Here is a 48862-nt window from a genome sequence, read left to right as displayed (position 1 = left end):
TTGGATACATACTTCCGTATTTCGATGTAGAGGCTATGGCCTATCCTTCGCCTATCGGTCATCGCAGCACAGGACCGTCGGAGAGCCCGGTCCAGCGGCAGCTGCTCCGAAACTGCCGCTATCCTGCAACATTACTATTGGACAATCGTTTGCATTTGATAATCGCTTTTTTACTTCGATTTACTATTGTATTATTGTTAAGTTAATTTAATGCATTATACATCATACGCATGAAGATATCTTTTTGGTGCGCAAAAGCACAGGTAAGTTTATTAATAGGATTGGCTTCACCTTTTATTTTTCAATCCAATAGGCTTGAAGCCCGAACGAATACAATCCATTATTTGAGTACTCATTACACTGATCATACCAATAAGATTAGCACCGTTCAAAAAATTAACCCGACGACAGTAGAGATTGTATACGATAATAATCAACGGTTGACTTTAGATTTCTATGGCGATCATATTTTTAGAATGTTCCAAGATATTCATGGGGGTATTATCCGTGATCCTGAAGCAAAACCCGATGCAAAAATTCTAGTAGAGCAGCCACGTAAAACTGTCACTGGACTGGAGGTCAAGGATGAAGGAAATAAAATAAGCATCTCCACCAAAGATATCCTCTTTTCAATGGATAAGCAGACCTCTCTGTTTAGTATCCTCAATCGTAAAAACAATAGGGTAGTCGTTGAAAGCTTAAAACCAATCAATTTGGATCATCATCAAGTCAGTCTCGAATTAAAAGAACAGGCAGGCGAATATTTCTTTGGTGGGGGTGTACAAAATGGACGCTTTTCTCATAAGGGGAACACAATCGCAATCGAAAACCAGAACAGCTGGACAGATGGTGGCGTAGCTTCTCCAACCCCTTATTACTGGTCTACGAAAGGCTATGGCTTTATGTGGCATACTTTTAAGAAGGGAAGTTATGCCTTTGGAGCCAAAACCCCTGGGACAGTAAAATTGGCGCATGACACAGATTATCTGGATGTCTTTTTTATGATTAATGACGGGATAGTACCTTTGCTCAACGATTTCTATCAATTGACGGGCAACCCAATTCTTCTACCGAAATTTGGTTTATATGAGGGTCATCTTAATGCCTATAATCGCGATTTTTGGAAAGAAGATGAAAAGGGAATTCTATTTGAAGACGGCAAACGCTATAAAGAAAGTCAAAAGGACAATGGCGGAATCAAAGAATCGCTGAACGGTGAGAAAAACAATTATCAATTTTCGGCCCGCGCTGTAATAGACCGGTATAAAGCACATGATATGCCTTTGGGCTGGATTCTTCCAAATGATGGCTATGGTGCTGGCTATGGCCAAACGGAATCTTTAGATGGAAATATCCGAAATTTGAAAGAGTTTGGTGATTATGCACGTAAGAATGGTGTAGAAATCGGTTTATGGACACAGTCTGATCTCCATCCGAAAGATAGTATAAGTGCATTACTGCAACGGGATATTGTAAAGGAAGTGCGGGATGCGGGTGTCAGGGTTCTAAAAACGGATGTTGCCTGGGTTGGACCGGGATATTCTTTTGGCCTCAATGGAGTCGCTGATGTGGGACATACTATGCCTTATTATGGTAGCAACGCGCGTCCATTTATTATTTCATTGGATGGTTGGGCAGGCACACAGCGCTATGCCGCTATCTGGTCGGGTGACCAAACGGGAGGTGTATGGGAATATATTCGATTCCATATACCTACTTACATCGGGTCAGGGCTTTCAGGTCAGCCCAATATTACCTCCGATATGGACGGAATCTTTGGTGGGAAAAATTTTAAAGTTAATATCCGTGATTTCCAATGGAAGACCTGGACGCCAATGGAACTCAATATGGATGGCTGGGGATCGAACGAGAAATATCCACATGCTTTAGGTGAGCCGGCTACTTCTATCAATCGTCTGTATCTGAAATTGAAATCTCAGTTGGTTCCCTATAGCTATAGTGTTGCGAAACAAGCAGTAGATGGACTGCCGATCATTCGTGCTATGTTTTTAGAGCAAGCAAATAGTTATACGCTCGGAAAGGCAACGCAATACCAGTACCTCTATGGTCCAAATTTCCTTGTAGCACCGATTTACCAGGAAACACGGGTGGATGAGAAGGGAAATGATATGCGCAATGGTATCTACCTGCCGGATGGTGAATGGATTGATTATTTTACGGGTGAAAAATACAAGGGAGGGCGTATTATCAATAACTTTAATGTGCCTATTTGGAAGCTGCCTGTTTTCGTGAAAAATGGAGCCATTATTCCGGTGACCAAGCCAAATAATAATGTGCTGGAAATCAAAAAAGATCAACGTATTTATGAAGTATATCCTTATGGAACCTCTAGTTTCCTAGAATATGATGATGATGGAAAGACAGAGGCCTACCGTTATGGTAAGGGGGCAAGTACGTCCATAACTTCGCAGTTAAACAATAATAAAGTTGTTTTTGCGATTGCTCCAACGCAAGGCGAATTTGACGGTTTTGAGAAAATGAAGTCTACGGAAATTCGTTTCAACGTTAGCAAAGCACCGAAGAAATTGACGGTAAAGGTCAATGGGAAAAATAGCAAACTTAAAGAAGTGAATAGCATAGATGCGTTTAATACTTCTGAAAACGTATATTTCTATGACGCACAACCAAACCTGAATCAGTTTGCAACCAAGGGATCTGAATTTGAAAAAGTACCTTTGGTGAAAAATCCGATGTTGCTGGTACGACTAGCCAAACAGGATGTCTCATCGACCGCAATAGAAGTACAATTGGAGGGTTTCGAATATGCTCCTGCAGACAACTATCTGGCTCAGACTGGTGCTTTGACTTCGCCCAAAGCTGTTATCAAAGATCAACATACACAAGCATATACCTTAACGCCAACCTGGGAAAAGGTTGCAAATGCAGATTATTATGAAATTGAATTCAATAATCTGATCTATTCGACTATCAAAGACAGTCAATTGCTATTCGAAGGATTGGCCGCGGAAACGGATTACCAGTTTAAAATTAGAGCTGTCAATAAATCTGGTGTTTCAGATTGGAGTACATTTGCCGCAAAGACAAAGGCAAACCCATTGGAATTTGCCATCGAAGGAATCAAAGCAGAGACTTCTGTGGATAACCAAGGCGGAAATGGTATCAATAAATTGTTCAATTATGATGAGGGGGATATGTGGCATACAAAATGGGGACAGACTGCGGTTCCTTTTGATATGACCTTAGATCTAAAATCTGTTAATCAATTGGATAAGTTTGAGTATCTCCCAAGAACCGATGGCGGAAATGGCATCCTTTTAAAAGGAAGAGTGTTCTATAGCAATGACAAGATGACCTGGATCGAAGCAGGCAGCTTTGACTGGAAACGCGATGGCGAAATGAAACGTTTTGATTTTGGAACCCATCCGGTGGCTCGATTTATTAAAATTTCAGTTTCTGAAGCTGTTGGAGGTTTCGGTTCAGGAAGAGAATTATATGTGTTTAAAGTTCCAGGATCGTCAAGCTATTTACCGGGCGATATTAATAATGACCGATTGATCGATCATAATGACTTGACTTCCTATATTAACTATACGGGATTGCGCTTTGGAGATGGAGATTTCGAGGGTTATGTTAGCAACGGCGATGTCAATAAAAATAATCTGATTGACGCTTATGATATTTCCAATGTTGCTGTTGTCATAGAAGGTGGTGCAAAACCAGCAAAAGAAGAAAAAGTGGCTGGTAAACTAAAATTGGTTCCCTCAAAAACGACTTTAAAATCAGGAGATATTGTGGAGATCAGTGTTAGTGGAGAGAATCTTAAAGCTGTCAATGCACTTAGTTTTGCTCTTCCCTACAATCAAGGCGATTTTGAATATGTCGGTATTGAGTCCGTACATTTAAAAGAGATGAACAATTATAGCAACGATCGTCTTCACACCAATGGAAGTAAGGCTCTGTATGCTACTTTTGTTAATCTAGGCAACAAGGAGACCTTGAATGGCTCTGAAGTTTTATTTAAGATTAAATTGAAAGCAAAACGAAATGTCAACTTCAATCTGAAAGCGATAGATGGTATTTTGGTGGATAAAAAGCTAAATGCTATCACTTTCTAGAAGCAAACAGGTGAATGAAACTGAGAGCCTATCAAGCTCCCAGTTTCGTTCATTGCTATTAGCTCCCTGCGTTAATCCAATACCATACTGATATCCATCAATAGGATTTCGGTATCGGCCGAGGTTGCTTTCATGTTGATTTCTGATACATCCCAGATTCCAAAGCCATCTCTGGTTTCTAATGACTGCCCTTCGACGATAACACTGCCTTTTATCACAAAAATATAGACACCATTACCCACCTGTTTGACGTTGTATTTTACTTGAACGTCCTGGTCAAAATGCCCCATGGAAAACCAGGCATCCTGATGGATCCATACACCCTCGTCTTCTGGATTTGGAGAAAGAATTTGCTGGAATTTATTCTGTCTTTGTGTTATATCCAATGTAATTTGATCGTATCGGGGGCTCACATTCCGTTGATTAGGGTACACCCAAATTTGAAGAAACTTGACTACCTGATCGGTATTTTTATTATATTCACTGTGTATGATGCCCGTTCCGGCGCTCATGACCTGAATATCTCCCTTCCGGATAATGGCTTTGTTACCCATGCTGTCTTCATGTTGCAAATCACCTTCCAAAGGGATACTGATGATTTCCATATTATCGTGGGGATGTTTACCGAAACCTCTTCCCGCAGCCACCATATCATCATTTAGTACACGTAACACACCAAAGTGCATACGTTCGGGGTTGTGATAATTGGCGAAGCTAAACGTATGATTGCTATCTAACCAACCATGATTTGCATGACCGCGTGTCGCCGCTTTGTGGAGGACACTATGGTTTTCCAATTTGTCTGAATGATAATTTACAGCTTCGGCATCCGGCGTTTCAAGCGGTTCTATCTCGTCAATATCATTCTTCAAGATATCAGCTGAAGACACTGTTGATGCAAATATTCCGGAACCCAAAAGTCCCTTTTTTATAAAGTTCTGTTTGTTCATGATCATTTTATTTAGTATCCAAAACTAGCCTTTTAGTATCCGATCACCATTGATCTAGTTCAATAAAGAAGCATTTTAGCGGTTTACAGTCATATCGTTCGGATATTACGCTGCTCTTGGCTGCATTAGCCTGGTAGTAAGTCTGGAAATAATGTATAAATTTCATTTTTTAAAATCCCGCTCCCGCCACCATAATGGGTAATCAGGCCAATGGAATAAGGGAGTTGCGAAAGATAATCCGTTATTTCTTGTTCTTCCTGCAGCGAGAGCCCCGAGCTTAACAATAATACATCTACAGCATCATCAATCAGATGCTTTTTACAACTATCTAACTCTTGCAGAAATGTTGCTTTCCACGTAGGGGTGCTCTCAATGATTCTTTTTAGCGTAAGCAAAATTTCTTCATTTTTGCCAAATAAGAGAAATGTTAAGTTCTTCATAATGAACAAAAGTAAACATGGACCGATTCATTTCCATTGATGTAGTTTAATAAATGCAGCGACATGCTCTCCACACGCTTTCATCATAAAAGGAACGCCCCTGAGCGATTTAGATCGATATGCCATATGTCAACAGAAAAAGAAAAGGCTGAAATAAGTACAATCACATAAATTTTCTTACTTTTAGTGATCGGATATAGATAATCTTTTAGCGATTTTAATTATTATTTAGTTTATGATGAAGAGATTTTTACTTGTCGGGCTTTTTGCTGGTGTAATTCATTTTATGGCCTTCTCGCAAACGCACGAACTTCGAGTGGGTGTGACTTCTGGGGTATCCAACTTTACGGGTGCAGGGAGTGCGGCCAAGAGCACGTTGATTGGATCCACGCAGCAGGACTTTTATACCAGTAATCCCTATGGAAAAAAATATGGAATAAACATAGGTGGAGCATTAGACTACCGTTATATTTTTGCCAACAATCTGATATTAGGTCTAGAAGGCGCCTACGAAAGATTGCAGACAAAGATTGATTTGGAGGGAAGTGAATTTATGAATGGAAGCCGTGGTCAAACCCAACTTAATCAACAGTTTATCAATTTTAATCCGTTTGTCGGCTATCGCGTCTTTTTTGAACCCATGACGATGGATATTCAGCTGGGGATGGATATCGCCAAAGTATTGAGCATCAAGGAAAAAGGTAGTATTGAGGATAAACAGGGAAATAAAACAAAATTTGATCGTGACAGAGGTAAAGTAATTGATATGGATCTGCGGCCACGTTTACAATTTAACGTAAATTATGACCGCTATACCGTGTTTGCCGGCTATTCATGGGGATTGAAGGATTATACTGGACAGATGCTGGGTAGCGACCCTGGTGCGGCACGACTAAATGTATTCCGATTGGGCCTACAATATCAGTTACTAAGACCGATATTTAAAAATGACTAAAGCTTACTCCCACATTTGTTTTCGATTATAGGTCATTTCCGTAAATAACAGATCGGGGCGCGAAGATATTAGTGGTATTGTTTGGCAATTTTCTTCTCGGGTTCGATATAAAGCATATATAAGAAAAATAGAAATAGATATTCTAAGGGTTTCATTAAAATATAAGTCATATTTGATGCACCGGTTGAATTGATTTTGATGGAAATGTTGAAACCATATTTATCATAGCAATACCGCACAAACCGGTGCATCGAAGGTGATAGATCACTCAAAATTTCTTCAAACGCATTGGCAATCTGAAGCTGTCTATTGACGACAATGGTATTGCCGTGCCTTTTGCCTAATCTCAACGGTTTTACAAGGGCAGGATTACCTTTCGCGGCGACTGTGCATAAATAATGTCCTTTATGATCCAAAACGTGAGGATGCATTTTTTGTGAAAATGCCCAAGTAGTTGTCTCCGTGAATACTTTCGCCATTGAATCGTGATCCTGCCCCAATAAGATGAGGATGATGGTCAGTATCAAAAAGACCGGAACAAGTAATATAATAGCCCATAAGTGATAATTCAGCTTGGAAGAAAGTAAGGTATTGATCTTGTTGAGGGTGGGATTGGTATAAGTTCTGTTCATGGCGTAACCCTTTTCTTCTATGATGACTCTACGGATTAATCCGACACCGATAATTAAGCTGCAAATTGGTGTAAAAATAAAGTATAAAGTTCCTTCATTGCCAACATACATATCCAGTGTGGATGTATCGTGGTGACTGACCTGAATAAGTACAAATACACTCATTACGCTGCCTATCAATAACATCACCAGCATCATAACGAGAGGTATGGGTGGAATTTTTCGCCCTTTTATCCAGATGGTAACTGCTGAAATATTGAATGCAACGAAATAGATAAACAGCGATAAGATGTGTTTGCCGCCGAAGGGAATATAGCAGTCTCCATCCACGGGGTCCACGGGTTGGTTATATTGGCTCGAATGGAATACAAAACCAATCCCCGCAAGCAGCAGCGCTAAAAGGTAAGCAGTGACAACGGTATATTCAATAAAGGATACATCCCGCTGTTGTTTTTTTACGCGCGCGCGCAGCAGATATAAAATTCCGAAAAGCGTGATTATAATGAAAAGAAGAATTAAAATCATAATAGAATGAGCAGTTATAATGCGAAGAAGAATATAGTCAAATCAGTGTGCTGGATTCAGATTCGACGTTATAGACGTATATGCCAGAAATCATCACAAGTGTTGAAAACAGTGTTATTATCGAGCGAATAATAGCTCGTTTAATCTTTTCCAAATAACCTGTTCCAAAAATTTCTTTTTTTAGTGTTTGCAAAGTTTTCGGCCGTTTCAGGCTTCTCCGGCTGCACATGTATCGTATCAGTCTTGACATTTGGCAAAGCCTCATTTTCAGGAAGTCTGCTGCGTTGTGCTATATCCTGAATCTGTTTTAAAGCTGCAGCCTGATATAAGAGTAGACCTGCTTTGTCACAGTTAAACAGGTTGGAGTAACTTTTCGATTCATTCAGGTCAAAAGGTTGCGGCTCTACGACTTCGGTTGCTTCCAAAAGGCCGATATTTCGCTCCTTGGCATATTGTAATGCATCGAGAAAAATTGAAATCCGGTCCTCTGAAAAAAGTGTATCTAATTCAGCCCTGATGGCTGGGTTATGATGATAGTCTATCCATAATTGAGCGGTTTTCTCTGCTGGAATAAAGACACCCGAGCAATAGTTTTCAACAAGCCTATTTTCGATCGTATTGGTTAGGAATTGTGGTTGTATAAATTCTTCCCACCTTTTGTAATAGACAGACAAATGTTCATTTTGGGAGAAGGACAAAGCTCCGCCGCGAACATAAAAGTACTTTTCGAAAAAACCTTGTACCACCGCTATAAAAAAACCGTGGGTCTTGTCAAAATAATCATTTTTCCCGGTTTCACGGCCCGCATTTAAAGTGTCTTGGTACTTGGTTTTATAGAAGTCTTCGAGCTGATGAAATGTGGATATTTCCTCAAGCTTTTCGGGATTTTGGAGTAAATCAAAATACCACGTTTCTATTTGTTTTTCTGAGATGGGGTGGTAACTAATATCATAGCCCATAATGACTTTTTTTAATCTCTTGTATGTTAATTACTAAGGTATTAAAAATTAACATTTTGTACAATACTTATCGTTCATATCTCTTCCTTTATCATTGATAAGGGCAACTGGTTGAAAGTGTATGCGACAGTCAGAGGACTTCATATTTTGTCTGTTTCATAATTATTAATTATTTTGGGAACAAACAATATGTATATATGAAGCAGTTACTAGTTATTATTCTTATGTTGTCGAGCTCGTTTTTTACGGCTTGTCAATCCACCAGTCCGGATAAGTTTTTCGGAAAAGTTGTTTTAAATACCAATCTTATTGCGGATTTTGCACCTGAGCGCTACGGCAAGCATCTTGAACAGGAGACTGTGGAATTTGCGGACATGCCTTCCAGTAAGAAAGTGGGCGATGAAGCTCAAAAATCCGTTGAGATCAAGATTCAGGTTGTCGAAAAGGCCTTAAAGGATATTAAGGAGCTGAATGTTTCCGAGGCGGAAGCGAAAACATTGAAAGAGCAGTCTATTGCGTTATTCGAGAAAGTCCTGCCCGTATATAAAAATGAATATATGGCCTATGCAAAGTTATGCGATCGCAAGGGGTCGGCTGATGAAAAGCAGGCTTTACTTCAAAAGATTGAAAAGAATGATATGCCCGAGATCAATAGTGCTTTTGACAATGTATATACCTTAGGTAAAGCTTACGCAGAAAAGCACAACCTAAACGTGAATTGGGGTAACTAACTCATGAAGGAAACTCATCTTTACAGAAATAAGCGAAAAACAACGCAAATGCTGCTAATTTCAGCAGTATTTTGTTTGCTACTCTTCATCATATTACTTTATAGTACTGGTTTGTTTGATGGAGTTTTTAAAGCTAAGCCCACGATCTTTTCTGCAGGAGTATTGTTGGTACTTCTCATCTTGTTGATTGTAAACTTGCTGAGTCTTCGGGATAATTCAGCCCAGATTGTTCTTAGTGAAAAATATTTTTTCGGAAAAACTACGCCATTGGCAAAAGCTTTTGGTCAAGGGAATTGGCAAGATGTAAAGTCTATTGATTTAGAGAAAGTGGGTGGGGATACCATGATCATTGTTACCCTAAAAAATTCAGGGAAGTATAAAGATAGACTACCATCACTACTATGGAAGATGGCCTACCAGGAATCTGCTCAGGAATTAAATATCATGTATTCGGCGTCTACCATTGATCTGGAGCCTTCAGAATTGCATCAACTGTTTTTATCTTATTGGAACAAGCAAAAGTAATGGCTCGTTTTTTTTTGTTAATTTTAGGCAAATTACGCCAATGAAACTTAAAATATATATCCTTGCTATCGCTGGACTCGGGCTGATGGCTTCCTGTGGATCAGGAGCTCATAACAGTCAAACTGTTGCTGATACCGCTACCAATGAAAAGTTTAAATCGTATGAAGACCGTTTTATTCTGCAGCTTTGGAAAGAAAATCCAGAATGGGCTACCCAAGTTGGTTTTCATCAGTATGATTCTCTATTAACCATACCAGATGCGAATGCCAGAAAGCGACGGCTGGAATTTTCAAAGAACCAGTTGGACAGCCTGAAAAGCTTTGATTTGAGTTCTTTGGATTTATCGCAACAGACAGATTATCATTTGATTAAAAATTATCTTGAATCAAATATTTGGTCGATAGAGCAAGAGCGTGCCTATGAATGGAACCCGTCGTCTTACAACGTTGGCGGGACCATCGCTTTTATGCTCGCAGAGCGTTATGCACCGTTATCGACGCGGCTTAAAGCCATTCAACAGCGTTTAATAAAAATTCCGGCCTATTATGAGGCTGCAAAGAAACAGCTTAAAAATCCAGCTCAGGTATTGACCGATTTGGCCATTCAACAGAATTTGGGCGGATTATCCGTTTTTGAAAAAGACTTACTGGATTCATTGAAAAAATCAGAGCTATCAATTGCGGAAAAAGAAGCCATTGGGAAGGCATGCCAGGAAGCTGTTGCGGCGATAAACGGGTATGTACAGTTTTTAAAAGTAACGCCTAATCCGTCGCCACGGAGTTTTAGATTGGGGAAAGCGCTTTACGACAAAAAATTCGATTTTGATATACAGTCTGGATCCACTGCTGAACAGGTTTATCAGGCTGCGCTTGCACGGAAAACCTATTTGCATGGTGAAATGTATAAAATCAGCAAGGAACTTTGGCCAAAGTATTTTGGGAAATCAGCTGTGCCTTCAGATAGTTTGGCTGTCATCCGAAAAATGATCGATACCCTTTCGGTAAATCATGTCAAAGCAGAAGACTTTCAGTCGGCTATCGAAGCGCAGATACCTAAATTGGTCGCTTTTGTCAAACAGAAAGATTTACTATATATCGACGAGAGTAAACCGCTCGTGGTGCGCAAAGAGCCTGCTTATATGGCTGGTGTCGCGGGCGCATCGATCAGTGCGCCGGGACCATATGATAAAGGAGGTAACACCTATTATAATGTCGGTAGTCTAAGTGGCTGGACGAAAGAGGCTCAGGAGAGTTATCTGAGAGAGTATAACCATTACATCCTGCAGATACTTAATATCCACGAAGCTATTCCGGGGCATTATACCCAATTGGTTTATGCCAACCAATCGCCAAGTCTCATCAAGAGTATTTTAGGAAATGGTGCTATGATTGAAGGTTGGGCAGTGTATACCGAGCACATGATGTTGGAAAACGGTTACGGTGACAATGCGCCCGAAATGTGGTTGATGTGGTATAAATGGCATCTACGTGCTGTTTGCAATGCCATATTGGACTACAGTGTACATGTGAAAAATATGAGCGAGATAGACGCCATGCAGCTATTGGTGGATGAAGCCTTTCAACAGCAGGCCGAAGCAGCCGGTAAATGGAAAAGAGTGTCGGTAAGCAGTGTTCAGCTGACCTCTTATTATACTGGGTATAAAGAAATTTATGAACTTCGGGAGGCTGTTAAGCAAAAAGAAGGTAAACAGTTTAATTTGAAAAAGTTCCATGAGACTTTCCTGAGTTTTGGAAATTCGCCAGTGAAGTATATCCGGGAGATGATGCTAAAATAGCCATCGCGACCATTAACTGAGCCACTCCCCGGGAGTGGCTCAATTGTTTTCAGGCAGGATGGGTGTGGGTATTTTTGTCTTCCATTTTCTTTTCTTTTTAACTTTTACTATATTCATGTAACATATCATTGTTTTGGTATACTAACCTACTATTAACAGTTAAAATTAATCATGAATTTATCCATAGAAACTCTTAGTAAGACCTATTCGAATGGGGTCAAAGCGTTAGACCATGTAGACTTGGAAATCAGACCTGGAATGTTTGGTTTGCTGGGCCCAAATGGTGCGGGTAAGTCTTCTTTAATGCGGACGATCGCTACACTTCAGAAACCCGACAGTGGCCGTATTACTTTTGGCGATATTGATGTGTTGAAAAATCAGCTGGATTTGAGGAAAGTTTTGGGTTACCTGCCCCAGGAATTCGGTGTTTATCCCAACCTCTCGGCTTCTGATCTGCTGCAATACTTTGCTAAACTCAAAGGAATCAAATCCAAGGCGGACCGCAATGCTATTATCAATCGCGTCCTTGAAGTGACTAATCTTTGGGAAGTCCGCAATAAAAGTGTAAGCGGTTATTCGGGGGGTATGAAACAACGTTTTGGTATTGCACAGTTGTTGCTGAATGATCCAAAATTGATTATCGTAGATGAGCCAACCGCGGGACTTGACCCAGCGGAAAGACATCGTTTTTTAAATGTCCTACGGGAAATAGGTACAGATCATACGGTTATATTTTCTACCCATATTGTCGATGATGTACGCGAATTATGTCATGAGTTAGCTATTCTAAATGGTGGTAAGATCCTTTTGAGAGGTACTCCGAAAGAATCGATCGACCAATTGGAGGGAAAGATCTGGGTACGTATCATCAGTAGAGATCAATTGGACGAGTATACTCAAAAGTTTAATGTCATTTCGACCAATTACAATCAGGACAATACGCTCAACATTAGGGTGCACAGTGATGAGCGTCCGGACGAGTCATTTGTGAATGCCCAAGGTCAATTGGAGGATGTCTATTTTGTTGCGCTAAAAAATGATCAACGCCATGTTTAAAGCTATCTTTAATTTTGAATTTGCGCGCTGGTTTAAAAGTTCGTCCGTTTATATCTACATGGCGCTGTTCTTTACACTCTCGCTGTTTATTATGCTTTCGTCGCTGGGCATTTTTGACGGTGTAACGGCAACCACTTCATCCAACACCATCCGAAACTCTCCTTGGGCCATTAATAGTATGGTCAATGGGATGTCAACAATTATATATTTTTTGATTCCTTCCATTGTTGGGGCCTGTGTCTATCGTGATTTTCAGTATCAGGTGCATACGATACTGTTCAGTTACCCCTTCTCAAAAACGGACTACCTGATGGGAAAATTCTTTGGGTCGGTAGCCGTGGTATTGGTTATTGTATTGGCGTCAACCCTTGGTATTGTCGTGGCACAATTTGTACCAGGCATCAATCAATCCTTGTTGGGGCCAGTGGATATTTGGGCTTATCTACAGACGTATATCGTACAGGTTATTCCCAATCTGGTTATGTTTAGTGCCATTATCTTCGTACTCGTAACGTTGACAAGAAACGTATACGTTGGTTTTGTTGCCGTGCTGATCCTTATTATTCTTCAGGTGCTTGTTCAGAGTTTGGCAAACAACATGGACAATCGTTTTGTCGGTGCATTGATCGATCCGTTTGGCGATAGCGCCATCTCGTATTATACCCAATATTGGTCGCCAGATGAGAAGAATATCAACAATCTGCCTTTTACCGGAGTAGTTATTTATAACCGCCTCATTTGGCTCGCTGTAGCGGCATTATTCATTGGTGGGTTTTACATGTTATTTTCATTCTCGCAACATTCGATTTCGTTTAAATCGTCAAAAAAAGGAGCTCGTTTAACAAAGAATAACTTTGACAGTATCTTCCGGATCAATCTGCCTAAGGTCAGCTATGATTTTTCGACATTTCATTATTTGAAAACAACATGGACAATGGCGCGATACGACTATCGTTATATCGTTAAAAATCCCGTTTTTTTGATATTGACGCTCGTTGGGGTATTGTTCATTATTTTGATGGCAAGTACCATCGGATCGATCTTCGGAACGTCGACATATCCCGTTACCTGGAAAATGCTAATGGTCCCGGGGAGTACGTTTAAGTTTTTCCTGCTGATCCTGACTTTTCTTTTTATGGGACTTTTAGTTCACCGTGGAAGCATTACGCGCATGGGAGGGCTACTAGATACTACAGCAGCTCCCAACTGGGCTTTTATGGGATCTAAAGTTATTGCCGTCCTGTTGATGCAGTTGACCCTGTTGGGTGTCGTGATCTTAACTTGTATGGCTTTTCAGGTTTACCATCGTTATTACAATTTTGAAATCAAACAATATGTGCTGCATTTGATGGTCTATGGTATGCTGTCTAATGTGGTATGGCTTTTTATATCACTGTTTGTCCATACGGTTTTCAAAAATTACCTGGCTGGATTCTTTGTGCTACTGACCTTATTTATTGGATTGCCATTTTTGTCTATGGTCGGAGTTGAGCAGGAAATCTATCAGTTTAATCAGGGGCCAAATCTTGACTACTCCGATATGGACGGGTTTGGTTATGTACTTCCCTTTTTGACGTATCGGATCTATTGGCTGCTCTTCGCAGTTGTTTTTGCTACGCTCGCACTAGTATTGTGGCGAAGAGGTAGTTTTTCGGGTTTTGGGGAGCGTTGGGCTATTTTTCGGGCCAACTGGAGTCCGACGACAGCTACGATACTCGTGATCGCGTTCTTAGGCTTTGTTGGTATCGGCTGTGCAATATACTACGAAAACCACGTCAAAAACCCTTATTATACAAGTTTGGATCATGAAAAACAAGCTGTCGAATGGGAAAAGAGATATAAGAAATATCAATATCGCCCGCAGCCACGCGTTGTGGATATTCAGTTTAATCTCGATATTTTTCCGGATACGCGTAGTTTTAAAGCAACAGCAGCCTATGTACTGAAAAATAAGACCAATATCGCTATCGATTCTATTTTTGTCAATTATAATGATTACGATTATCAATTTTCTTTCAATGTGCCAAATAAGCTACTTTCTGCCGACGATGTATATAATTTTAATATTTATAAGCTCGATAAGCCCATGGCTCCGGGAGATTCCATTGTGTTGAAATTTAGTACGGAAAGTCCGGCCAATACCTGGATAAATGAAAAGTCACCAGTGAAAGGAAATGGTACATTTATCAGTAATATGCTTTTTCCGAATATAGGCTATTTGGATCGGGGCGAGCTGGTGGATAATGATGTGCGCAAGAAGTATGGTTTACCGTTTCGAAATCGGATGGCCCCGCAGACTGATCGAAGAGCACTGCAAAATAATTATATCTCCAATGATGCGGATTGGATCCGTTTTGAAGCGACCGTAAGCACGGCTAAAGATCAATTGGCTATTGCTCCGGGCTATCTGACAAAAGAATGGGAAAAAGATGGCCGCAAATATTATCAATATAAAATGGATTCAGAGATCCTCAACTTTTTTGCTTTTAATTCGGCCGAATATGAAGTCAAAAAAGATAAGTGGAACGGGGTTAATTTGGAAATCTATTACCATAAGGGGCATACCTACAACATCGATCGGATGATGGCTTCCAGTAAGGCTTCTTTGGCTTATTATACGAAAGAATACAGTGCCTACCCGCATCGACAATTGCGTATTATTGAATTTCCGCGTACCGCCGGAACGTTTGCGCAGTCTTTTGCCAATACCATTCCTTTTTCCGAAGCGATCGGTTTTATTGCCGATGTCGATGAAAAAAAGGAAAATGCAGTAGATTATCCATACGCGGTAACAGCTCATGAGATTGCCCATCAGTGGTGGGCACATCAAGTGGTAGGAGCCAATGTGCAGGGTGCTACTTTGATGTCCGAAAGTATGTCTGAATATTCATCGCTCAAGGTGTTGGAAAAAAGATATGGCAAAGGGCAGATGCGTAAGTTTCTTAAAGATGCACTTGACGGCTATTTGAAGGGGCGAAGTGCCGAAAAGCTAGGGGAGAAGCCATTGATGTACAATGAGAATCAAATGTATATCCATTACCAAAAAGGATCTTTGGTGCTGTATGCATTGAGTGATTATTTGGGTGAGGATCTTTTTAACAAGACTGCGCGAGCTTATTTGCAACGCACAGCTTTTCAAAGTCCGCCCTACACAACCTCAACCGAGTTTGTGGATAGCTTAAGGCAGGTAACTCCAGACTCACTGCGCTACCTGATCAAGGATATGTTTGAAACGATTACTTTGTATAACAATAAAGTTGACAAAGTGAGCGCTAAGAAACTTAAAAACGGCAAATATCAGGTTGATATCCAGTTTGAAGTAGCTAAATATCGTGTCGATGGCAATGGAAAAAAGAGCTATAGTGACGCAGGGGGGCAGGCGCTGTCATTTAAAAAATCGGATCGGCTGACACTAAAGTCTTTGCCTCTTGCAGATTATATTGAAGTTGGCGTTTTCTCTAGTAAAAAAGCCAAAGATGGAAATAACCGGCAGGAACTTTATCTCAAAAAGCATAGAATTGATCGGATCAATAACTCCCTGACACTAGTTGTTGATCAAAAACCCGAACAGGTAGGCATAGATCCTTACAATAAACTGATTGATATTGAATCAGATGACAATAGGAAGGAGCTATAGAAAAGGTTGTGGAATAGAAAAGGGTATGAAAATCCTCATCGGAAGATGAGGATTTTTTTATTCGGGCAATTTAGGAGTCATCATACGTTGTTGCGTACTGCTACTGATTGCTCCCAGAAATTTGAGGACAGCGTTAATCTCTTCATTGGTTAGATTTAGCTTTTTCAACTTTGGCGAATGTATAGGCCTTGTTTTTGGGTCTATCGTCACGCTGCGTTGTATTGGTTCGGGATTACCGAGGTTATAGAGCTGTACGACATCTAATAACGATGGAAAATTACCGTGGTGCATCCACGGGCCAGTTAGCGTAATCTCACGCAACGAAGGCGTCCGGAATGCGCCTATATCTTCCTGTTTACCACTAATATGGTAATGGCCGAGATCCTGCTGCTTGGTACCATATAACGTCTGTCCATCGTTGTGGAACTGATTATCTGAAAATAGAGGCGTATTGTGACAGTTGATACAACGTGCTTTTGTCCGAAAAAGATGCAGCCCCCATACCTCTTCATCCGTCATCGCATTCTTATTTCCCTGGACAAAGCGGTCAAACTTGCTGTTATAACTACGAATGCCCCTTTCAAAAGTTGCAATCGCCTGTTGAATGCGCAAGATATTGACCGTACTGTCTCCAAAGGCCGATTGGAACAAAGGGGCGTAACCAGCGATCTCCTGAATATGGCGAACAGCTACTTGGTGATCGGTGTTCATCTCCACACTGTCGGTTAGCGGAAACAATACCTGCGCTTCCAATGAAGATGACCGTCCATCCCAGAAGAAGGAACGGTAGTAACCGACATTGTAGAGGGTCATGGCATTTCGCTTTCCTACCCGTCGACTATGTCCATGGGCCAGACTCTTGCCATCGCCCCAGCCCAGTTGCGGATCGTGACAGCTCACACAGGCCAACTGTTTTGTAGCCGAAAGCCTGGGGTCGAAAAATAGTATTTTCCCCAGCGCCGACTTTTCCTTGCTAAACGGGTTATCGGCAGGATACTGAACATTGGGCAAGGTGCCAATATCGACAAAGTTTGCCTTTACATCATCATCCAGATGTGGTTTCGGCCATCGCCTGCTATCGCCTGAGGAATATAGTTTGCGCCATAAAGCGATATCAGGAATATCTTGATCCTGCACAAAAGACAGTAAGATCAGCACGACGCCCAATAAACCAAATACAAGTAATCTTCGTATCATTTGTTATTTACAATTCTAACGCTTTGGTACTTAATTTATATTTACGGGTAACTTTATTGGGTCCACCGATCGCTGTCTCGTCAAAATTAACCTCCAGGTCGATTAATCCCTGTTTTAAATCGTAGATTCCCGCACCACTTATACCGATTTCAAAAAATTCCATATCTTTCCGTTCTGTGGCAGCTTCGGTTTTCTTGTAGATTTTTACCTGTTGCTCCTTTACAGTCACTTTACCGAGCTGGTTGTTATGCTGATCGGGTAAGAATTGCAATACCTGGTCTACATTGATACCTGCCGTTTTGATGTTTGTCGTACCGATCTTATCGCTGTATAGTGTGACCATCTGGAAAAGATTGACTCCACTATCGGTTACATAGGGATTGGTAAAGCCCATGTATGTGGTGTCCGTTTTAGATACTGTGGGATAATGTGCGCGGATACGTTTTCCCCAGGTTTCTGTGGCCTCATCAAAACGGTAGATATATAGTTCAAAATAAGGATCTGTACTCGTAAAGGTAGCGATAGCATTATTGTCTGGCTTAGGAACATATTCTGGCTCCGGAGCCACGGTACTATCTTTACTGCAGGAGATGGTGAAAAATAGCATACTGCAGATGGTGACGAATTTGGATAACTTAAGGATTGCTTTTAAACTGTTCATGTCGTATTGTATTAATTTGTATTTTATTGTTGATGATTAATATTAATAGCCAGGATTCTGTATCATGCGGTTATTGGAAAGCACGGACTGCTTTGGGATGGGCAATACCATATGATCATTTGGGAAAGTGACGTTGCAGTTTGTCCCTGTACAGTCATTGCGCTTAACAGATAGCCCCCTGCGCATCAAATCAAGGTATAATAGTCCTTCAAGACAGAGCTCACGGCGACGTTCGTCAAGGACCTCATTGATCAACAGATTTTTCGTGGTGAAAACATAGGCTCCGAGCTTCGGATTACCGCGGAGTCGGATGGCATTCAGACTGACAACAGCCTCTTCAGTATGACCGAGTTCAGCTGCTGCCTCGGCATGAATCAGGTATATTTCCGAAAGGCGGATCAACTTGACACTGGTTACTGCCGTTTGTAGTGTTGGATATTTAAATATTCCCCCTGTGGCCCTCACATCATCCGCCCCATACAATCCGAGGAGGTCTTGACTTGGCGCGAACTGATAATAAGAATTTCCGGAATCTTTAACATAGTAACTACCGATTGAGTTGCCGGAATAATTGCTCGGAACGGCCAATTCGAAAATAGATTCTTTGGTATTGGCCTGTTTCCAGCTACCGACATACTCAGCGTTGGTGTATAGCGAATAGTTTGCTTTGAGCAATTCGGCACTCAGCTGGTAAGCTTTCTGCCAGTCACCGCGATTGAGAGCCAACCTTGCTTGAAGCGCTTTAGTTGCCTGGAGGTTCATATATATTTTGGCATTGCCCTCAAATACGGTTTTGCTATTGGCAAATAACGAATCAGCCAGATTCAGATCACTTTCGATATGTTGGTATACTTCTGCTACACTAGAGCGTGCTATTTGTGCATCTTTGGGTAGAATTGTGCTTTTGGCGAGTATAATGCCCATATGCGAAGCATCCTTTGTATAAATATAGGGCTGCGCATAGAACTGTACGAGATCAAAATGAACCAATGCCCGCAAGCCATAAGCCTGCGCCATGATGTGATTGCGTTCAAGCGTACTGATGTTGGCTATTTCCGGGACACGCTTGATGATATTGTTGATGGCATTGAGCAACGTATACTGATAGCTGTATAACTTGTTCATGGTATCGTTGTCAGCGTCGGTTTCAAATGAATAAAGAGTTAACAGCGTCGTTCTACCCGCTGCGGCAAATGTCAAATTTCCGCCGATTAGGTCCGGGTAAACCATGCGTAAACCATTGTAATAGTCCGACTGAAACAGGTTGTTGTACACCCCTGCAAGTGCTGATTTTGCGCCCGGCATATCGGAGAAAATCAGCTCGACCGATACCTCGTTTTCGGGTTCTTTATCTAGAAATTTTGAGCAGCTTATTGTGCTACAGGCCAAAAGGAAAGCAACACTTAGTGTCTTTATGTTCATAACTCGAATTATTGAAAGATTAAAGTGTGGTTCGTAAACCAATCGAAAAATTACGTGTCTCCGGATAGGTAAATCGGTATTCGCGGATGCCGTTTCTGCCTGCCGGACTTTTGTCTTTGAACCAGTAGAATACATTGGTCACATTAAAGCTCAATGCCGTCTGTCCTATACCCATCCGTTTCATTAGACGATCGGCCAGGCGATAGCTTAAGGAAACGTTGCTTAGCTTGATATAGGTCATGCTGTACAAATAACGGGAAGAGTTATTAACTGGTGAGCTGGAGTTTAGCTTTGGAATTGCCGTGATATCGCCCACCTGCTGCCATCGGTCCAGTAAATTGACGGACATGTTGGAGTTTGACAGACTATTTCCATCCCGTAAATAGGTTGTGGGTACAAACTTGTTGCCACCAAGATTATATTGTAGATTGATGGTAAGCTGAAATCCCTTCCATCCCAAATTGTTAATAAGACTGCCCTGAAAATCGGGCATCGTATTCCCCAGTAATTGGTAGGCGCTCTGCCCCATAGCCCGTATTTCAGTTCTGTTGACCACATCACCAGCAGGGGTGTAGAAACCTTCCTGACCGGTATTGGGATCGACGCCGGCCCATCTGACACCCCACAGTGAAGTAGAACTGTATCCTACCCGCTGGCCTGCACCTATATTATCTGAAGAGTTTGCAGCATATTGTTCAATCAATGGATTATTAAACGAAGTCACCTTGTTTTTATTCCAGCCACCAATAAGGGTACTGTTCCAAGTGACCTTGGACTGTTTTAACCATTGGTAGGCAATGCTCAAATCCAGTCCTTGATTGTACATGTTTCCTGAATTGAGCGGCATACCAGCATAACCGGTTTCCAATGGCACACTGATATTTGCGATCAGATTGCGGATATTATTTCTGTATAAGTCCAGTGTCACACGTAACCTATTGAAAGCATTCAGGTCAACGCCAATATTGAACTTAATATTCGTTTCCCAGCCTAGGTCGGGGTTTTGTGCCGCAGTAGAGGATGGGCTTGCACTTGTCTGTCCGCCATAGGTCACATTGTTGAATTTGTATAAACCTCTGGATGCATAGGAACCAATCCGCGAATTGCCTGTCGTTCCGAAGCTACTGCGTAAACGCAAAAAGTCTATTGCCTGAATGGCTTGCATAAATTTTTCATTGCTGATATTCCAGCCCAATCCAAGCGCTCCATTCAGTGCCACCTGTTTGTCGCCACCAAACATAGACGACTGATCTGCACGGCCACTGAGAGCAGCATAAAATCGCTTGTCATAGTCGTAGTTCATCTGCACATAGTTGGATACGGTTGCGTCCGAGATTTTCGAGGAGGAAGACGTCTTGGTGCTTGCGAGCCCGATGGCGATGACGCGATCGTAGGTAAACCCGCTACCTTGGCCGACTAGTAAATTGCTGTATTGATCTTTTAGCTCCATCCCCGCGATTCCGACAAAGCGGTGTCCACTTTGCCATTTTGGGCTGTAGGTAAGCTGTAACATGGAAGTCCAGCTGTATGTCGTTCGGTCGTTGATGCGCAGGCGCCCATCTTTGGCGGTGGATGCGCCGGCGATACCCGAAAGGAAAGTTTCCTGCTTGGACTGCAGCATATTTCCACCTATCGCTCCGCGCAGACTCAGAAAAGGTAAAAGGGCATATTGGAGTTCGATCCGTGCGGTTCCTGTAAAAGCCAACGCTTTATCCGTATTTTCGGCTAATGCTGCAACTGGATTGACGAGGCCTAAAAAGGTGCTGTAACTTCCATCTTCCTGATACGGCGGTATATTGGGCGGCATATAAGCGGCATTGGCAAATTGGTCGAGACCTTCCCGCCGCATCAGTGCCGGCGATATGGTGGTGGTCATTTGAAGCTTGTCGCTAAACTGATTATAATAACGTATGGAGCCTGTGTATTGCTTCAAACCATTCCCAGGACTGGCGTTTTGCTGATTACGGTAGCCCATGGAAAGATAATATGTATCTTTACCTTTCCCGCCCGAAAGAGACAGATTGATATTATCATAACGTGCATTACGTGACGTCAGTCCAAACCAGTCGGTATCGATGCTGTTGCTACCTGCCTTTTTTGAGGCATCCGTTGCCGTTGAGCCGGTATTTATATAAAATTCTCGCAGTAATTCGTAGTATTGCGGTCCGGAGAGTAATTTCATTTGGTTGATAAACGTGGAGACCCCGGTATTGTAAGAGGCTGTTAGCTGTGCCTTGCCACTGCGACCAGATTTGGTCGTGATCAAAATAACACCATTTGCGGCATTTGCGCCATAGATTGCTGTTGCGGCAGCATCCTTAAGTACCGAAATAGATTCAATATCCAATGGGTTGATTCCTGCGATCGGATTCAATAACGTCTCGCCAGAGAAAAGTGAATTTGCATCGCCTATTTCCTGTTCTTGTACAACAACACCATCGACAACGTACAGCGGCTGCGAAGAGGTCGATCGTCCGGTATTGCTTGTGAGGTTTGTCAGTGTTCCCTGGCCGCGAATATGAAGCTTAACAGGAGTGCCTAGGGAAGTGCTGGGTTCGACATATAACCCCGGCACTAGTCCTTCCAGCATTTTATCTACGCTTTCTATTGGCCGGTCGGCTTGTAAATCCTTGGCGCTGATCGTATATACACTTCCGATCATTTCCTCGCGAAGTTTCGGTGCTTCGTAGGTGCTGCTGACAAATACTTCCTCGAGTTGTTGATCTAAGGGAACCAGGTTGATCCGCTGAAATCCGGTATCCACCTCGATATCGTAATTCTGATAGCCCATGTAACGTATCCCAATTTCTTGCCCGCGATTTTCAGCGGCGGTCAGTATACGATATCGCCCTAAGCTATCCGTGCGATAGGTTTTGTTTTCTTTCCTAAGTATTAGCGTCGCTCCGGTCAACGGCAAGCCTGTTTTGGCATCTTTCACAATACCGTTGAGCAATATGGGCTTAGCTGCCTTGTTGACGGCAATAACGTTGGAGCGTTTGATTCGCTGAAAGCGCAGCTGATGGGTCGATGCTAATCTAGACAAATACGTGTCTAGGTTTTCTTTGGCTGTGGGAAGAGGAACACGCCGCTGCAGTCCAATGGAAGCATCGTAGGAAAAATGTACGGCGTGCTGCTGGGTCAATAATTGAAAAGCAGTTTCCAGGGTGCCTTGCCCAGATGTGCTTTGTGCGGAAGCGGCCCCAGCGGATAGTAGAAAAATGGTGTTCAATAAGAAGGTTCGTCTTACTGTTTCTTTAATAGAGCACATACGTATCTGTTGCTATTTTTTTTGATGACAATTTTTTTGAAAAACAAATCGCGGCGAGTGCAGCCTCAACAGGCAGCTTCTCAAAATGGCCGGTATATCTCCATCGCGCATTGGGTTTGCGGAGGGAGAGGTTGATTCCATAATATTGCTTCATTTTCCGAGCGACTTCAGCGAAAGAAGCATTTTGAAAATGTAAAATACCTTCCGGAAAATTATTGATCTGTGTGGGCGCAAATTTATCGAGATGGATAGTTGTATTGGTGACATACCCCTGTTGCCCGGGACTGAGCAGCATTTGTCTTTTATTGTTGCGGTTGGTCAATCTAATCTTTCCGGAAAACAAACTTACACGTGTATTTTTTGAATCAGCTTGCTCCACCAAAAATTGTGTCCCCAATACCGTCACTATGGCATTATCTGTTTCTACTGCAAATGTACGGCCTGCGTTTTTTGAAATATTAAAGTGTGCATCACCGTTCAGCAGAACACACATGGTATCCTTACCGAAATGTTTTGGATAGTGTAGTGTACTTCCACCCATTAACGTAATCTGGCTTCCATCACTGAGGTTAACCTTCATTATTCTGCCATTTTGGGCGGAGACATGAAGCCATTCTTCGGTGGAAGTAGGTTGTAAGGTGAGCGTAGGCGGAGTTGTGCCTTTTAAAAAAATCTGATGGAATGAAAATATAGCGATGAGCAGGATAGAAGCAGCAGCAATCCATCGCCATTTTCCTCCAAGCCGATGTGCTTTTGCAGGTGCTTTGCTTTCCAGCTTCGCCAATAGTTTATCTTTTTCAACCTGAAATTCCGCTTCGCTGATATGCACGTTTATGGCATTCAACATCGTCCTTGCTTCGGTAACAAGATGTAATTTATCTGGATTTTCTGCAATCCATATCGTCCAAAAATGAATTTCCGCGCGTTTTGCGTTTCCATTGTGATAAGACACAAAGCTCTCATCCGTTATTAAATCAACGCTATCGTTGTAAATTTTTTTCATGTATATATGAGTGTAGAGGAGAGAAATCCGGTTTTTTACCGGATTATTTTTCATTTTTTTTCTTTAGAATCTTAATAGATTCATAAACAAGGTTATAGATTGTACGCTGACTATTTCCCGTTTCAGTTGCAATCTGTTCATAAGACTTGTTTTGAAAAAACTTGAGATCAATTACCTGTCTTTGTTTTGGTGTGAGGGATTTCAAAGCTTGGCTTAAGCGAGAGCTGGTTTCGCGAACGGATTCCAGTTGTATGAGCACAGTTTCATGTGAGGGAGCATTGTCATTGGACCGATAATTTATTAGTGCCAATTTCTCATCCAATAACCGATGGTCATTCAGAATACGCCGCAACCATGTCATCAAATATGATTTGATATTATCAACGGGAGACAGGCGGTCACGTTTTTCCCATAATTCTAGAAATAGATGTTGTATACCATCTTTTACGGCTTCACGTGAATATCCGAGCATCATGCCGTAGGCAAAAAGCTCCCTGTATACTAAGTCATATAAGGATTCAAAGGCCTCACTTGACCCTTTCAATGTAGCTATCCAATGTTGTCTCATGGTATGAAGGCGCAAATCTACATTTTTATTTAGAATAATTACAAATAAGATTGCTATTTGGTTGGTATCTGAATGCATGTAGTCGTCCTTGTGCTGTTTGTATCACGTGGCTTAGATAAAATGTATTTCTCGTTCTTCCCACTGATTAAATTTTGACTATTGTTAAAAAGTTGCTGCAAAAGCCTTAAAGGTCAATAGCGTATGATTGGCGGTTGGTGCCTTCAACGACGATTGCGAGTTAAGCAGATTGAATGGTAGTTGCCGATGGTTATTTTGAGATCGATTGCGTAGAAAAAATAGTAGAATACATTCGTAAAAAGCTATTTTTAACTGGTAACCAAAATTAAAAAGTAGCAGATAAACCTAAGGTATCATTTCATAACATGCTGGCTATAGAAATGAGCTTAAGAATTTAAATGAATATTTTATGCTCGAATTGTATGATAAGAATTAAAAATAAAACGATTGGAACGATTTGCCTGATCGCTTATATGACCTTGTCTAGCTGTTTATTGACATTCGGACATAATTACACTTCTGAGGTGTGGCTTCCGGATGCGATCCGTGTGCTGCCTGGCCGGGCTGCACATCCCGAATTGATCACAGTAGACCAACAGGGAAAGGGTGATTTTACAAGTATACAAGCAGCTGTAAATTCAGTTCGTGCATTTCGCGGCGGACAGGCCGTTCGGATTTGGATCAGGAAAGGAATTTATCATGAAAAAATAGTGATCCCAACGTATATCGAAAATATGGAGCTTATAGGTGAGGATGCTATCCATACTAAGATTGTTTTTAATGATTATGCGGGTAAGCAGGTTGACTGTCCAGATGAGCGGGGGGATCTTACGCTTGGAACATTCAGCAGTTATACCCTATTGGTTCGGGGGAGTAGGGTGCTCCTCAAGAATTTAACGATCGAAAATGCAGCTGGTTCAGTGGGGCAGGCGGTGGCACTTCATCTAGAAGGCGACCAGATCGCATTGGTCAACTGCCGTCTGTTGGGTTTTCAGGATACCTTGTATCTAGGTAAAGGTGGTGCAAGAAGCTATTTTTTTGGTTGCAGTATCAGCGGAACGACGGATTTTATCTTCGGGCCGGGGATTGCTTTTTTTCAGCAATGCCGGATTCTATCCCTTCGAAATTCGTATGTTACAGCTGCTGCTACACCTGAGGGGCAAAAGTACGGTTATGTCTTCGAGGAGTGTGATTTTGTTGCTGCAGATGCTGCGGTCGATAAAGTATTTCTCGGCAGACCGTGGCGTCCCTACGCAAATACGGTTCTGGTAGACTGTACCTTGGGGGCTCATATTGTTCCTGAAGGTTGGAATGATTGGAAGGGTGATAGCTTGTTTCCAGATAAGCATAAAACAGTGTTTTATGCCGAATTGGGGTCGAAAGGAGCTGGGGCATCGAATCTCTCCAAGCGTGTGGAATGGTCACATCAGCTCCAGGAAAAAAAACGGGATGTATATAAGCTGGATCGTGTACTGGGCGATTGGAACGTTAAAAAGATGATAACGCCGTAGCTGTTGCTGCAAAAAGGCGAGCGGGATGCGAAAGAAAAAAGCGGATTTTCTAGCTAGAAAATCCGCTTTTTTGCTTTGTGCTCCCACCTGGGCTCGAACCAGGGACCAAAAGATTATGAGTCTTCTACTCTAACCGACTGAGCTATAGGAGCAGGTCTGTAATTTTGTCAATTTAAGCAGCTGTTGTGCACTTTTGACGATGCAATTATCGATATTTGTATCGATATTTCAAAATAATTCGATGGAAAAAATTAAAAATATTGTTCTTGATTATGGCAATGTGATCTTTATGATCGACTTTGTGAAATTGAAAGGTGCTTTTACTCAGTTAGGTATAGGGAATGTAGATGCTGTATTTGGACATCATGGTCAAAGTGCACTTTTTGATAATTTTGATAAAGGAAAAATTGATCCGGCTCAATTTCGGGATGGAATAAGAGAATTGACCCAAAATTCCGCATTGACAGACGACGAGATAGACGCTGCCTGGAATAGCCTGCTGATTGGTGTGCCACAAGGTAATCATGAAATTTTAATCCAGTTGAAAGAACGATATCGAACCTTCTTATTAAGCAATAACAATGCTATTCACTATGCCTATTGTATGAATGATATCCAGCAGAAATATGGCGTTGCAGACAACGAAGGGTTTTTTGAGAAGACCTATTACTCTCATTTGGTAGGAATGCGTAAACCTGATGCGGAGATTTTTGAGTTGGTTATGCAAGAACAACAAATGGACCCAGCAGAGACTTTATTTATCGATGATAGTCCGCAGCACCTGGCCACAGCTAATCAATTGGGATGGCGTACGGCATTATGTACCAAAGAGAAACCGCTGCAAATTTTACTGGAAGAATTCAAGTTGTTATAAAAAAACAATTTTGTTTCCCTTTTTAGAAATAAATAGCTTACCTTTGTCCCACTTTAAATTTAAAAGCGGCGAAAGGAGGTATATATAACGCATGATTATCGTAAATGTAAAAGAAGGAGAATCTTTAGATAGAGCATTGAAACGTTTCAAAAAGAAATTCGAAAAAACTGGAGTTTTAAGAGAGTTGCGTTCACGTCAAGCTTACGAAAAGAGATCTGTAACTCGTCGCATTCAAGTGAAAAAAGCGATTTACAAACAATCTTTGAATCAAGATCTAGCTAACTAGTTGATTCGTTGATAATTTTAAAATATAAAGGGAAAAGCATTGCTTTTCCCTTTTTTTTGTGCTTTTAAGTTCGTAATTTAAGGCATATAGCAAGGGAAAAATGTTGGAAAAGGAGTTTATTCGGTTTTTGCAAATTGAGAAAAGGTATTCAGAACATACAGTTGTCGCGTATAAGCATGAGCTGGATCTGTTTCATTCTTTTTTGTGTCGGGAAGGGCTGACGGCGCAGGATATCGTGTACCGTGATTTGCGGCATTACTTTGCACAAATGGTGGAAGCTGGAAAGAATGCCAGCTCCGTAAACCGAAGCATGTCTGCATTGCGAACATATTTCAAATTTTTACAACGTGAGGAATGTATCGCCAAAAATCCCATGACACTTATTAAAGCGTTAAAAACTCCTAAAAAATTACCGGTAGTTGTCGAAAAGGAAAAATTGGTGCGCTTATTGGACCAGATGGAGCAGGAGCAGGATGGATTTGAATCGTCTCGTGATTATATGGTGATGGAATTATTGTTTGGTACAGGCATCCGATTATCGGAATTGTTGAAAATTAAAGAACAGGATATTGATTTTTTTAATAAAAACATTCTTATATTAGGTAAAAGGAACAAAGAACGCCTAGTTCCGATCAATAATCTTTTATTGAAAGAATTGAAAAACTATTTACAACAAAAAGCGACGCAATTTGTTGATACTAATAATAGCTTACTGATCGTTACTAAAGAGGGGAAGCCGGCATACGCCAAGCTGATCTACGATATCGTACATCGGCAGTTGACCCTGATTTCCACACAAGGTAAGCGAAGTCCTCATATTTTGAGGCATACGTTCGCAACGGCCCTATTGGATAATGGGGCAGATTTAAATGCAATTAAAGAGCTGCTGGGGCATGCAGGACTTGCGGCAACACAAGTATACACGCATAACTCAGCAGAACGATTGAAGTCAATTTATAAACAAGCTCATCCAAAAGCTTAAAAAAAGGAGGAAAAATGAACATTACTGTGCAATCCATTCGATTTACTGCTGATCAAAAGCTAATCGATTTTATTAAAAAGAAAACAGGAAAATTGGAGCAGTTTTTGGATTCCATTATTGGTGGCGAATGCTATCTGCGATTGGAAAATGTCGATGATGAGGCAAACAAAATTTCGGAAATTAAATTGAATATCCCAGGAAGTCAGCTTTTTGCAAAGGGGCAGGCAAAAAGTTTTGAAGAGGCAACAGATATTGCTGTAGAATCACTTCGTAGGCAGATAAATAAGCATAAAACAAAAACAAAAAATACCGTGATCAATAATCGTAATGACGTTCTTGTTGTAGAGGAAGAAGAGGAAGAAGAGTACGATTAAAAGCGATTAAATAAAGTTATTCAGGTAAGAGGTCAGTATCAACTGGCCTCTTTTTTTATGGGTAATGAAGGATTAAAAGCCTTATTTATATTAAATCAAAATAATCTACAGTTTTACTTGGATTGATTATAAATAATATTTATTTTTGATCGATTTAAATGATAAGCGAAGTAAAAATGTCAGAATTGGTTTGTCCGTTAGCACAAGTGGAGGAAGTTTTCTCAACCACGGCAGGTAAAGTCTATCAATGTAGCCGTAAAAATTGTTTCTGGTTGGAATATAATAAGGAGACTACTTCTTTCTCGGTATCTGATTTTTTCATGTTCAAAAAACGTATAGATGCCATTGATATCGAACATATGCTTCATGACACTACCCGGTCTTCGGATTTCGAAATCATCATGCCCTTCCGTACGGAAAGATGTTTCATCCTAGCTGTCGAAGATGTACTTCAGTTACGTGAATTATTAGACGGCGCTAAATTTATGATCGAGCTGAATAGCGTAATCAGAACGTGTCTTCAGGTTTCGCCATTTGCAGTTTTTGCGTAGTCAATACATCAGACGAATTGTATTAAGCCAATTTTTATTTAAAGAAGCAGTTCATGCTGCTGTCCTTTCTCTTTTGTTGTCATACACTATTTTCAACACTATGTATCCATCGTTTTAATTGATCGCTTATCGAAAGTATTGATGAGCCGTATTTGTAATTGTATTGATTCTAAACAAGTTGTGTCCGCCTGGCCTAATTTAGACTGAATTCGTATTACATATTCTTGATACAAATTTTAAAGTTCTGCTGTATCTTTGTGATACAATCAGGTGAAGATGTGTTTCGCCTGTGCATGTTTTAGAATTTAAACTTAAGGTAAATATGAAAGATTTATTGAAATTAAAATCTTCTTTGAAAGAAGAGATCGAAAATATATTGAATGCGCAAATTAAAGTTGAAGCTCACTCTTCTGCATTATATTTGGCTATGTCATCTTGGTGTGATGATCAAGGTTTGGATAACGCTTCAGAATTTTTTGCAAAGCAATCTAACGAAGAGCGTGAACACATGTTAAAGCTTTTCAATTATATCAACAATCGTGGTGGACGTGCAATCTCTCCAGAGGTGATCGGTATTCCTCAAGATTTTGAGTCGTTCCGTGGGGTGTTTGAACAAACTTTGGAACAGGAAATGTTTGTTACTGAACAATTCAATAACATCGCCGATAGATGTGCGAAAGAAAAAGATTATGTTACCTTTAATTTTGTTCAATGGTTCTTGGAAGAGCAGGTGGAAGAAGAGTATGTTGCAAGACGCATTCTTGAATTATTCGATGTAATCGGTGAAGATGGTACTGGCCGTTGGGAAATTGACAAACACCTTCTTAAAGTTAGCTTTCCAGGTGAATAGTAATTTTGTAAAATAGGTATAAAGAAACGAGCTGTTTATCCGACAGCTCGTTTTTTTATATACAAAATCATAACTTTTTACGTTAATAGCTTAAGAATTCTTATATTGAATTGTATTATCGCAAAGTCTGTTTGATGGAACTAAGGGACGGGAATATTATCCGGTTAGTACTTTTTTTAGCTATAACGAACTTGTTTTTTTTACCTAAAAGCGCCTTAGGGCAAGTGTCAAAAAAAGAGGTGTATGGTATTGTTGTAGATACAGCAGGAAAACCGTTAAATGGTGTGAGTGTTCATCTGACAAGCTCTCGCGATACCTTGTTCTCTTCAACGTCCGCCACAGGGTATTTTCATTTCAGCCGTGTGCAAGGTAATGATATTCGTATTAGTTGTAGTCAGTTGGGCCTGAGTATATTGGAACGTAGCTATCCACTGTACAATAGTACAACAGCGACATTGGATGTGGGAAAGCTAACGATGTTTCCCCATGTATCTTTGCTCAAAGAGGTTGTTGTACTGAAGTATAAGCCTATTGTCTATAAGCAGGATACTGTTCAATTCAATTTGGATGCCTTCCAATTCGATCACCGCGCACTGTTGGAGGAAGCTCTCAAGGCGTTGCCAAATGTACAGGTTTCAAGGGATGGTTCTGTTTATGCCTTTGGCAAACCTATATCCTCCGTTAAAGTCGATGGAAAAAAATTCTTTGGCGGCGATGTACTTACAGCTACACGCAATCTACCGGCAGATTTTGTGAAAAGTGTTCAGGTGATCGATTTTTATGGGGATGAGGCTACAGCGAAAGGAATTAAAAGTGCTGAATCTGAAAAGATTCTGAATATCGTCCTTAAAGATGATAAGAAGAAAATTACTTTTGGACAGGCTACATTAGGCGGTGGTTCGGCCGATCGTTATTTGGGCAGTGCTGGGCTGAACCGCTTTAATGATGGAAGGGAATATTCTATTATCACATCAGTAAACAATACCAATACAAACCTCTTTTCTTTCGGTTCCCCCAATGGTGGAGAGCGGGAGCGGGAAATGGGCGAACTTGCCGACTTTGCAGACCCTACAGATGGACTCAATAAAATCGGATCTGTGGGAGGAAGTTTTTCTAGTCCGCTTTCTAAAAACGTGACCGCCAGTGGTAAATATTCTTTTACACAGCGGAATAATTACATCCAGGGAAATTCATTATTGCAGTCCATATATGGATATGGGAAAGGGGTTAACAATTTGATCAGCAATTCTGAAGAATACAGCATAAAATCGATTGATCGTACTCATAAAATGGACTGGGATTTTGATATCAAGCTGTCTCCCAAAGATCAGCTTAAAATATCGCCGAAAGTGTCATATACCAATGCTACCAGCCATACGTGGAAAGATAGGAAGATACAGAATAATTTATTGAGTAGTACGGGTAACTATGATGCGGGCAGTAGTACGGAAAGTCCGGCAGCAGCTTTAGATCTTTTTTATGTCAGAAGTTTTACCAAACCGGGACGCAAAGTGCTTTACACCTTGCATACCGACTTTAATTCTTTGGATAAAGATGAGGAAGTCCGCGACTTTAATAAAGCAATCGATAGTAGCTCAAACTTGCCCAGAATAACAGAGACGTATCTAAACCAAGGCGTCCGATCCAGCAGTGAAAATAAAAATATCCAAAGTCGCTTATCCCTCGTCGAACCCGTTGATTTAGGAGGGACTTTGGAAATCAATTACGATTTTGACTATACAAAGATTGATGCTAGACGTTCCACTTTTGACAACAACTTTGACAATGGGCCTATCTTGGTGGATTCGCTGAGTTTGAAGTACGACTATGCCTTTGCAAGCAATAAAGTCGGCATGGTGTATCGGCAGGATCTGAGTGACAAAGTGAAAGTGAGTTTCGGCTTTGCTGTGCAACCTTCGGAACTGACAGGAAGTTCTACAGACAAGCTGATAAAAACTTCCTATTCCAATGTGAACCTTGTGCCATCCGCAGGATTGAAATGGAAATTCAGCAAAGAGGAAGACCTTTCGATGGATTATTATGGTCGTAATAATCAACCTAGTTTCTATCAAATACAACCTGTGGTGGACAATACCAACACACAAAATATTGTCGTCGGAAATAAAGATCTAAAATCGGAATTTGCACATAGCTTTGTTTCAAAATACCGGAAATCAATTACACGCCGTGGTCAGTACTTGGAAGCTAGTCTTGCTCTTAATCTGGTGAATGATAAGATTGTTGCCAACCGCACAATTGATCCCAATTCGACTATACAAAAAACGACCTATCGCAATACCGAAGGATATTACGATGTTAAGAGCTATTATCTGTTTACCGCCTCGTTGTTGTCCGATAATCTGCAGATGAGCCTGAATGGAAATGCAGATTATTATAACAATATCTCGTATGTAAACGATAAAAAGAGCTTTGGTGGCCATCTTTTGGTTACTCAAGCGATTCAATTTCGCTATACGTGGAGTGATATATTCGAAGCCGAATTAAATGGTAACTATTCCTTGAACAGGGCGACATTTGATTGGCCTGTTCAAGACAATATCACCGTGCATTCGGGTATTGTTGGCCTGGGATCTAAGGCGTATTTGGGTACACATTTTACGATGGGGCTTGAGCTTTCCCAAAAGTTTAACGCAGGATATTCAAGCTCTTGGAGCAATATTAGCCCAACGATAATCAATGCCTATATGGAATATACGTTTGGTCGCAATAACCGCGGTATGCTGCGTTTTCAGGGATTCGATTTGATGAACCAGAATACAGGAATTTCGCGCGTCGTCTTAGGAAATGACATTTTAGATGTACGTAATAATCGACTGGCGCGTTACTTTATGCTTTCCCTTAATATAAGATTACAAAAATATCCTAAAAAATCATGATGAAAGCTGTTATTATTACTGCACCCGGTGGACCGGAAGTTTTGCAAGTTAGCGATGCGGAAATGCCGCAGCCCGGACAATACGAAGTTTTAGTGGAAGTAAAAGCTGCAGGAGTCAATAGACCTGATGTATTCCAACGTAAAGGGAGTTATCCTGCACCAGCCGGAGTAGATCCTCGGATACCTGGCTTGGAGATCGCCGGTGTTGTCGTTGCGAAAGGGAAGGATGTTACGGACTGGAATGTCGGCGATCGCGTCTGTGCACTCGTAGGGGGCGGAGGTTATGCCACCTATGCCAAAGTCTATCAGGGTCATTGTTTGCCTATCCCAGATCATCTGGATTTTGCCGAGGCAGCCTCACTTCCAGAAACCGTTTTTACGGTATGGGACAATGTTTTCCGACGGGGGAAATTACAGACAGGTGAGCACTTTTTGGTACATGGCGGCGCTGGTGGGATTGGTAGTACAGCAATTCAGCTCGCATCATTGTTTGGTGCGGAAGTATATTCGACAGTCAGCTCGCCCGAGAAAGCTACTTTTTGCGAATCATTGGGAGCCGTCAAAACTATAAATTATAAAACAGAAGATTTCGAGCAGCAGCTCAAGGCTGTAGGCGTGGATGTTATTTTAGACAGCATTGGTGGTTCCTATTTTGAGAAAAATATCCGCCTCTTGAACTCCGATGGCCGACTGGTGTATATTAATGCGATGGAAAACGCAAAAGTTGAATTGAATTTGCTCCAATTGATGCAAAAACGCATCCTTTTAACAGGGAGTACACTACGTTCCCGAGACCGCGAATTTAAGCAAATATTACGTGACGAGATCTGGTCTCAGGTATGGCCCAAGCTCAATACTGGACATTTTAAACCCACGATATACCAGGTGCTTCCTTTTGCTGAGGCTCCCGAGGCTCATCGGCTGATGGAAGACTCAAGTGTATTGGGTAAGATTGTTTTAAGCTTTTGATCGCTGAAAGTTGAGGGGAGTAGTACCGGTTACGTTTTTGAAGTACTTGTGAAAGCTGGAGAAGTTTTGAAAACCGGCTTCAAAACAGATTTGCTTTACCGTCTGTTTGTTTTCTATCAATAAATTGCAGGCTGTCTTCACGCGCATTTCGATTAAAAACTGAAAGAGTGTTTTTCCGGTCTGTGACTTGAAAAAGCGACAGAATGAATTTGGTGTCATACCCGTTAGCGAAGCAAGGTCCTGCAGCCGTATTTGGTCGCGGTAATTTTCACCTATAAATTGCATTGCAACCTGCATACGGTTGGCATCCTGATCTTGCAATTGGATGGTAAAATTGGCGCTGGTTAATAAGTCATGTTTTTCTTCTTCCGAAATGCACGCTAAGATTTCCAGTAAATGAATAATGCGTGGCGTGCCTGTTGTTGTCAAAATAGCATCAATTAATTGCATGGTTTTTAATCGGCTGTGCGTTGCTAAGGAAATGCCTCTTTTGGATACGCGAAAAAGCTCTTTGAGCGCTTTATTTTCAGGTAAACTGATAAAATCATTCCCCCAGAAGTTCTCTTTAAAATGAAGTACGCGGATATCTGCGTGTTCAGCTTTTTCCTTTTGCAGATAAATGGCATCAAACAGCCAATAATGAGGTAAATTGGAACCCACCAGTGTGATGTCGCCCGATTCAAAACGCCTAACGCTGTCCCCAATAAATTGAGTACCCGAGCCTTTAGCAAAATAAATCAATTCCAGTTCTTCGTGATAATGCCAAAGGTTGTGGTATTGCGGAGTATTGTCTCTTCTGGCATTGAATGAATGCTCAGGGTTACTATTTAAATGAAGCAACTGTGCTTTCATAATTGTGAAATATATGCTGTAAAGTTACCAATTTGAGTTCGGTTATGGTAATATAGCTTAATAATTTGATAATATACTTGAATGTTGTCTAGCATTTTTAAACTTATTTTACATAAATAACTACTTATAACCATTTGAAAGATATGACGAATAAAAAGAGTTACACATTTGCCTTGATTTTGGTGACATCCTTATTCTTTTTTTGGGGATTTATTCATAACCTAGATCCAATCTTAATTCCGCATTTGAGAAATGCGTTTAGTTTGACGCACTTCCAAGCGTCATTGGTCGATTCTGCCGTCTTCATTGCTTATTTTGTGATGGCCATTCCTGCAGGTATCATTATGAAACGATATGGCTATAAAGCTGGTATTTTGATCGGATTGATCTTTTTCGCGATTGGCTGTTTTCTTTTTGTACCTGCTGCCAACACGATCAGTTATGTTTTCTTTTTGGGTGCGCTATTCGTTGTTGCCTGTGGTCTTACCATTCTGGAAACCGCTGCCAATCCTTACGTTGCTATCTTGGGGGATCCGGCTTCATCGGCGCAACGGCTTAATTTTGCCCAGTCGTTTAATGGATTAGCAGCCTTTGTGGCTCCGATTTTTGGTGGCAAATTTATTTTATCACATGAACCCAAATCACAGGCGGAACTTGCGCAAATGGCTGAACAAGCAAAGATGGCGTATATTCAGTCGGAAACAGCTGCTGTAAAATTGCCCTATGTGGTACTGGGGATATTGATTTTATTGATCGCTGCCTTGTTTTTCTTTACCAAATTGCCTGATATCAAAGATGCGGAGGAAGAAGGTAGAGCCGGTTTTTTCCATGCACTGCGTCATAAAAATGTGCGTTGGGCGGTGGTGGCTCAGTTTTTCTACGTCGGAGCGCAAGTTTGTATTTTAAGCTTCCTGGTATTATATGCAACAGAAGCTGCCGGCATATCGGGTAAAGATGGTGCCGATTATGCTGGGTTTGCTGGATTGGCTTTTATGCTGGGCCGGTTTATCGGTACATTTTTTATGCGTTTTGTGTCAGCATCCAAACTCCTGGTCATCTATTCCGCTATAGCGATTGTGCTATCGCTATTTGTCATCTTCGGATCAGGTATTCAGACCCTATATGCTTTGATTGGCATTGCTTTCTTTATGTCCATTATGTTTCCGACGATATTCGCGTTTGGTGTACAAGGCATCGGTGCCGACACCAAATCTGCCTCTAGTTTGATCGTCATGTCTATTGTTGGTGGCGCTTTGTTGCCTCCAATATTGGGTTTTATCTCGGATAAAACGGGACATTTCCAATATGGATATTTTGTGCCATTGGTTTGTTTTATTGTTGTCTTGTTGTTTGCTTTCCAAAATAGAAATGTCAGTATTGCGGAAACGGAAAATCTTAAATCACATTAATTAGTTAGTAATGAAAAGATATGTCATGGCCCTGGATCTTGTAGACGATCCACAATTGATCAAGGAATATGAGGATTACCACCGTGAAGTGTGGCCCGAAATAAAACGCTCGATACTGGATGCAGGAATTCTGCAGATGGAGATCTATCGTTTTGAAAATAGATTGTTTATGAACATGGAGGTTGGCGAAGATTTTTCATTTGAGAAAAAATCTGCTATGGATGCTGCCAATGAAAAGGTGCAGGAATGGGAACAGCTGATGTGGAAATATCAATCGGCTATTCCGGGGGCACAGCCGGGAGAGAAATGGGTAATGATGACAAAAATATTTGAATTAGTATAATGATGGCTATACAACGCTATTTACAGATCCATCCAATGGATAATGTCCTTGTTGCATTACAGGACTTGGCTGCGGGAACAACGATTCTTTTTGAAGGTAAGGAATTTACATTAAAGCAAGCTGTTGCTGCCAAACATAAATTCACCATTCAACCCATGGAACAAGATACGGAGATACTGATGTACGGTGTTCTGGTTGGGAAATTGAACACACCCTTAACGGAAGGTGAACTCATTACCACTGAAAACTTGCGTCATGCTTCGGAAGATTTTAGAATGGGGAACCGTAAGACAGCTTGGACAAAACCAGATGTTTCTGCATTTAAAGATAAGACGTTCAATGGATTTCACCGTTCAAATGGGACTGTTGGAACGGCCAATTACTGGTTGGTTATTCCATTGGTTTTTTGCGAAAATAGAAATGTATTGACCTTGAAGGCTGCCTTTGAGGAGAAACTCGGCTATAAAGTAAAAGCAAATAATTATGTTTCTGAAGTAGAAGATTTGATTGAGCGCTATAAGTCTGGTGCGGACGTTACTGACATTCTTAACCACGAGCTACTGGCTAATTCGAGTGCGGGCGAGCACGACCGTCTGTTCAAAAATGTTGATGGAATCAAATTTTTAAACCATGAGATGGGATGCGGTGGAACGCGTATGGATTCGGATGCGTTATGTGGTCTTTTGGCTGGTTATATCACGCATCCAAATGTGGCAGGGGCAACTGTGTTGAGTTTAGGATGTCAGCATGCGCAGGCTTCTATTCTGAAGGCGGAAATTGAAAAACGAAGTCCCGGTTTCGATCGGCCTTTATATGTTTTCGAGCAGCAGAAAGAGGGAACTGAAAGGGAGCTTATGCAAAAGGCCATCAAAGCAACTTTTGCAGGGATGATGCAAGCCAATCAAAATGAACGCAGACCTGCTCCGCTGGACAAATTGTGTATCGGTTTGGAATGTGGCGGCTCAGATGGGTTCTCGGGCATCTCTGCCAATCCAGCGCTTGGTTTTGTGTCGGATATTTTGGTGAGCTTGGGTGGCTCTGTGATTTTGGCGGAGTTTCCAGAGTTATGTGGTGTAGAACAAGAGTTGAGTGATCGTTGTATTGACGAGCCAACAGCAGATCGTTTTATGTCGCTGATGCGTACATACAACGCAAAAGCCGAAGCTGATGGTTCGGGTTTCTATATGAATCCTTCGCCAGGCAATATTCGTGACGGTTTGATTACAGACGCGATCAAATCTGCAGGTGCTGCCAAAAAAGGAGGAACATCGCCTGTTATGGCGGTGGTTGATTATCCTGAACTGGCTAACCGCCCGGGATTAAACCTATTATGTACTCCTGGTAACGATGTAGAAAGTACCACTGCAGAGGTGGCAGCTGGTGCCAATATCGTCCTTTTTACAACAGGGTTGGGTACGCCTACAGGAAACCCAATCGCTCCAGTAGTCAAGCTTTCGACAAATACAAAGACTTTTGAGAAAATGCCGGATATATTGGATCTAAATTGTGGAACTATTATCGAGGGAACAGAAACTATTGAGGAAGCTGCACACCGCATTTTGGATTATGTGATTGAAGTTGCTTCTGGTAGAATACAACCAAAGGCCGTGCTGTTGGGCCAAGATGATTTCATCCCTTGGCGTCGAGGTGTTTCTTTGTAGTTGGATATCATGAGTTAATTGGAAATCAAATGACAACTAATCATTTACATATGAAACTTAAGCATGTAATCTTTTGTTTGGCCTTGCTAATCGGATCTGTATCTGCGAGCTATAGCCAACAACATGATCAACCGAGTTCCGAAAATTTGAAAAATAGGGAATGGTTCGCACAATCCCGGTTTGGAGTATTTATCCATTGGGGGGTATATAGTGTGCTGGGAGATGGTGAGTGGGTCATGAATAATCAGAATATCAGTTTGGATGAATATGCGCTCTTACCTAAATTTTTTAATCCGATTTCTTTTGATGCAAAGGAATGGGCAAAGTTGTTTAAACAGGCCGGAGCAAAGTATATCACCTTTACCACGAGACACCATGATGGCTTTTCGATGTGGAATAGCCAGGTTTCCGACTACAATGTGGTTAAGAAATCTCCTTTCAAGCGGGATATCGTAAAAGAATTGGTGGAAGCCTGTCGCGCGGAAGGGATAAAAGTGATGTTCTATTATTCGCTTTTGGATTGGCACCGGGATGATTATTTGCCTGTGGGTAAGACTGGGGGCGGTATTGCAGGTCGGGATTCAACAAAAGGTGACTGGAATCATTATATACAGTTTATGAAAAGCCAATTGACCGAACTTTTGAGCAACTATGGCACGATCGATGGAATCTGGTTTGATGGTCATTGGGACAAGCCCAATGAAGATTGGCATTTCAAAGAGATCTATGAACTGATTCATACGTTACAGCCACAATGTTTGGTCGGGAACAATCATCATCTAGCTCCATTTGAAGGAGAAGATTTTCAGATGTTCGAACGCGATTTACCTGGAGAGAATACCACTGGGTTTGGCACGAATGCACGTGATGTTGGGAAGTTACCGAAGGAAGTCTGTGGAACAATTGCTGGATCGTGGGGATTTGAGCTGAAAGATCGGACACGTAAATCATTTCAGGAAGTACTAAAATACCTGGTCAAGGCAGCTGGTCATGGCTCCAATTTATTGCTCAATGTAGGTCCCATGCCCAATGGTGAGATTCAGGACTATCAGCAGGAGCGTTTGAAAGAGCTTGGAAAATGGCTATCGGTATATGGTGAAACAATCTATGGAACAGAAGGGGGAGCGGTGCCGCCAACAGAGGATTATGCGTTGACAAAAAAAGGAAATCAGGTGTATCTACATGTGTTTAAAACGGATAAAAAGGAATTGTTGATCAATAACCTGCCTTATCAGGTGAAAAAAGTAAGCACATTTATCGGAAAGAAAGAGATTAAGTTTAATTATAAGAACAATAGTCTACGCGTGGATTTGCCAACATCGACAGATGAAGCAGATTTGGTATTGACATTAACAATTAAGTAAAAATGGGAAAGTTAGAACAAAAAGTAGCTGTTATTACAGGGGGAGGGAGTGGGATAGGCCGTGCCATCAGTTTGCAATTTGCTGCAGAAGGAGCAAAAGTTCATATTTTGGATTTAAATGAAGAGGGGGGCGAGGCTGTGGTTACCGAGATCGTGTCTTTAGGAGGACAGGCTGCCCTTCACCGATGCAATGTAACTGATCAGCAAGAAATTAGTTCTATAGCACAAAATATCGGAAAAATTGATATTTTAGTAAATAATGCTGGCATTGCTCATGTGGGTAATTTGGAAAATTGTCAATCAGAAGATTTTGACCGTGTTTTTAATGTGAATGTCAAAGGTGCTTATCATGCCTTATCTGCTGTTGTACCTATAATGAAAGCGCAAGGTTCAGGAGCAATCCTTAATCTCGCTTCAATTGCTGCATGGGTGGGTATCACGGACCGTTTTGCTTATTCGATGAGTAAGGGCGCTATCCATGCGATGTCGATGTCTGTTGCGCGGGATTATATGGCCTATGGGATCCGTTGCAATAGCATTTCGCCTGCACGCGTGCATACCCCGTTTGTGGATGGATTTATCGCAAAAAATTATCCGGGCAAAGAGGACGAGATGTTTGAAAAGTTATCGGCAAGCCAGCCAATAGGCCGTATGGCACAACCGGAGGAAATTGCAAAATTAGCGCTCTTTCTGTGCAGCGATGATGCAGCCTTTATAACCGGAAATGACTACCCGATTGATGGTGGTTTTATTAAATTGAATAATTAATAAGCTAAAAATAAATATCTATTATCTCAATACTATAAACATGAAATTAATACGTTTTGGAGCTCAAGGCAAAGAGAAGATCGGTGTTCAGATCGATGGCGTAAATTACGATGTAAGCGCATTTGGCGGTGACTATGATGAACAGTTCTTTGCAGAGAATGGTATAGCCCGTTTAGAAGAATTTGTAAAAGCAAATGATGGTAAGTTAATTGAAGTTCCCCAAAGCGAACGTATAGGAGCACCATTTGCCCGCCCATCCAAAATTGTTTGTATTGGATTAAATTATTTAGATCATGCCAAGGAAACAAATGCTCCTATTCCGGCCGAACCAATCATCTTCTTGAAATCGACCACATCGTTGATTGGTCCATATGACGAGGTAATGATTCCCAAAGACTCGTTAAAGACCGATTGGGAAGTGGAATTTTGTATTGTGATCGGTAAGAAAGCATCGTATGTAGAAGAAGGTGAAGCGTTGGACTATGTCGCTGGTTATGTATTACACAACGATGTTTCTGAGCGTGAATATCAGCTGGAACGCGGTGGTACATGGGATAAAGGAAAAGGATGTGATACTTTTGCACCTATGGGACCTTTTATGGCGACAAAAGAGGAGATCAAAGATATCAACAACGTACGTCTGTGGTTAAAGGTAAACGGAAAAACCTATCAAGATGGAAATACGAAAGATCTGATCTTTTCAGTAGCACATGTTGTATCGTATGTATCTCAATTTATGACCCTGTTGCCTGGCGACGTTATATCAACAGGCACACCTGCAGGAGTAGGTCTAGGGTTTAATCCGCCTATTTATTTGAAGCCTGGCGATGTGATCGAATTAGGAGCTGATGGTCTTGGTGAATCCCGTCAGACAGTTGTCGCCTATTCAAAAAACTAATTGCTCATCAGGTTTTCTTTTTATTATGCGTATAGATACCCATCAGCATTTCTGGAAATTCGATCCGATTAGATATAGTTGGATCACAGAAGAAATGCAAGTTATAAAACGTGATTTTACCCCTTTAGATATTCAGTTCCTGCTGGAGCGGAATGGATTTGGCGGAAGCATTGCTGTTCAGGCGCAAGAATCTGACGAGGAAACTGCTTATTTGATTCAATTGGCCCGCGATTACTCTTTTATAAAAGGGGTTGTGGGCTGGATCGATCTTGAGGCCCAAGATATCCGCCAACAATTGGAAGCGTATCAGTCGACTGCAGTCATCAAAGGATTTCGTCATGTTGTTGAAGGGGAAGCGGATCCCGATTTTCTTATCCGTCCGGCAGTCTTAAATGGGCTGAAAGCTTTGGCGGACTATGGTTACACGTATGATCTGCTTATTCGCCCACGTCATTACGCTTCAACGCTGGCTTGTGTACGACAAAATCCCAACCTCCAGTTTGTGTTGGATCATATTGCAAAGCCACCCATCAAATCAAAGGAATTTGATGAGTGGGCCGTATTTATTGATGCGCTTGCCGCTTTTCCGAATGTCGTATGCAAAGTTTCGGGGCTAGCTACAGAGGCCGATTGGGAGGGGTGGAAGCTGGATGATTTCAAACAATACGTGGAACACATATTTTTATGTTTTGGAAAGAAACGTATCATGTATGGATCAGATTGGCCCGTATGCCTTCTAGCAGCATCTTATGAGGAGAGTATTGCCATCGTCGAAAATAAATTGGGGCAATTTACAGCTGCAGAAAAGAATGCCTTTTGGGCGGAGAACGCTATACGTGTGTATAATCTTTAACAAATAAAAGCGTCAGCATGTTATCAGTACGAAAAATAGCATGCTGAAGTTTTTGTTGGTCATGAAGCCAGATAATGAGCCGAATGACGTCACTATAAATTAATCGATAACCAGTGAAACAAGTTCATTGTTGCGAATGTTAACCACAATCAATGAATCAAACCATTCAATAAAAGTATTATGGATCTTCATTTAAAAGATAAAGTTATTATTGTTACCGGCGGAGCAAAAGGCATCGGACGCGCAGTAGTCCTCGCTTTGGCTAAAGAACAGGCTATTCCGGTCATTGTTGGCCGTAAGCAGGTCGATAATGAAAAAGTAAAGGCAGAAATCCAACAGTTTGGTATTGAGGCACTCTGTATTGAAGCAGAGTTGTCCAGGCCCGAAGATTGTGAAAAGGCGGTCCAAAAGACATTGGAAGTGTACGGTCGCATTGATGGTTTGGTGAACAATGCTGGACAGAATGACGGTGTTGGACTAGCATCTGGAAATTACGAAAAATTTGTTGCTTCGTTGCACAAGAACTTAATTCACTATTACCTCATGGCACATCATGCTTTGGATGCATTGAAAGCATCGAAGGGCAGTATCGTTAATATTTCTTCCAAAACTGGCGAAACAGGTCAAGGCAACACCTCAGCCTATGCGGCATCCAATGGCGGACGTAATGCACTTACACGGGAATGGGCTGTAGAACTGTTGCCTTACTCGATCCGTGTAAATGCTATTATCGTAGCTGAATGCGCAACACCCCAATACGATACCTGGATTCAGACCTTAGCGAATCCAGAAGAGACATTGAAAAAGATAACCGATCGCATTCCATTAGGGCATCGGATGACAACAGCTGCGGAAATTGCCGATACAACAGTCTTTTTGCTTTCCGATAAGTCGAGCCATACAACGGGACAGTTGATTCATGTCGATGGTGGGTATGTGCATCTAGACCGATCAATTATCGCTGAATCGTAAGAAACCGTTGTGTATTCTTAAAACAAAAAAAGCTTGTTCAGATGAACAAGCTTTTTTTGTGGTGCCACCTGGGTTCGAACCAGGGACACAAGGATTTTCAGTCCTTTGCTCTACCAGCTGAGCTATGGCACCAGTTGACCTTTTATTTAAATCTGTGATCATCAGATTGAAGCGTGGTGCCACCTGGGTTCGAACCAGGGACACAAGGATTTTCAGTCCTTTGCTCTACCAGCTGAGCTATGGCACCGCTTTTTGCTATGGGTTTGTTCCCCTATTGCGATGCAAATATAGTCTGATAATTTGAATTCTAAAACTTTTATGCAGATTATTTTCGCACTTTTTTCGAACATGTTGATTTTGATCGAGATAAAATTACAAGAAACTAACATAGAGAAAAAGGAATAAGCTGTATCTTTGCATTTCAATAAATAGAGATGAGTAAAAGAGGAAGAGTTTTAGTTGCAATGAGTGGAGGGGTAGATAGCTCCGTTGCTTCTGTTATGCTCCACGAACAGGGATATGAGGTTATCGGTATCACGATGAAGACGTGGGATTATGCATCCGCAGGTGGTTCATCGAAAGAGACCGGATGTTGTAGCCTTGATAGCATCAATGACGCCCGCACATTAGCCGTAAACTATGGTTTCCCGCACTATATATTAGATATACGCGACGAGTTTGGAGACTTTGTAATTGATAATTTTGTTGAAGAATATATTGCTGGTCGGACGCCGAACCCATGTGTATTGTGTAATACACATATCAAGTGGGAGGCTTTAATGAAACGTGCTGACAAATTGGACTGTGAATTTATCGCTACAGGCCACTATGCCAATATTCGCATGCACGACAATGGCCGCTATGTGATATCAAAAGGTAAGGATGAAAATAAAGATCAATCTTACGTTCTATGGGGCGTTTCACAAGAGAATCTTGCGCGCACCCAGTTTCCATTAGGATCTTTCACGAAAAAGGAAATTCGTCAGATGGCCTTGGATATGGGACAAAAGGAACTGGCCAATAAGTCGGAGAGTTATGAAATCTGTTTCGTACCTGACAACGACTACCGTGCTTTTCTGAGACACAAAGTACCTACTTTGGATCAACAGATTGGTCCGGGTAATTTTATCCTTTCCGATGGTACCGTCGTCGGTCAACATATTGGCTACCCTTATTTCACTATTGGTCAACGCAAGGGATTAGGTATCGCGTTGGGTAAACCGATGTTTGTGATCGAAATCCTTCCAGAGAGTAATACGGTGGTATTGGGTGAAGAACATGAACTTGAAAAGTCACATGCCTATGTTCGCAATGTGAATTTTGTGAAATATGCCGGACTGGATCAACCGATGGAAGCCATCTCAAAAGTGCGTTATAAAGATTCCGGTGCATTGTCTACCATTTCGCAAGAAGGAGATAAAGTCCGCATCGACTTTGTGCATAATGTAAAAGGTATTGCTCCAGGGCAATCGGCCGTTTTCTATGAAGGCAATGATCTACTCGGTGGTGGTTTCTTAATGAAATAAGAAGAAGCTGGATTGAGATCTAGCATAAGAATTTTAATCCCTATACTGTAACGGCAGTATAGGGATTTTTTTATCCATTCTATATGCTATCCATTAAATTTACTATCGCGTTGGTGAGTTTGATCGGCTTATTTAATAGCATTTTTTGGTTTTATACCTGAAGGTTAAGAGTTCAAATAACTATGAATCGCTTTGTTTTTACTAAAATAATTAGTAATTTTAACCTATGAATTCGTCGGAATATTTCAAGGGTAGAGGGGCACAGATCAATCCCAATAACAAATTTTTTTCTAACCAATACGTACAGGAGCATGTTGAAGGGCTGGATGAGGAGTTTTTGGGGGCCGAAAAAACACAATTTATTCCGACACATCCAAAATCCATTATTTCTAAGTCAAATAGTCCGGATCTCCGTTTTGAAAGATCCATTAACCCCTATCAGGGCTGTGAACATGGGTGTATTTATTGTTATGCGCGCAATTCGCATGAGTATTGGGGTTTTAGTGCAGGAATGGATTTTGAGCGTAAGATCCTGGTAAAACATAATGCCGCTCAGCTTCTCGAACAGGAGTTTAGAAAATCGAGCTATCAGCCCGATTTGATTATGCTTTCCGGCAATACAGACTGTTATCAACCTATTGAACGGAAGCTGGGTATCACACGTTCACTTTTAGAATTGATGGTCAAATACCAGCATCCGGTCTCTATTATCAGCAAAAATGTACTGATGCGGCGGGATTTTGATCTTTTGCGTGAGCTTGCAGCGCACAATTTGGTTTCTGTTGCCGTAACCATCAATTCGTTACGCGAGGAGGTACGCCAGAAAATGGAACCCCGTACTGCAACGGCATCGGCACGATTGAAGCTGATCGAGGGATTAACAGCGATAGGTGTACCCGTCATGCTGATGATGGCGCCAATTGTTCCGGGGATCAATAGTGATGAGATTTCAGATCTGATTCGCTCAGGGGCAGATGCGGGAGCCATTACGGCCTCTTATACCATTGTGCGGCTCAATGGACAGATCGGTGGTATCTTTAAAGATTGGCTCTATCAGAATTATCCTGATCGTGCTGAAAAGGTATTACATTGGATTGAAGCCTGCCATGGCGGAAAGATTAACGATACCGATTTCGGACGGAGGATAAAAGGGGATGGCCATATGGCCGAGAGTTTACAGCATTTATTCAAGCTTTCCGTCAAGAAATATATGAATAATGGGACGCTTCCATCCTTGAGAAGGGATCTTTTCCGCTTACCCGATGCGGGGACACAGCTGGGATTGTTTTAGTTAGTTGGAGCGACAATGATGAATTTGCTATTCTCGAGGAGGAATACCCGCTTTAAATTTTAGCAAAACAGCCTGATTCATCCAATGAATCAGGCTGTTTTTATTGATAAGATCGAGGTTCTGTGCACTAAGATTTCTTTCTTTTGATCAAAATATAACTCACATAGAGTAATACTAGCCAAGCAGGAATCAATTCTACCGGTAGCTTCATGCCTGTTAGCCACATAATGCCGAGCATGGCAATTAAGAAGACCAAACAGATGTAATTACTCAATGGATATAGAAAAGATGGGAATTTGGTTTGTAAATGCGCATCGAGTTTATTCTTTCTAAAGTACAGATGTGTTATAGAAATCATGACCCAGTTAATAATCAGTGAAGAAACCACCAGTGACATTAAAATCTCCAGTGCATTTTTTGGTGCGACATAGTTGATAAATACACAGATCGCAGCGAACAATGCCGAGACCAAAATTGCATTGATAGGTGCATGGTTTTTGTTGAGTTTCGAAAGAAAACGAGGAGCATTCCCCTGTTCTGCCAATCCATATAACATTCTACTGTTGCTGTATACACTGCTGTTATAGACAGACAACGCCGCTGTGAGGACAATAAGATTTAGTGCATTTGCAATAATTTTTGTAAAATAGAAGGTCTTTCCAAAGAGGGTAAATTCAAATCCATTGAGTTTGTCAAACACCAATACAAAGGGACTTGTATCGGCGGTGATATTTGTCCATGGCGTTAAAGAGAAAAGAATGATCAAAGCACCTACGTAAAAAATTAAGATCCGATAGATCACCTGGTTGGTCGCTTTGGGGATGTTCTTTTCGGGATGTTCGGCTTCAGCAGCGGTAATACCGACCAATTCCAGTCCGCCAAAAGAAAACATAATCAATGCCATGGCCGAAAGTAGACCTTCAAAATTTCCATCCGATGTTTCGTTAAACCAGCCTTTGGGGAAGAAGCCACCATGTGAAGTCAGGTTGCTGAGGCTTGCCTGGTCTCCTCCCGTACCGCTGAGAAGCAGGTAAACGCCAAAAACAATCATTGCAATAATGGCGACTACTTTAATAATGGAAAACCAAAATTCGGTCTCCCCATATATTTTTACGGAAGCCAGATTCAGGGCGTTGATCGCAAAGAAGAAAAATAAGCTTGACGCCCATAGCGGTATTTCAGGCCACCAGAACTGCACATAAACGCCTATTGCTGTGAGTTCGGCCATGCTCACCAAAATATACAGGACCCAATAGTTCCAGCCCGAAGCATAACCAGCAAAAGAACCCCAATATTTATTGGCGAAGTAGCTAAAACTTCCTGAAACAGGCTCTTCAACGACCATCTCGCCCAATTGGCGCATAATAAAAAAAGCAATAATTCCAGCGAAAGCATAGCCTAGTATAACTGCCGGACCAGCAAGTGTGGCTGCTTTTCCAATACCTAAAAATAAGCCTGTTCCGATTGCACCACCGAGGGCAATCAATTGGATGTGTCTATTTTGAAGACCTCTCTTTAACTCTTCCTTATTGTTCTGTTTCTCCATATGAATGGTTAATACGGTTACTAGTCTGTTTTGACCGATCCCTGGCAGGGGAAACCTGTGAAGACTTTACACCGTACCAGAATCGAATTTGGTCAAAATTGCTGCCGCTGTGTGATGTGCCGACGAATAACTTGGCTCCTCCAGTGCATCTTTTGACCTAAGCGCATAAAGTTAATAAAACACTTAGGTATTTGTACACATTATTGCTAAGAAACAGCAAGCGCCGTAATTTTCCTTAAAAAAAAACGGCGCTTTACCTTATAGTAGCTAGTGTGATTTTTGGCTACACTAACTAATAACGAAATCTTATTTGCAAATGCTACTTAATAGTGTAAATTAATTTGCTTTTGGAGCTTTTTCTGCACTGCAGTCACATCCGCAACCTTTTGAACAGCTCGACTTGCCCTTTAGTGATTTTAGGACATTATTAACGACATACCCTATAGCCGCCAAAACGAGAATTCCCACGATGATATATTGTACGGTTACATTATCCATAGCTTTTTTATTTTAAAAGTTGATAAGCGATTAATGCACTGAGGTAGGCTACGCCCGTCATAAAACCAAGTTGTATTAAAGTCCATTTCCATGAGCCTGTTTCCCTTTTTACCGCCGCGATCGTACTCATACATTGCATAGCAAATGCGTAAAACAGTAGTAAGGATACACCTGACGCCAAATTGTAAGCGGGTAAACCGGTATTGCGGTTAATTTCACTTTTCATTTTGCCCAATACTGTTGTTTTAGAGGCTTCATCTTCGATATCTACTTCATCTCCGAGACTATATACCGTAGCCATTGTGCCGACAAATACTTCACGTGCAGCAAAAGAAGAAATTAGGCCGATGCCCATCTTCCAATCGTACCCCAATGGTTCAACTACAGGTTCAATAGCCATGCCAAGATAGCCCAGGAAAGAGTGCTCCAGGCGATAAGATGAAACCTCATGTTCTAAATCTGCTTCGGACAAATTCGGATTATTCTTTGTTACGTATTCTTCTGCCCGGCTAAATTTATCATTCGGTCCAAAGCTGCCTAATGCCCATAGTATAATGGAAATTGCCAGAATGATTTTACCAGCACCAAAGACAAAACTGGAAGCTTTTTCCCATACATTTAAAGCAACATTTTTCCAATCCGGAGTCTTATAAGTGGGAAGTTCAAAGATGAGAAATGATTTGTGCTTCGATTTAATGACTTTGGTCAGGATAATAGCAGATAGCAGGGCTGCAAATATCCCTAGGAGATACATGACAAACAATACAATTCCTTGAATTTGAAATCCACCTACTCGTGTATCTGGTATCACCAGTCCGATCAGCACAATATAGATAGGTAGTCGTGCCGAGCAGGTCATAAATGGTGTCACTAGAATAGTCACTAATCGCTCTTTGCTATTTTCGATGTTACGCGCAGACATGACCGCAGGAACAGCACAGGCCACACCGGAAATCAACGGAATGACTGATTTTCCACTCAATCCGAAGGGACGAAGCCAGCGATCCATCAGAAAAACGACACGGCTCATATAGCCTGTTTCTTCCATAATCGAAATAAAGATATACAAGATGACGATCTGCGGAATGAAGATGACGATCCCGCCGATTCCCTTAATGATACCGTTGCTCAACAAGTCGGTCAATGGTCC

40 protein-coding genes and 3 tRNA genes (1 of these 43 only partly in view) are annotated in these 48862 nt (G+C 41.4%); 26 read left to right on the top strand and 17 right to left on the bottom strand.

Going from position 1 to position 48862, the window contains the following annotated elements:
- The first annotated feature begins 230 nt into the window (after positions 1-230).
- Positions 231-4097, top strand: a complete 3867-nt coding sequence (locus VXM68_RS22400; RefSeq protein WP_367210113.1) for a TIM-barrel domain-containing protein — start codon at positions 231-233, stop codon at positions 4095-4097.
- A gap of 71 nt (positions 4098-4168) precedes the next feature.
- Here the strand turns inward: VXM68_RS22400 and VXM68_RS22395 are convergent, their stop codons facing one another.
- Positions 4169-5047: a pirin family protein gene (locus VXM68_RS22395; protein WP_367210112.1), complete on the bottom strand. Its 879-nt coding sequence runs from the start codon at positions 5045-5047 to the stop codon at positions 4169-4171.
- 125 nt (positions 5048-5172) lie between these two features.
- Positions 5173-5487 (bottom strand): hypothetical protein, encoded by a 315-nt coding sequence (locus tag VXM68_RS22390; RefSeq protein WP_293951908.1) that lies wholly within the window; start codon positions 5485-5487, stop codon positions 5173-5175.
- Between the two features lie 235 nt (positions 5488-5722).
- Between VXM68_RS22390 and VXM68_RS22385 the strand changes: the two genes are divergently transcribed.
- Positions 5723-6442, top strand: a complete 720-nt coding sequence (locus VXM68_RS22385; protein WP_367210111.1) for an outer membrane beta-barrel protein — start codon at positions 5723-5725, stop codon at positions 6440-6442.
- A gap of 68 nt (positions 6443-6510) precedes the next feature.
- On the opposite strand, the gene VXM68_RS22380 is transcribed toward VXM68_RS22385, so the two are convergent.
- Both VXM68_RS22380 and VXM68_RS22375 read right to left on the bottom strand, forming a co-directional pair.
- Positions 6511-7599, bottom strand: a complete 1089-nt coding sequence (locus tag VXM68_RS22380) for a DUF6688 family protein (protein WP_367210110.1) — start codon at positions 7597-7599, stop codon at positions 6511-6513.
- Between the two features lie 140 nt (positions 7600-7739).
- On the bottom strand, positions 7740-8558 hold the full coding sequence (locus VXM68_RS22375; RefSeq protein ID WP_367210109.1) for a hypothetical protein: 819 nt from the start codon (positions 8556-8558) through the stop codon (positions 7740-7742).
- 197 nt (positions 8559-8755) lie between these two features.
- Here VXM68_RS22375 and VXM68_RS22370 point away from each other — a divergent pair, with 197 nt between their 5' ends.
- From VXM68_RS22370 to VXM68_RS22350, 5 genes are all read left to right on the top strand, one after another.
- Positions 8756-9289, top strand: coding sequence for a hypothetical protein (locus VXM68_RS22370; protein WP_293951918.1), 534 nt, complete (start codon positions 8756-8758; stop codon positions 9287-9289).
- Positions 9290-9292: 3 nt separating this feature from the next.
- Complete coding sequence (locus VXM68_RS22365; protein WP_293951921.1) at positions 9293-9814, top strand: STM3941 family protein; 522 nt, start codon at positions 9293-9295, stop codon at positions 9812-9814.
- A 40-nt stretch (positions 9815-9854) separates the two neighbouring features.
- Positions 9855-11609 carry a DUF885 domain-containing protein gene (locus VXM68_RS22360; RefSeq protein ID WP_367210108.1) on the top strand — a complete coding sequence of 585 codons (1755 nt, stop codon included), beginning with the start codon at positions 9855-9857 and terminating at the stop codon, positions 11607-11609.
- A gap of 171 nt (positions 11610-11780) precedes the next feature.
- A complete protein-coding gene (locus tag VXM68_RS22355; protein WP_293951925.1) occupies positions 11781-12665 on the top strand; it encodes an ABC transporter ATP-binding protein in 885 nt (294 codons plus the stop codon).
- Positions 12658-16302 carry a M1 family aminopeptidase gene (locus VXM68_RS22350; protein WP_367210107.1) on the top strand — a complete coding sequence of 1215 codons (3645 nt, stop codon included), beginning with the start codon at positions 12658-12660 and terminating at the stop codon, positions 16300-16302. The genes VXM68_RS22355 and VXM68_RS22350 overlap by 8 nt, the downstream gene beginning before the upstream one ends.
- Before the next feature lie 57 nt (positions 16303-16359).
- Here VXM68_RS22350 and VXM68_RS22345 read toward each other — a convergent pair whose 3' ends face one another.
- From VXM68_RS22345 to VXM68_RS22320, 6 genes are read right to left on the bottom strand one after another with little or no spacing between them, the layout of a single operon-like run.
- Positions 16360-17499, bottom strand: a complete 1140-nt coding sequence (locus VXM68_RS22345) for a cytochrome-c peroxidase (protein WP_367210106.1) — start codon at positions 17497-17499, stop codon at positions 16360-16362.
- A gap of 7 nt (positions 17500-17506) precedes the next feature.
- The gene (locus tag VXM68_RS22340; protein ID WP_367210105.1) at positions 17507-18160 is read right to left on the bottom strand and encodes a hypothetical protein; all 654 of its coding nucleotides are present in this window, start codon (positions 18158-18160) and stop codon (positions 17507-17509) included.
- A gap of 42 nt (positions 18161-18202) precedes the next feature.
- On the bottom strand, positions 18203-19582 hold the full coding sequence (locus tag VXM68_RS22335; protein WP_367210104.1) for a RagB/SusD family nutrient uptake outer membrane protein: 1380 nt from the start codon (positions 19580-19582) through the stop codon (positions 18203-18205).
- Positions 19583-19601: 19 nt separating this feature from the next.
- Positions 19602-22850 (bottom strand): SusC/RagA family TonB-linked outer membrane protein, encoded by a 3249-nt coding sequence (locus VXM68_RS22330; protein WP_367210103.1) that lies wholly within the window; start codon positions 22848-22850, stop codon positions 19602-19604.
- Positions 22837-23853, bottom strand: coding sequence for a FecR family protein (locus tag VXM68_RS22325; RefSeq protein ID WP_367210102.1), 1017 nt, complete (start codon positions 23851-23853; stop codon positions 22837-22839). The genes VXM68_RS22330 and VXM68_RS22325 overlap by 14 nt, the downstream gene beginning before the upstream one ends.
- A gap of 43 nt (positions 23854-23896) precedes the next feature.
- On the bottom strand, positions 23897-24499 hold the full coding sequence (locus VXM68_RS22320; RefSeq protein ID WP_367210101.1) for an RNA polymerase sigma factor: 603 nt from the start codon (positions 24497-24499) through the stop codon (positions 23897-23899).
- Between the two features lie 362 nt (positions 24500-24861).
- On the opposite strand from VXM68_RS22320, the gene VXM68_RS22315 reads away from it, so the two are divergent.
- Positions 24862-25950 carry a pectinesterase family protein gene (locus tag VXM68_RS22315; RefSeq protein ID WP_367210100.1) on the top strand — a complete coding sequence of 363 codons (1089 nt, stop codon included), beginning with the start codon at positions 24862-24864 and terminating at the stop codon, positions 25948-25950.
- 78 nt (positions 25951-26028) lie between these two features.
- Here the strand turns inward: VXM68_RS22315 and VXM68_RS22310 are convergent.
- Positions 26029-26102, bottom strand: a tRNA-Ile gene (locus VXM68_RS22310).
- Between the two features lie 89 nt (positions 26103-26191).
- Between VXM68_RS22310 and VXM68_RS22305 the strand changes: the two genes are divergently transcribed.
- The 8 genes from VXM68_RS22305 to VXM68_RS22270 all read left to right on the top strand — a co-directional run bounded on the left by VXM68_RS22305 (position 26192) and on the right by VXM68_RS22270 (position 33732).
- Positions 26192-26824 carry an HAD family hydrolase gene (locus VXM68_RS22305; protein ID WP_367210099.1) on the top strand — a complete coding sequence of 211 codons (633 nt, stop codon included), beginning with the start codon at positions 26192-26194 and terminating at the stop codon, positions 26822-26824.
- A 91-nt stretch (positions 26825-26915) separates the two neighbouring features.
- Positions 26916-27110 carry a 30S ribosomal protein S21 gene (gene rpsU / locus VXM68_RS22300; protein WP_209577848.1) on the top strand — a complete coding sequence of 65 codons (195 nt, stop codon included), beginning with the start codon at positions 26916-26918 and terminating at the stop codon, positions 27108-27110.
- Between the two features lie 100 nt (positions 27111-27210).
- Positions 27211-28092, top strand: a complete 882-nt coding sequence (locus VXM68_RS22295) for a tyrosine-type recombinase/integrase (RefSeq protein WP_367210098.1) — start codon at positions 27211-27213, stop codon at positions 28090-28092.
- Positions 28093-28106: 14 nt separating this feature from the next.
- Positions 28107-28466, top strand: coding sequence for a ribosome-associated translation inhibitor RaiA (gene raiA, locus VXM68_RS22290; RefSeq protein WP_293951948.1), 360 nt, complete (start codon positions 28107-28109; stop codon positions 28464-28466).
- 176 nt (positions 28467-28642) lie between these two features.
- On the top strand, positions 28643-29017 hold the full coding sequence (locus VXM68_RS22285; RefSeq protein WP_367210097.1) for a DUF6686 family protein: 375 nt from the start codon (positions 28643-28645) through the stop codon (positions 29015-29017).
- Positions 29018-29339: 322 nt separating this feature from the next.
- A complete protein-coding gene (locus tag VXM68_RS22280) occupies positions 29340-29867 on the top strand; it encodes a ferritin (protein ID WP_367210096.1) in 528 nt (175 codons plus the stop codon).
- 224 nt (positions 29868-30091) lie between these two features.
- Positions 30092-32764 (top strand): TonB-dependent receptor, encoded by a 2673-nt coding sequence (locus VXM68_RS22275; RefSeq protein ID WP_294183369.1) that lies wholly within the window; start codon positions 30092-30094, stop codon positions 32762-32764.
- Entirely contained in the window at positions 32761-33732 is a 972-nt protein-coding gene (locus VXM68_RS22270) for an NAD(P)H-quinone oxidoreductase (RefSeq protein WP_367210095.1), read from the top strand. The genes VXM68_RS22275 and VXM68_RS22270 overlap by 4 nt, the downstream gene beginning before the upstream one ends.
- Here VXM68_RS22270 and VXM68_RS22265 read toward each other — a convergent pair.
- On the bottom strand, positions 33721-34584 hold the full coding sequence (locus tag VXM68_RS22265) for an AraC family transcriptional regulator (protein ID WP_293951960.1): 864 nt from the start codon (positions 34582-34584) through the stop codon (positions 33721-33723). The two genes, VXM68_RS22270 and VXM68_RS22265, sit on opposite strands and share 12 nt — an antisense overlap.
- A 143-nt stretch (positions 34585-34727) precedes the next feature.
- On the opposite strand from VXM68_RS22265, the gene fucP reads away from it, so the two are divergent.
- From fucP to VXM68_RS22225, 8 genes are all read left to right on the top strand, one after another.
- Positions 34728-35993: an L-fucose:H+ symporter permease gene (gene fucP, locus VXM68_RS22260; RefSeq protein ID WP_312331872.1), complete on the top strand. Its 1266-nt coding sequence runs from the start codon at positions 34728-34730 to the stop codon at positions 35991-35993.
- A 10-nt stretch (positions 35994-36003) separates the two neighbouring features.
- Positions 36004-36336, top strand: coding sequence for an L-rhamnose mutarotase (locus VXM68_RS22255; protein ID WP_293951965.1), 333 nt, complete (start codon positions 36004-36006; stop codon positions 36334-36336).
- Positions 36336-37997, top strand: coding sequence for a UxaA family hydrolase (locus tag VXM68_RS22250; protein ID WP_293951967.1), 1662 nt, complete (start codon positions 36336-36338; stop codon positions 37995-37997). The genes VXM68_RS22255 and VXM68_RS22250 overlap by 1 nt, the downstream gene beginning before the upstream one ends.
- 50 nt (positions 37998-38047) lie before the next feature.
- Complete coding sequence (locus VXM68_RS22245) at positions 38048-39361, top strand: alpha-L-fucosidase (RefSeq protein WP_367210094.1); 1314 nt, start codon at positions 38048-38050, stop codon at positions 39359-39361.
- Between the two features lie 2 nt (positions 39362-39363).
- Positions 39364-40128, top strand: coding sequence for an SDR family NAD(P)-dependent oxidoreductase (locus tag VXM68_RS22240; protein WP_294351114.1), 765 nt, complete (start codon positions 39364-39366; stop codon positions 40126-40128).
- Between the two features lie 40 nt (positions 40129-40168).
- Entirely contained in the window at positions 40169-41026 is an 858-nt protein-coding gene (locus VXM68_RS22235) for a fumarylacetoacetate hydrolase family protein (RefSeq protein WP_293951973.1), read from the top strand.
- 25 nt (positions 41027-41051) lie between these two features.
- Positions 41052-41879, top strand: a complete 828-nt coding sequence (locus tag VXM68_RS22230; protein WP_367210093.1) for an amidohydrolase — start codon at positions 41052-41054, stop codon at positions 41877-41879.
- 180 nt (positions 41880-42059) lie between these two features.
- On the top strand, positions 42060-42851 hold the full coding sequence (locus VXM68_RS22225) for an SDR family oxidoreductase (RefSeq protein ID WP_367210092.1): 792 nt from the start codon (positions 42060-42062) through the stop codon (positions 42849-42851).
- Positions 42852-42910: 59 nt separating this feature from the next.
- On the opposite strand, the gene VXM68_RS22220 is transcribed toward VXM68_RS22225, so the two are convergent.
- Positions 42911-42983, bottom strand: a tRNA-Phe gene (locus VXM68_RS22220).
- Positions 42984-43025: 42 nt separating this feature from the next.
- Positions 43026-43098: transfer RNA gene (locus VXM68_RS22215), tRNA-Phe, on the bottom strand.
- Between the two features lie 187 nt (positions 43099-43285).
- Here VXM68_RS22215 and mnmA point away from each other — a divergent pair.
- Positions 43286-44377, top strand: a complete 1092-nt coding sequence (gene mnmA / locus VXM68_RS22210; protein WP_293951980.1) for a tRNA 2-thiouridine(34) synthase MnmA — start codon at positions 43286-43288, stop codon at positions 44375-44377.
- A 226-nt stretch (positions 44378-44603) separates the two neighbouring features.
- The gene (locus VXM68_RS22205; protein ID WP_293951983.1) at positions 44604-45668 is read left to right on the top strand and encodes a PA0069 family radical SAM protein; all 1065 of its coding nucleotides are present in this window, start codon (positions 44604-44606) and stop codon (positions 45666-45668) included.
- 127 nt (positions 45669-45795) lie between these two features.
- Here the strand turns inward: VXM68_RS22205 and VXM68_RS22200 are convergent, their stop codons facing one another.
- The 3 genes from VXM68_RS22200 to feoB form a co-directional block, all read right to left on the bottom strand.
- Positions 45796-47214 (bottom strand): amino acid permease, encoded by a 1419-nt coding sequence (locus VXM68_RS22200; protein ID WP_294351123.1) that lies wholly within the window; start codon positions 47212-47214, stop codon positions 45796-45798.
- Between the two features lie 336 nt (positions 47215-47550).
- The gene (locus VXM68_RS22195) at positions 47551-47712 is read right to left on the bottom strand and encodes a FeoB-associated Cys-rich membrane protein (protein ID WP_293951989.1); all 162 of its coding nucleotides are present in this window, start codon (positions 47710-47712) and stop codon (positions 47551-47553) included.
- Positions 47713-47719: 7 nt separating this feature from the next.
- A protein-coding gene (gene feoB / locus VXM68_RS22190; RefSeq protein ID WP_367210091.1) for a ferrous iron transport protein B crosses the window boundary here: on the bottom strand, positions 47720-48862 show its 3' portion. It continues 960 nt past the right edge of the window; only the last 1143 of its 2103 coding nucleotides appear in the window; its start codon lies beyond the right edge, outside the window; it ends in the stop codon at positions 47720-47722.

It is taken from the genome of Sphingobacterium sp. R2, from assembly GCF_040760075.1.
Lineage (GTDB): Bacteria > Bacteroidota > Bacteroidia > Sphingobacteriales > Sphingobacteriaceae > Sphingobacterium.
The sequence above is the reverse complement of the archived record's forward strand: the minus strand, read 5'-3'. Positions and strand labels throughout refer to the sequence as shown.

Excerpts from the sequence above, each read along its gene's own strand:
- VXM68_RS22400 (WP_367210113.1), top strand. The coding sequence starts at position 231 with ATGAAGATATCTTTTTGGTGCGCAAAAGCACAGGTAAGTTTATTAATA.
- VXM68_RS22395 (WP_367210112.1), bottom strand. The coding sequence starts at position 5,047 with ATGAACAAACAGAACTTTATAAAAAAGGGACTTTTGGGTTCCGGAATA.
- VXM68_RS22390 (WP_293951908.1), bottom strand. The coding sequence starts at position 5,487 with ATGAAGAACTTAACATTTCTCTTATTTGGCAAAAATGAAGAAATTTTG.
- VXM68_RS22385 (WP_367210111.1), top strand. The coding sequence starts at position 5,723 with ATGATGAAGAGATTTTTACTTGTCGGGCTTTTTGCTGGTGTAATTCAT.
- VXM68_RS22380 (WP_367210110.1), bottom strand. The coding sequence starts at position 7,599 with ATGATTTTAATTCTTCTTTTCATTATAATCACGCTTTTCGGAATTTTA.
- VXM68_RS22375 (WP_367210109.1), bottom strand. The coding sequence starts at position 8,558 with ATGGGCTATGATATTAGTTACCACCCCATCTCAGAAAAACAAATAGAA.
- VXM68_RS22370 (WP_293951918.1), top strand. The coding sequence starts at position 8,756 with ATGAAGCAGTTACTAGTTATTATTCTTATGTTGTCGAGCTCGTTTTTT.
- VXM68_RS22365 (WP_293951921.1), top strand. The coding sequence starts at position 9,293 with ATGAAGGAAACTCATCTTTACAGAAATAAGCGAAAAACAACGCAAATG.
- VXM68_RS22360 (WP_367210108.1), top strand. The coding sequence starts at position 9,855 with ATGAAACTTAAAATATATATCCTTGCTATCGCTGGACTCGGGCTGATG.
- VXM68_RS22355 (WP_293951925.1), top strand. The coding sequence starts at position 11,781 with ATGAATTTATCCATAGAAACTCTTAGTAAGACCTATTCGAATGGGGTC.
- VXM68_RS22350 (WP_367210107.1), top strand. The coding sequence starts at position 12,658 with ATGTTTAAAGCTATCTTTAATTTTGAATTTGCGCGCTGGTTTAAAAGT.
- VXM68_RS22345 (WP_367210106.1), bottom strand. The coding sequence starts at position 17,499 with ATGATACGAAGATTACTTGTATTTGGTTTATTGGGCGTCGTGCTGATC.
- VXM68_RS22340 (WP_367210105.1), bottom strand. The coding sequence starts at position 18,160 with ATGAACAGTTTAAAAGCAATCCTTAAGTTATCCAAATTCGTCACCATC.
- VXM68_RS22335 (WP_367210104.1), bottom strand. The coding sequence starts at position 19,582 with ATGAACATAAAGACACTAAGTGTTGCTTTCCTTTTGGCCTGTAGCACA.
- VXM68_RS22330 (WP_367210103.1), bottom strand. The coding sequence starts at position 22,850 with ATGTGCTCTATTAAAGAAACAGTAAGACGAACCTTCTTATTGAACACC.
- VXM68_RS22325 (WP_367210102.1), bottom strand. The coding sequence starts at position 23,853 with ATGAAAAAAATTTACAACGATAGCGTTGATTTAATAACGGATGAGAGC.
- VXM68_RS22320 (WP_367210101.1), bottom strand. The coding sequence starts at position 24,499 with ATGCATTCAGATACCAACCAAATAGCAATCTTATTTGTAATTATTCTA.
- VXM68_RS22315 (WP_367210100.1), top strand. The coding sequence starts at position 24,862 with ATGATAAGAATTAAAAATAAAACGATTGGAACGATTTGCCTGATCGCT.
- VXM68_RS22305 (WP_367210099.1), top strand. The coding sequence starts at position 26,192 with ATGGAAAAAATTAAAAATATTGTTCTTGATTATGGCAATGTGATCTTT.
- rpsU (WP_209577848.1), top strand. The coding sequence starts at position 26,916 with ATGATTATCGTAAATGTAAAAGAAGGAGAATCTTTAGATAGAGCATTG.
- VXM68_RS22295 (WP_367210098.1), top strand. The coding sequence starts at position 27,211 with ATGTTGGAAAAGGAGTTTATTCGGTTTTTGCAAATTGAGAAAAGGTAT.
- raiA (WP_293951948.1), top strand. The coding sequence starts at position 28,107 with ATGAACATTACTGTGCAATCCATTCGATTTACTGCTGATCAAAAGCTA.
- VXM68_RS22285 (WP_367210097.1), top strand. The coding sequence starts at position 28,643 with ATGTCAGAATTGGTTTGTCCGTTAGCACAAGTGGAGGAAGTTTTCTCA.
- VXM68_RS22280 (WP_367210096.1), top strand. The coding sequence starts at position 29,340 with ATGAAAGATTTATTGAAATTAAAATCTTCTTTGAAAGAAGAGATCGAA.
- VXM68_RS22270 (WP_367210095.1), top strand. The coding sequence starts at position 32,761 with ATGATGAAAGCTGTTATTATTACTGCACCCGGTGGACCGGAAGTTTTG.
- VXM68_RS22265 (WP_293951960.1), bottom strand. The coding sequence starts at position 34,584 with ATGAAAGCACAGTTGCTTCATTTAAATAGTAACCCTGAGCATTCATTC.
- fucP (WP_312331872.1), top strand. The coding sequence starts at position 34,728 with ATGACGAATAAAAAGAGTTACACATTTGCCTTGATTTTGGTGACATCC.
- VXM68_RS22255 (WP_293951965.1), top strand. The coding sequence starts at position 36,004 with ATGAAAAGATATGTCATGGCCCTGGATCTTGTAGACGATCCACAATTG.
- VXM68_RS22250 (WP_293951967.1), top strand. The coding sequence starts at position 36,336 with ATGATGGCTATACAACGCTATTTACAGATCCATCCAATGGATAATGTC.
- VXM68_RS22245 (WP_367210094.1), top strand. The coding sequence starts at position 38,048 with ATGAAACTTAAGCATGTAATCTTTTGTTTGGCCTTGCTAATCGGATCT.
- VXM68_RS22240 (WP_294351114.1), top strand. The coding sequence starts at position 39,364 with ATGGGAAAGTTAGAACAAAAAGTAGCTGTTATTACAGGGGGAGGGAGT.
- VXM68_RS22235 (WP_293951973.1), top strand. The coding sequence starts at position 40,169 with ATGAAATTAATACGTTTTGGAGCTCAAGGCAAAGAGAAGATCGGTGTT.
- VXM68_RS22230 (WP_367210093.1), top strand. The coding sequence starts at position 41,052 with ATGCGTATAGATACCCATCAGCATTTCTGGAAATTCGATCCGATTAGA.
- VXM68_RS22225 (WP_367210092.1), top strand. The coding sequence starts at position 42,060 with ATGGATCTTCATTTAAAAGATAAAGTTATTATTGTTACCGGCGGAGCA.
- mnmA (WP_293951980.1), top strand. The coding sequence starts at position 43,286 with ATGAGTAAAAGAGGAAGAGTTTTAGTTGCAATGAGTGGAGGGGTAGAT.
- VXM68_RS22205 (WP_293951983.1), top strand. The coding sequence starts at position 44,604 with ATGAATTCGTCGGAATATTTCAAGGGTAGAGGGGCACAGATCAATCCC.
- VXM68_RS22200 (WP_294351123.1), bottom strand. The coding sequence starts at position 47,214 with ATGGAGAAACAGAACAATAAGGAAGAGTTAAAGAGAGGTCTTCAAAAT.
- VXM68_RS22195 (WP_293951989.1), bottom strand. The coding sequence starts at position 47,712 with ATGGATAATGTAACCGTACAATATATCATCGTGGGAATTCTCGTTTTG.